This window comes from Arthrobacter sp. ISL-95, assembly GCF_018613695.1.
Taxonomy (GTDB): domain Bacteria; phylum Actinomycetota; class Actinomycetes; order Actinomycetales; family Micrococcaceae; genus Arthrobacter.
This window is the reverse complement of sequence record NZ_JAGGPR010000020.1, coordinates 1-42,182: the sequence shown is the minus strand read 5'-3', so window position 1 is coordinate 42,182 and position 42,182 is coordinate 1. Positions and strand designations below refer to the sequence as shown.

53 protein-coding genes and 3 pseudogenes are annotated in these 42,182 nt (G+C 61.4%); 28 read left to right on the top strand and 28 right to left on the bottom strand.

The genetic code is table 11. From position 1 onward, the window contains the following. Positions 1 to 233, top strand: a pseudogene (locus J7I86_RS21710) (hypothetical protein); the annotation flags it as partial. A 47-nt stretch (positions 234 to 280) separates the two neighbouring features. On the opposite strand, the gene J7I86_RS21705 reads toward J7I86_RS21710, so the two are convergent. Further along, entirely contained in the window at positions 281 to 2,062 is a 1,782-nt protein-coding gene (locus tag J7I86_RS21705) for a 2-isopropylmalate synthase (protein WP_214822927.1), read from the bottom strand. A gap of 187 nt (positions 2,063 to 2,249) precedes the next feature. Between J7I86_RS21705 and J7I86_RS21700 the strand changes: the two genes are divergently transcribed. From J7I86_RS21700 to J7I86_RS23210, 3 genes and pseudogenes are all read left to right on the top strand, one after another. Continuing rightward, positions 2,250 to 2,918, top strand: a complete 669-nt coding sequence (locus tag J7I86_RS21700) for a FadR/GntR family transcriptional regulator (RefSeq protein WP_214822926.1) — start codon at positions 2,250 to 2,252, stop codon at positions 2,916 to 2,918. A 322-nt stretch (positions 2,919 to 3,240) separates the two neighbouring features. Continuing rightward, entirely contained in the window at positions 3,241 to 4,014 is a 774-nt protein-coding gene (locus J7I86_RS21695) for a dienelactone hydrolase family protein (protein WP_214822925.1), read from the top strand. A gap of 310 nt (positions 4,015 to 4,324) precedes the next feature. Next, positions 4,325 to 4,744 (top strand): annotated as a pseudogene (locus J7I86_RS23210) (PDDEXK nuclease domain-containing protein); the annotation flags it as partial. Positions 4,745 to 5,304: 560 nt separating this feature from the next. Here J7I86_RS23210 and J7I86_RS21685 read toward each other — a convergent pair. Next, positions 5,305 to 6,042, bottom strand: a complete 738-nt coding sequence (locus tag J7I86_RS21685) for a GAF and ANTAR domain-containing protein (protein WP_214822924.1) — start codon at positions 6,040 to 6,042, stop codon at positions 5,305 to 5,307. Between the two features lie 137 nt (positions 6,043 to 6,179). Here J7I86_RS21685 and J7I86_RS21680 point away from each other — a divergent pair, with 137 nt between their 5' ends. Continuing rightward, the gene (locus tag J7I86_RS21680) at positions 6,180 to 6,380 is read left to right on the top strand and encodes a hypothetical protein (protein ID WP_214822923.1); all 201 of its coding nucleotides are present in this window, start codon (positions 6,180 to 6,182) and stop codon (positions 6,378 to 6,380) included. Positions 6,381 to 6,462: 82 nt separating this feature from the next. On the opposite strand, the gene J7I86_RS21675 is transcribed toward J7I86_RS21680, so the two are convergent. Next, entirely contained in the window at positions 6,463 to 7,173 is a 711-nt protein-coding gene (locus J7I86_RS21675) for a GAF and ANTAR domain-containing protein (RefSeq protein ID WP_309476783.1), read from the bottom strand. Positions 7,174 to 7,632: 459 nt separating this feature from the next. On the opposite strand from J7I86_RS21675, the pseudogene J7I86_RS21670 reads away from it, so the two are divergent. Beyond that, positions 7,633 to 8,375: pseudogene (locus J7I86_RS21670) on the top strand (DUF6766 family protein). A gap of 402 nt (positions 8,376 to 8,777) precedes the next feature. Here J7I86_RS21670 and J7I86_RS21665 read toward each other — a convergent pair. After that, the gene (locus J7I86_RS21665) at positions 8,778 to 9,176 is read right to left on the bottom strand and encodes an STAS/SEC14 domain-containing protein (RefSeq protein ID WP_214822922.1); all 399 of its coding nucleotides are present in this window, start codon (positions 9,174 to 9,176) and stop codon (positions 8,778 to 8,780) included. A gap of 344 nt (positions 9,177 to 9,520) precedes the next feature. Here J7I86_RS21665 and J7I86_RS21660 point away from each other — a divergent pair, with 344 nt between their 5' ends. Beyond that, complete coding sequence (locus tag J7I86_RS21660; protein WP_214822921.1) at positions 9,521 to 10,207, top strand: response regulator transcription factor; 687 nt, start codon at positions 9,521 to 9,523, stop codon at positions 10,205 to 10,207. Here J7I86_RS21660 and J7I86_RS21655 read toward each other — a convergent pair. The 4 genes from J7I86_RS21655 to J7I86_RS21640 form a co-directional block, all read right to left on the bottom strand. Next, the gene (locus tag J7I86_RS21655) at positions 10,204 to 10,596 is read right to left on the bottom strand and encodes an Lsr2 family protein (RefSeq protein WP_214822920.1); all 393 of its coding nucleotides are present in this window, start codon (positions 10,594 to 10,596) and stop codon (positions 10,204 to 10,206) included. The genes J7I86_RS21660 and J7I86_RS21655 overlap by 4 nt on opposite strands. Before the next feature lie 80 nt (positions 10,597 to 10,676). Then, the gene (locus J7I86_RS21650; RefSeq protein WP_214822919.1) at positions 10,677 to 11,144 is read right to left on the bottom strand and encodes a GNAT family N-acetyltransferase; all 468 of its coding nucleotides are present in this window, start codon (positions 11,142 to 11,144) and stop codon (positions 10,677 to 10,679) included. A 372-nt stretch (positions 11,145 to 11,516) separates the two neighbouring features. Continuing rightward, positions 11,517 to 11,795, bottom strand: coding sequence for a hypothetical protein (locus tag J7I86_RS21645; RefSeq protein ID WP_214822918.1), 279 nt, complete (start codon positions 11,793 to 11,795; stop codon positions 11,517 to 11,519). A gap of 244 nt (positions 11,796 to 12,039) precedes the next feature. Beyond that, entirely contained in the window at positions 12,040 to 12,339 is a 300-nt protein-coding gene (locus tag J7I86_RS21640; protein ID WP_214822917.1) for a hypothetical protein, read from the bottom strand. A gap of 429 nt (positions 12,340 to 12,768) precedes the next feature. Here J7I86_RS21640 and J7I86_RS21635 point away from each other — a divergent pair, with 429 nt between their 5' ends. From J7I86_RS21635 to J7I86_RS21625, 3 genes are all read left to right on the top strand, one after another. Continuing rightward, entirely contained in the window at positions 12,769 to 14,943 is a 2,175-nt protein-coding gene (locus J7I86_RS21635) for an ice-binding family protein (RefSeq protein ID WP_214822916.1), read from the top strand. A 426-nt stretch (positions 14,944 to 15,369) separates the two neighbouring features. Next, entirely contained in the window at positions 15,370 to 15,876 is a 507-nt protein-coding gene (locus J7I86_RS21630; RefSeq protein ID WP_309476782.1) for a class F sortase, read from the top strand. A gap of 136 nt (positions 15,877 to 16,012) precedes the next feature. After that, positions 16,013 to 16,372, top strand: coding sequence for a hypothetical protein (locus tag J7I86_RS21625; RefSeq protein ID WP_214822915.1), 360 nt, complete (start codon positions 16,013 to 16,015; stop codon positions 16,370 to 16,372). 147 nt (positions 16,373 to 16,519) lie between these two features. Here the strand turns inward: J7I86_RS21625 and J7I86_RS21620 are convergent, their stop codons facing one another. From J7I86_RS21620 to J7I86_RS21595, 6 genes are all read right to left on the bottom strand, one after another. Further along, the gene (locus J7I86_RS21620) at positions 16,520 to 16,756 is read right to left on the bottom strand and encodes a helix-turn-helix domain-containing protein (protein WP_214822914.1); all 237 of its coding nucleotides are present in this window, start codon (positions 16,754 to 16,756) and stop codon (positions 16,520 to 16,522) included. Positions 16,757 to 16,817: 61 nt separating this feature from the next. Further along, positions 16,818 to 17,072 carry a hypothetical protein gene (locus tag J7I86_RS21615; RefSeq protein ID WP_214822913.1) on the bottom strand — a complete coding sequence of 85 codons (255 nt, stop codon included), beginning with the start codon at positions 17,070 to 17,072 and terminating at the stop codon, positions 16,818 to 16,820. Between the two features lie 435 nt (positions 17,073 to 17,507). After that, the gene (locus J7I86_RS23025) at positions 17,508 to 18,362 is read right to left on the bottom strand and encodes a GNAT family N-acetyltransferase (RefSeq protein ID WP_286180136.1); all 855 of its coding nucleotides are present in this window, start codon (positions 18,360 to 18,362) and stop codon (positions 17,508 to 17,510) included. A gap of 170 nt (positions 18,363 to 18,532) precedes the next feature. Then, complete coding sequence (locus J7I86_RS21605; protein WP_214822912.1) at positions 18,533 to 18,838, bottom strand: hypothetical protein; 306 nt, start codon at positions 18,836 to 18,838, stop codon at positions 18,533 to 18,535. Between the two features lie 284 nt (positions 18,839 to 19,122). Further along, entirely contained in the window at positions 19,123 to 19,587 is a 465-nt protein-coding gene (locus J7I86_RS21600) for a glyoxalase/bleomycin resistance/extradiol dioxygenase family protein (RefSeq protein ID WP_214822911.1), read from the bottom strand. Then, entirely contained in the window at positions 19,526 to 19,963 is a 438-nt protein-coding gene (locus tag J7I86_RS21595; RefSeq protein WP_214822910.1) for a MerR family transcriptional regulator, read from the bottom strand. Before J7I86_RS21595 ends, J7I86_RS21600 begins: the two co-directional genes overlap by 62 nt. Positions 19,964 to 20,144: 181 nt before the next feature. Here J7I86_RS21595 and J7I86_RS21590 point away from each other — a divergent pair, with 181 nt between their 5' ends. Continuing rightward, on the top strand, positions 20,145 to 20,747 hold the full coding sequence (locus J7I86_RS21590) for a cysteine hydrolase family protein (protein ID WP_309476781.1): 603 nt from the start codon (positions 20,145 to 20,147) through the stop codon (positions 20,745 to 20,747). A 128-nt stretch (positions 20,748 to 20,875) separates the two neighbouring features. On the opposite strand, the gene J7I86_RS23205 is transcribed toward J7I86_RS21590, so the two are convergent. After that, the gene (locus J7I86_RS23205) at positions 20,876 to 21,274 is read right to left on the bottom strand and encodes a putative immunity protein (RefSeq protein WP_396019933.1); all 399 of its coding nucleotides are present in this window, start codon (positions 21,272 to 21,274) and stop codon (positions 20,876 to 20,878) included. A 251-nt stretch (positions 21,275 to 21,525) separates the two neighbouring features. Next, positions 21,526 to 22,209 (bottom strand): DJ-1/PfpI family protein, encoded by a 684-nt coding sequence (locus tag J7I86_RS21580; RefSeq protein WP_214822908.1) that lies wholly within the window; start codon positions 22,207 to 22,209, stop codon positions 21,526 to 21,528. Positions 22,210 to 22,472: 263 nt separating this feature from the next. On the opposite strand from J7I86_RS21580, the gene J7I86_RS21575 reads away from it, so the two are divergent. Further along, a complete protein-coding gene (locus J7I86_RS21575; RefSeq protein ID WP_214822907.1) occupies positions 22,473 to 22,736 on the top strand; it encodes a hypothetical protein in 264 nt (87 codons plus the stop codon). Positions 22,737 to 22,986: 250 nt separating this feature from the next. Here the strand turns inward: J7I86_RS21575 and J7I86_RS21570 are convergent, their stop codons facing one another. The 3 genes from J7I86_RS21570 to J7I86_RS21560 form a co-directional block, all read right to left on the bottom strand. Further along, complete coding sequence (locus J7I86_RS21570) at positions 22,987 to 23,427, bottom strand: hypothetical protein (protein ID WP_214822906.1); 441 nt, start codon at positions 23,425 to 23,427, stop codon at positions 22,987 to 22,989. A gap of 78 nt (positions 23,428 to 23,505) precedes the next feature. Next, on the bottom strand, positions 23,506 to 23,922 hold the full coding sequence (locus J7I86_RS21565; RefSeq protein ID WP_214822905.1) for a GNAT family N-acetyltransferase: 417 nt from the start codon (positions 23,920 to 23,922) through the stop codon (positions 23,506 to 23,508). Between the two features lie 97 nt (positions 23,923 to 24,019). Further along, positions 24,020 to 24,895, bottom strand: coding sequence for a LysR family transcriptional regulator (locus tag J7I86_RS21560; RefSeq protein ID WP_214822904.1), 876 nt, complete (start codon positions 24,893 to 24,895; stop codon positions 24,020 to 24,022). A gap of 88 nt (positions 24,896 to 24,983) precedes the next feature. On the opposite strand from J7I86_RS21560, the gene J7I86_RS21555 reads away from it, so the two are divergent. Then, entirely contained in the window at positions 24,984 to 25,979 is a 996-nt protein-coding gene (locus J7I86_RS21555) for a DMT family transporter (RefSeq protein ID WP_214822903.1), read from the top strand. A gap of 192 nt (positions 25,980 to 26,171) precedes the next feature. Here the strand turns inward: J7I86_RS21555 and J7I86_RS21550 are convergent, their stop codons facing one another. After that, positions 26,172 to 26,687, bottom strand: coding sequence for a hypothetical protein (locus J7I86_RS21550; RefSeq protein WP_286180128.1), 516 nt, complete (start codon positions 26,685 to 26,687; stop codon positions 26,172 to 26,174). Between the two features lie 303 nt (positions 26,688 to 26,990). Here J7I86_RS21550 and J7I86_RS21545 point away from each other — a divergent pair, with 303 nt between their 5' ends. The 3 genes from J7I86_RS21545 to J7I86_RS21535 are packed head-to-tail and all read left to right on the top strand — an operon-like array spanning position 26,991 to position 28,446. Next, the gene (locus J7I86_RS21545; RefSeq protein ID WP_214822902.1) at positions 26,991 to 27,329 is read left to right on the top strand and encodes a helix-turn-helix transcriptional regulator; all 339 of its coding nucleotides are present in this window, start codon (positions 26,991 to 26,993) and stop codon (positions 27,327 to 27,329) included. A gap of 1 nt (position 27,330) precedes the next feature. Beyond that, positions 27,331 to 27,975, top strand: a complete 645-nt coding sequence (locus J7I86_RS21540; RefSeq protein ID WP_214822901.1) for a dihydrofolate reductase family protein — start codon at positions 27,331 to 27,333, stop codon at positions 27,973 to 27,975. A 6-nt stretch (positions 27,976 to 27,981) separates the two neighbouring features. Next, on the top strand, positions 27,982 to 28,446 hold the full coding sequence (locus J7I86_RS21535) for an SRPBCC domain-containing protein (RefSeq protein ID WP_286180126.1): 465 nt from the start codon (positions 27,982 to 27,984) through the stop codon (positions 28,444 to 28,446). 68 nt (positions 28,447 to 28,514) lie between these two features. Here J7I86_RS21535 and J7I86_RS21530 read toward each other — a convergent pair whose 3' ends face one another. Both J7I86_RS21530 and J7I86_RS21525 read right to left on the bottom strand, forming a co-directional pair. Further along, positions 28,515 to 28,802 carry a helix-turn-helix domain-containing protein gene (locus J7I86_RS21530; protein ID WP_214822900.1) on the bottom strand — a complete coding sequence of 96 codons (288 nt, stop codon included), beginning with the start codon at positions 28,800 to 28,802 and terminating at the stop codon, positions 28,515 to 28,517. Then, entirely contained in the window at positions 28,799 to 29,203 is a 405-nt protein-coding gene (locus J7I86_RS21525; protein ID WP_214822899.1) for a VOC family protein, read from the bottom strand. Before J7I86_RS21525 ends, J7I86_RS21530 begins: the two co-directional genes overlap by 4 nt. A 104-nt stretch (positions 29,204 to 29,307) precedes the next feature. Between J7I86_RS21525 and J7I86_RS21520 the strand changes: the two genes are divergently transcribed. Next, on the top strand, positions 29,308 to 29,547 hold the full coding sequence (locus J7I86_RS21520; protein WP_286180125.1) for a hypothetical protein: 240 nt from the start codon (positions 29,308 to 29,310) through the stop codon (positions 29,545 to 29,547). A 47-nt stretch (positions 29,548 to 29,594) separates the two neighbouring features. Here the strand turns inward: J7I86_RS21520 and J7I86_RS21515 are convergent, their stop codons facing one another. Continuing rightward, a complete protein-coding gene (locus tag J7I86_RS21515; protein WP_309476784.1) occupies positions 29,595 to 30,020 on the bottom strand; it encodes a DUF3995 domain-containing protein in 426 nt (141 codons plus the stop codon). A gap of 202 nt (positions 30,021 to 30,222) precedes the next feature. On the opposite strand from J7I86_RS21515, the gene J7I86_RS21510 reads away from it, so the two are divergent. Beyond that, the gene (locus tag J7I86_RS21510; RefSeq protein ID WP_214822898.1) at positions 30,223 to 30,621 is read left to right on the top strand and encodes a DUF4265 domain-containing protein; all 399 of its coding nucleotides are present in this window, start codon (positions 30,223 to 30,225) and stop codon (positions 30,619 to 30,621) included. A gap of 361 nt (positions 30,622 to 30,982) precedes the next feature. Here the strand turns inward: J7I86_RS21510 and J7I86_RS21505 are convergent, their stop codons facing one another. Continuing rightward, positions 30,983 to 31,210: an SOS response-associated peptidase family protein gene (locus J7I86_RS21505; RefSeq protein ID WP_286180124.1), complete on the bottom strand. Its 228-nt coding sequence runs from the start codon at positions 31,208 to 31,210 to the stop codon at positions 30,983 to 30,985. Between the two features lie 77 nt (positions 31,211 to 31,287). Further along, positions 31,288 to 31,698: a hypothetical protein gene (locus tag J7I86_RS21500; protein WP_214822894.1), complete on the bottom strand. Its 411-nt coding sequence runs from the start codon at positions 31,696 to 31,698 to the stop codon at positions 31,288 to 31,290. Positions 31,699 to 31,928: 230 nt separating this feature from the next. Between J7I86_RS21500 and J7I86_RS21495 the strand changes: the two genes are divergently transcribed. The 6 genes from J7I86_RS21495 to J7I86_RS21470 all read left to right on the top strand — a co-directional run bounded on the left by J7I86_RS21495 (position 31,929) and on the right by J7I86_RS21470 (position 37,024). Then, positions 31,929 to 32,237: a heavy-metal-associated domain-containing protein gene (locus tag J7I86_RS21495; protein WP_214822893.1), complete on the top strand. Its 309-nt coding sequence runs from the start codon at positions 31,929 to 31,931 to the stop codon at positions 32,235 to 32,237. A 63-nt stretch (positions 32,238 to 32,300) separates the two neighbouring features. Then, on the top strand, positions 32,301 to 34,418 hold the full coding sequence (locus J7I86_RS21490) for a copper-translocating P-type ATPase (RefSeq protein WP_214822892.1): 2,118 nt from the start codon (positions 32,301 to 32,303) through the stop codon (positions 34,416 to 34,418). 95 nt (positions 34,419 to 34,513) lie between these two features. Continuing rightward, positions 34,514 to 35,002, top strand: a complete 489-nt coding sequence (locus tag J7I86_RS21485; protein ID WP_214822891.1) for a hypothetical protein — start codon at positions 34,514 to 34,516, stop codon at positions 35,000 to 35,002. A 135-nt stretch (positions 35,003 to 35,137) separates the two neighbouring features. Further along, positions 35,138 to 35,773: a DUF305 domain-containing protein gene (locus J7I86_RS21480; RefSeq protein ID WP_214822889.1), complete on the top strand. Its 636-nt coding sequence runs from the start codon at positions 35,138 to 35,140 to the stop codon at positions 35,771 to 35,773. An 84-nt stretch (positions 35,774 to 35,857) separates the two neighbouring features. Next, a complete protein-coding gene (locus J7I86_RS21475; protein ID WP_214822888.1) occupies positions 35,858 to 36,736 on the top strand; it encodes a F510_1955 family glycosylhydrolase in 879 nt (292 codons plus the stop codon). Between the two features lie 54 nt (positions 36,737 to 36,790). Further along, positions 36,791 to 37,024 (top strand): hypothetical protein, encoded by a 234-nt coding sequence (locus J7I86_RS21470; protein ID WP_214822886.1) that lies wholly within the window; start codon positions 36,791 to 36,793, stop codon positions 37,022 to 37,024. A 668-nt stretch (positions 37,025 to 37,692) separates the two neighbouring features. Here the strand turns inward: J7I86_RS21470 and J7I86_RS21465 are convergent. The 3 genes from J7I86_RS21465 to J7I86_RS21455 form a co-directional block, all read right to left on the bottom strand. Continuing rightward, the gene (locus J7I86_RS21465) at positions 37,693 to 37,890 is read right to left on the bottom strand and encodes a helix-turn-helix domain-containing protein (RefSeq protein ID WP_214822884.1); all 198 of its coding nucleotides are present in this window, start codon (positions 37,888 to 37,890) and stop codon (positions 37,693 to 37,695) included. 61 nt (positions 37,891 to 37,951) lie between these two features. Next, positions 37,952 to 38,206 (bottom strand): hypothetical protein, encoded by a 255-nt coding sequence (locus J7I86_RS21460; protein WP_214822883.1) that lies wholly within the window; start codon positions 38,204 to 38,206, stop codon positions 37,952 to 37,954. Between the two features lie 220 nt (positions 38,207 to 38,426). Next, positions 38,427 to 39,164 (bottom strand): GAF and ANTAR domain-containing protein, encoded by a 738-nt coding sequence (locus tag J7I86_RS21455; protein WP_214822882.1) that lies wholly within the window; start codon positions 39,162 to 39,164, stop codon positions 38,427 to 38,429. 190 nt (positions 39,165 to 39,354) lie between these two features. Here J7I86_RS21455 and J7I86_RS21450 point away from each other — a divergent pair, with 190 nt between their 5' ends. The 4 genes from J7I86_RS21450 to J7I86_RS21435 all read left to right on the top strand — a co-directional run bounded on the left by J7I86_RS21450 (position 39,355) and on the right by J7I86_RS21435 (position 41,722). Then, complete coding sequence (locus tag J7I86_RS21450) at positions 39,355 to 39,561, top strand: hypothetical protein (protein WP_214822881.1); 207 nt, start codon at positions 39,355 to 39,357, stop codon at positions 39,559 to 39,561. Between the two features lie 1,096 nt (positions 39,562 to 40,657). Further along, positions 40,658 to 40,990: a hypothetical protein gene (locus tag J7I86_RS21445; protein ID WP_214822880.1), complete on the top strand. Its 333-nt coding sequence runs from the start codon at positions 40,658 to 40,660 to the stop codon at positions 40,988 to 40,990. Positions 40,991 to 41,077: 87 nt separating this feature from the next. After that, the gene (locus tag J7I86_RS21440; protein ID WP_214822879.1) at positions 41,078 to 41,389 is read left to right on the top strand and encodes an Lsr2 family protein; all 312 of its coding nucleotides are present in this window, start codon (positions 41,078 to 41,080) and stop codon (positions 41,387 to 41,389) included. Positions 41,390 to 41,497: 108 nt separating this feature from the next. Further along, complete coding sequence (locus J7I86_RS21435; protein ID WP_214822877.1) at positions 41,498 to 41,722, top strand: hypothetical protein; 225 nt, start codon at positions 41,498 to 41,500, stop codon at positions 41,720 to 41,722. Positions 41,723 to 42,182: the final 460 nt, after the last annotated feature.

Sequence of the window (42,182 nt, the reverse complement as noted above, 5' to 3'; positions counted from 1 at the left end):
ATGCAGTCCGGGCGTTCCTGGCGGCGATGACGACGACCGAACACGAAGCCGTCTTCTATGCCGTCTCCGCGAACACAGCACGGTGGTGGGACCTAAAGGCTGGACATGACGTCGGGTTCCTCCCTGAAGATGATGCTGCCCAGTGGGGAGCGCAGGAGGACTTTGATCCCAACATGCCTCAAGGCGGGATTTACGCGGCCAAGGACTACTCGACCGGGAAGATGCGCCTGTAGCAGGCGCGAAGCTTCGGTGAGGGGAGCGCACCTTGGCCGCCCCCTGCTCATGATGTGGCGAGACGGGCCGAGCTGCATGCTGCGGATAGTACGGCGTTCACACTCGCAGTCAGGATGGAGCGATCTTTACCGGCTGCCCAGCGTGTGCCTTTTGCGTCGCGGTATTCCACGAGTGTCAGGGCCTCACTGTCGGCGCCCGCGGTAAGGGAAGTTTGGTGCAGGGCGAGGACATCGATCGAGATGCCGTGCTCGCCGAGCAGTTGCGTCACCGCCTCGACGGGACCGATAGTGTCGTAGCTGCCGCTCCGCTCGCTGCCGTCGATGCGGACATTGACCCTTGTGGTGGTCGTGTTGTCGTGGCTCAGGGATTCAAGGTCGAGTAGGTCGATGACGTCGGCGTCCCGCTGCAGATAGTTGTGTTCGAACAGTTCGAGCAGGGTTGGTGCGTTGATTTCGAGTCCGGTGCTGTCGGCGTGGTCCTGCACGCGTCGGGCGAAGTCGATCTGCAAGCGACGGGGCAGTTCGATGCCATAGTCCGTTTCGAGCAGGTAGGCGATGCCGCCTTTGCCGGATTGGGAGTTGACGCGGATGACGGCGTCATAGCTGCGGCCGATGTCGGCGGGGTCGATCGGCAGGTAGGGCACTCGCCACTCGATCTCTTTTTCGGGACGGCCCTCGGTCTTGGCCCGTTCGCGATGCTCGGCGAAGCCCTTCTTGATCGCGTCCTGGTGGGTGCCGCTGAAAGCTGTGTGCACCAAGTCGCCAACGTAGGGGTGGCGTGGGTGAATTTCGAGGCGGTTGCTGTATTCGACGGTGCGGCGGATCTCGTCGATGTCGGAGAAGTCGATCATCGGATCGATGCCTTGGGCGTGCAGGTTCAGGGCAAGCGTGGCGATATCGACGTTGCCGGTGCGCTCTCCGTTGCCGAATATGCAGCCCTCGACTCGTTGGGCGCCGGCAAGTATGGCTAATTCGGCGCAGGCGATACCGGTGCCTCGGTCGTTGTGGGGATGCACTGAGAGGATCACGGCGTCCCTGCGGGCGAGACTCTTGTGCATGTATTCGATCTGATCGGCATACACATTCGGTGTCGCGATCTCCACAGTCGCGGGCAGGTTCAGGATCACCGGACGATCGGGCGTCGCCTGCCACAGCTCAGTCATGGCGTCGCAGAGCTCGATGACGTACCCGGGTTCGGTGAGGTTGAACACCTCAGGTGAGAACTCGAACCGCACGTTTGGCAGGTGGCCGGCCAACTCGAGCACGTCGCGTCCGCCGGTCAGGATCAGCTTCCGCAGTTCGTCGCGGTCCTTGTCGAGGACCACATCGCGCCAGACGGGCGCGGTGGCGGTGTACATATGGATCACTACCCGGTTGCGGATGCCGCGGATCGAAGCGACGGTGCGCTCAATCAGGTCGCGCCGGGCCGGGGTGAACACGACGATCGTCACGTCCTCGGGCGCGATGTCAGTATCAGCGATCAGGCGCACGAAGTCGTAGTCGGTCCGCGACGCAGATGGGTACCCGACCTCAATCTCCTTGTAGCCCATCTTCACCATCAGCTCGAAGAACCGGCGCTTGCGGTCGGGGTCCATCGGTTCGGACAGGGCCTGGTTGCCGTCACGCAAATCCACGGGTACCCACAACGGCGCCTGAACCAAGCGACGGGAAGGCCAGTTGCGGTCGGCGAGCGGAACCTCCACACGGGAATACACATCGCGATAGCGGTGGGAGGGCATTTGTGAGGTTCGCTGACGGTTCCAAGATGGTGCGACGGCGGGCACTGGCCCGGCGGGCGTGGAAAGGCGCGGGAAATCATTGGTGGTCATGGCGTGGGAGTCCTTCTTCATTCGATGTAGTCCGACGACCGGCGCGCGTTTCGACTCCACGTCGGGGAGCCGGTCAGGCTATGCCCCGCCGTGGCGGCGAAGAAGAAGAAGTCCGTAAAGCATGAATTCACGTTAGCACAACTCCTCAGACAAGTAGAGAAGTTTGGAAGTAAGAGATGATGGTTTCATGACACAACTGCGCCGCGAACCGCTCGCCGAACAAGCCGCCGAGGCACTTCTCGAACGCATCCGCGGCGGCGAATGGGCGCTCGGTCAAAAGCTGCCGGGGGAGACGACGCTCGCTCCGCAGCTCGGCGTCGGCCGGTCCACAATCCGCGAAGCCATTCGGCACTTGGCTGGCCGCGGCGTGCTCGCGACCCGTCAAGGTGCCGGAGTCTTCGTCACGGCGCTGGATGAGCCCGAAGATTGGGACCAGGTCCTTCGCCGCGCGGATATTGCTGCCGTGATAGAGGCGCGTATCGCGATCGAGGTGGAAGCCTCCGCGCTGGCGGCGGAACGACGCACCCTGTCGGATCTCCGTGCCATGAAGCGCGCGGCAGAGGAGCGGGATTTGCACCGTTCGGGCGTGGAAGAGCACGTCGACGCAGATACGGTCCTTCACCGCAGCATCGTTCTGGCTGCCCATAATCAGATCCTTACCGAATTGTTCGACACTTTCACCCCGCGCAGCAGGCAAGCGATGATCGAACTGCTCCGGCGCCGTGGCGAACACGGCGGCGAGGCCGACCACCTCATTCACATGCGCATCCTCGAAGCGATCGCCCACAGAGACGCGGAATCGGCGGCCGCGCTCACCCGGGACCATCTGCTCGCGCTCAAAGCAAAACTGCCCTAATCCGACGTTGGACGCCCTGTCCACGCCTTACCCACCGACCGCTCGATCGCACAGGGGTTATGGCGGTCAAGGCTGGTTTGCCGGAGATCAGCCCGTTTCCGACCAAGGCGTCCGGCGTGCCATGCCATATCAGAGGAAACGGGATTGTGATCGTGACTGAAAAGAGTTCGGTACGTGGACCGCTCTTCGTGGCGGCGTGCCCTTAAGCTCGTCGAGTGTTACGACGAGCTGATGCTCCAGAAGGTTCGAAAGCCGAGTATGAAAGAATCGGCCGGCATCGAACACCGGTTAGGAGGCAGCGAACGCTCGATAGCGTAGCGAAATGATTGCAACGCGCGAAGTCACCTACGAAGCTGACGGTTTGACAATGGTCGCGCACCTCGCGCGACCGCACGGCGACGGCCCCTGGCCGGCCGTTCTTATCGGACATGACGGGATCGGCCTTCACGACTATCAACGCCGCCGCGCCGAGGCCTTGGCCGAGCAGGGCTATATAGCCCTGGCAATGGACTACCACGGTGGCCAACTGTTCTCCGGCAATCCAACAGCAATGCTGGCCCGGATCATGCCGCTGATTGCAGATGCAGACCGGATGGAAGCAATCGGCCGCGCCGCACTCGATGTGCTGCTCGCGGTGCCTGGTGCCGACCCCGGCCGCCTCGCCGCCCTCGGCTACGGGGCCGGAGGCAGTATCGTGATGGAACTTGCCAACGCCGGCGTGCCGTTCAAGGCCGTCGCCGCGATCCATCCCGGCCTTCCAGCAGCCCGCCCTGAGGACTGGACCAGCGTGATGGGACCTATCCTCCTGTGTACAGGTTCCGAAGACCCGATCTGCAGCCCCGACCACGTCCTGACATTTACCCAAGCGCTCGAAGAGGCCGGGGTCGACTGGCGCGTGAACATCTACGGCGGAGCCAAGCACGCCTTCTGGGCCCAGCCGACAAACCCTGACGGGTCGCCCACAGGTGGGACCACCCACACCGAAGCGACCGTGCCCGGCGTGGGCTACCACCCTACACACACGGCCCGAGCGTGGCGGGCAGTGCTCGACCTGCTCGACGAGACCATCGGGGCTCCATCGTTCCTGCCCAAGTGAGCCGGCGATTCCACCCACGGTCCACCATCGGTCACCGCCGACATCCCATAAGGCGATGGGATCACGGGCGCAGGGGCGACGCCGAAGAGCGCGACTGGTACGCCGCTGCGGCTGTGGAGTACGGCTGGTCGCGGAATGTCCTGCTGAAACATGATGGTGAACCGCTCGATGGCGCGCACCGGCACGGCCCCTTCGAACTTCACCTGCCAGCTCGTATCCCCGGACTCGGAGCTGGCCCAGCAAATGGCCAAGGACCCCCTACAACTTCGAACTCCTCGGGCTCTCCGGAGAAGTCGCCGAACGTGAACTCGAAAACGCCCTCACCGCCCGGATCACCGAAACCCTCCAGGAACTCGGGCCCGGGTTCTCATTCGTCGGCCGACAAGTACACTTCGACGTCGACGGAGACGACTACTACGTCGACTTGCTGTTCTTCCACATCGAGCAACTCCCATACGTCGTCATCGAACTTAGGACGGGCCGCTTCCGCGCTGAATATGCAGGCAAGCTCAATTTCTATGTCGCCCTGGTCGACGTCCTCCGGCGCGACTATCACAACGAAACCGTCGGAATCCTCACCGGCGGCACAAAAAACGACCGTAGTGTCTGCTACAGCCTCGGCCGCTCCACCTCGCCCGTGGCAGTTGCAGCCTACACCACGACACACTCCCCGCCGCTGAAAAAGAGGCACTACCCAACGAAGGACACCTCGTCGCGGCTCTCGAACTGACCGAACCCGACGAAGGAGAGGCCGCATCCGCTTAGCGACCGCGGATGTTTCGAGGCAGCAGAGCCACCCGCCGGATACGAAATCCCGCACACATGAGAATATGTGTCCACCATGGATTGGCATGAAGCACTTGAACTTAACCTCAAATACGTCGAGGCCCTGATTTGGCCTGCACTAATAGTGTTCGGGATACTTCTGTTCAAGAAGCAAGTCGGAGGTTTGCTAGAGAACCTTGAAAGCGCAAAATCGTCTGGCTTTGAAGCGACAGTCGGCGAGATCCGACTTCTCCATTGCGGCGGCACATGGGCTCACTGATATCGGCATTTTCGTGCAACTCAAGTGGAACGCTAGAAAGCTGGTGACCAGCGCTGATCAGCACCTGAGATATACGAATCGAGCCATCGGTTCGTCCATTTTCCGTTCCTCCTGCCCAGCATGCGTCCCGTAAGGTCTAATAGCCAGCCGGGCCGTGCTTTAGAGAGATGGCCACACACCGGTTCCTCGAAAGGGAACACACCTGGGTGGGAAATGGCGTTACCCTCAGCCTTGCCGCAGCCGGTTCAGTCTTCGAAGTGCAGGGTTCCCTCGGCTTTGCCGCTTAGGTGGGTGATGATGTCGGTGGCGACCTTGTGGACTTTTTCGTTCCGGTGGCTTGAGGCTTTGGTGATGAGTTTGAAGGCTTCTTCCTGGGTGCAGCGGTTCTGGGCCATGATGGCGCCGCTGGCCAGGTCGATGACAGTTCTGGTGGCCATTGCTGTTTTCAGGTCGGTGTTAAGTTGTTCCACGGTTTCGATTCTGATCGCCAGGCGCAGGGTGCTGCCGGCTACATGCGCGAACCCGGCGGCCTCGTCTATGACTTCGGGGGTGAAGAGGCCGGGTTTGGACGCGAAGAAGTTCAGGACCGCTTCGGAGGTTTCGCCCAGATCCATGGGAACACCCAGAGCACTGTGGCATCCATGGGCGGCCAGTTCGCGGCTGTACTGGTGCCAGGACACGTCCGTGGCGACGTCGTCCAGCAGCAGGGGCTTGCCCTGGTCAAGAGCATCCAGGCACGGTCCCTGTCCGATGCTTTGTTCGATGTGGTCCAGGAGGACTGCTTTGTCGCTGTTGCCCGCCACCGTCGCGGTGCGTTTACGCCGGCGCAGCGTCAGAGCACAATCGATCGGCGCACCCGCGGCTTGGCTCATCGCGTTGGACGCGAAGCCGGTCACGCCCTGCAGGATCGCATTGATGTCGGCTGTTCCGGTGACCAGTTCGTGCAGACTCAGGATGTGCTCGGCGTGTACGGGGGTTTCCATAGCCTAATGGTAGGTCCCTTGTGTACTTCCTCGTCCGGTTGTTCGGGGAAGCATCGTCCATGTAACTTTAATTAGTAAGCAGACTGATCATTCAGCCTGCGTGCAGGAGGCCCGTCGATAGCACTGGGATGTCAGAGATGAACGACCCGCGACAGAGAGCACGAGACCTGTTGGAGCACGACAGCAGCATCACCCTTGAACGGTTATGGATCAAGTACTGGGCCGAAGGCGGCAACGCCGACCCGCTGGAACTGGACGCTTACGTACACGAAGCGTTGAAACCGCATCCTTTCGAACTGGACCTTATCGCCTGGGCCATGGAGGACCTTTGCCCCTGACAGCTGCAGGGGCACTGACCCTACACATATCAATCGACGGTGCAGCTACGCTTCCTGGTTGACCTATTGCTTTCTCATTGGCCTACTGCTTCGGGACGCCAACTCCGTCGACGAGTGTCTGGGCCACGTCGCGCAGTTTCTGATTCCGATCGTTCGAAGCCTTCCTCAGGATACGGAACGCTTCCTCATGGGTGCACCGGTTCTGGGAAATGATCACCCCGCACGCCGTATCAATAACGGACCTGCTCTTACTTGCGGCGTCCAGGTCTTCGGTGGCTTCGTTCAACGCGGCGATCCTGATGGCCACCCGTAACGCTTTGCCGGCAATTCCCGCGAAGGACAAGGCATCGGTGACACCTTGCCGGGTAAACGTCCCCGGCGCGGGAGCGAAGAAGTTCAACACGGCGGCGGCGTCCCGCCCGAGTTCCATCGGCACGCCAAGTGTGCTGCGCATCCCTGCCGCGGCCAACGCTTCGCAGTAATCACCCCATTGGGGTGATGACAGGGCATCATCGAGCACAACCGGCCGTCCACTGCCCAAGGCGTCGATGCAGGGTCCTTGTTCCAGGGTTTGCTCGATCCGGTCCAGCAGCATCGCATGGTCACTGCTGCCGCCCATCATGGCGGTACGCTTCCGCCGTCCCAACGTCACAGCACATTCGATACGCGCCCCGGTCGAGCGTGTCATCGCAGCCGCCCCCAGAACAGTCATCCCGTCGAGGAAGGCCTGGACGTCATCAGAAGCGATGAGGAGTTCGGCGAGGCGCTCAGCGTCCTCTACCTGATTCTCCACCGGCACAGACTCCAACGAAAACACCCGCCTTTCACAACAGGTACAACCACTCGATGGGCCTTGCTGCCGAAGCCCAGAACACCCCTGGGATTAAACCCCATCAGCGGCGATGATCCGCAGCTGAGGGGTCGAGGTTGTGTCCGCGAATAATTTAGCAAGGAAGTCTAGCAATCACTAAAAGAGCTCAATGGCGGACGGACCGAAGGGTCCTCCGCGATGGAACCGCCGGCTGCTTGACGGCTCCATCGGAGCACCAGACCGGCATTCAGATGGCCAGGAGACTTGCGTGTTTCACGAGAACGGTCAAAAACGGATACACCAAGGAATTCGTTTCGGCGCTGTTGTCCTGGTCAGCATGCGCCTTAAGCAGCGCAATAGCCAATGGAGTCGCACACGCATCGTTCTGCTCCGCTGCGATCAAAGGCTTAGCCGTGTGGATCAGGGGTCAGTGCTGGTTAGATGGGAGCCATTAGAGGAACTGGCAGAGACCACCGGAACCCAACGGGGCCTGGCTGCCACAACGGGACGGAGCGGACCCTGATGCGCGACTGGATACGAAACCACGGGTTGCTGCTGGCCAACATCGCCCTTTTTCTCATCTTCTTCGTGGGGATGGTCATCACCGGCGCTGCTTCCTACAGCGAGGACCAGCAAGCCCACGGCCAAGCTGCAGTGGCATCGGCGAATACCTGAGCACGGGCGCGTTCGTGGAAGCGACCTTTGAGAACTGGGAGTCGGAGTTCCTCCAGATGGGAATGTACGTCGTCCTCACCGCCTACCTCTTCCAAAAGGGATCTTCCGAATCCAAACCCGTGGGCAAAGCAGCACCCCAGGACGAGGACCCCCGGGCGGCCACCAAAGGCGCCGATACTCCGTGGCCTGTCCGGCGGGGCGGCTGGGTCCTGAAAGTCTACGAACACTCATTGTCAGGGCTTTTCTTCCTGCTGTTCGCGGCGTCCATCATCCTGCACGCCGTCGGCGGTGCTAACGCCTACAGCGAGGAACAAACCGCGCACGGTCAGCCACCGGTGACCGTTCTTGAATACGTCGGGACCTCGCAGTTCTGGTTCGAGTCATTCCAAAACTGGCAAAGCGAATTCCTCGCCGTCGCAGTCATTGTCGGAGCCTCCGTCTACCTGCGCGAACGACGCTCCGCCGAATCCAAACCCGTCGCAGAACCCCACTACGAAACAGGCACCTAACCCATCCCGCGCGGTAGCCCAAGACGCTGCAGACCGCCACCGGAACGCCCGCGGAAAGCCAGTTTTCACCCACAGCATGGAATGCTCCAGCTCCCGGGAACCGGGACGTTCCAATAGGTACCCCGTGTTGTGCGTCTGGCTGCCTGCATGGCCGGAGCCGGGTCCTCGCCCGGACGCCCACAAACGGATACACTCCTCGCATCCAGCCCGGACTCCTGATGGGTGTCGTCCCTCTGGCGGCAGTGATGTGGATCGGAGTGATCATATCGATGCTGCTCGGACTGGACCGCGCAAACCGGCACGACAAACCCACAGAACAGACTGAGCATCCGGGCGAACCGAAGGATGCCGAAGAGACGACCAGATGACGAATCCCTACCGGCCCCCAAGGGCGGGCTTCCTCTAGCGGTCAGTAAGCGGCGGGAACGTCTGAGCGGCGTCACCGAGCCATGTCAGCGCCTTAACCCTGGAGGTGAAGAATCTGGTGGGGCACGGGGCCTTGCTTGTTTGGAGTTGATAGTCGACCAGTGCGCGGTCCACGGGGCTCTCTCCGAGTAGAGCGATCCTGGACACTGCGCATGGTTCGGCGAAAACTTCACGTGCGCTGCGGCTAAGGAACATGCTGGCAGCCATGTCGACCAACAGCGGGTACGTTCGGCCGCTCGCGAGTTTGTTGACGGCGTCCATGGCCGCGCGGGCGTTGCCTGCGTCAATGCGCACGCCAGGGTTCCAAACCAGATGCAGCAGAGGACCATCCTCAAGCCGGAGGACGCCCTCGCCTAAATCCAGCTGTTGTTCCATCAGGCACCTCCGATGTCTTGTGTCACCGAAAAGCCTAGGCGTAAGGGCCGGACAGCAACTTCTGGGTACGGCCGTCCTGCCCTTGCCGCGGACCGGGGCAGCCCCGGCCAAAGTTGGGGGCTCCTTGGCCGTTGCCTGGACCCGCTGATCTCAGTAAAAACCCCTCACTGGCCCTGAACACGGGTAATCGGTACTCATCTTTCGAACCCCGCCATCTGACCGCTACCTACCCGTCTGCGGGGAGACCTGAAGAGTCCAGAAAAGGCTCCCTTACAGGACACATTCAGAGGATCCGGCCGGGTTGCAGCCCATAGGACATCGTTTCCTCCTAAAGTGATGGCACGATGACACGCACGAGGAACTTCAATGACCGACGCCGCCACTACACGGTGTCCACTCCGACCCTGGAGGTGGACATTGTTGAAGACCACGCGGTGTTGTTGGACGGCCTGGCCGTGTGGCTCGAACAGAACACTGAGGGCATCCGGGTTGTCGGCCGGTACCGGTCCTGGGCCGAACTGGCAGCACGGATGGACCACCTCTCGGACGTGGTGATCCTGGACGTGCTGCTTGGGGACAACATCCCCTTGCCCGTCAAGATCCGGGCCCTTCTTTCAGATGGTCCACAAGTGGTGGTGTGCAGCTGCGTGACCGACCCGGCCGTGATCCGGCAAGCGTACGCGGCCGGGGCCTTGGCTTATGTGCCCAAGACCGGGCCGGCCGCCGTCATTGAGGCTGCGCTCCGTGCAGCGGCCGCAGGCCAGCAGTACGTCCCCGACGAAATCGCAGCTGTCATGGCCACCCCAGAAGCAGCCCCGCAACTAACCTCAAGGGAGCACCAAGTGGTGTCGATCTACCTCAGCGCAGACGGGCGAACCATGGCAGATGTCGCCCAAACCCTGGGAATCACCGTGGACGGGGTGAAAAAGCACCTGGTCGCTGTTCGCCGGAAGTTCCAGGACGGCGGAGAACCCTTGTCCAGGCTCGCTCTGCGGCAGCGTTTGGTCAGCGGCGGGTGGCTCCACGACTAGGCACAGACACTCAAGATTACGAGGGCCGCACCTGAGCGACCAACATCCCGTTCCGGACAGCCCTTTAGCGTCCTCAGTATTTCAACGGCGGCTTTGTAGCGTTCGAGGACCTGGGCGCTGATCGTCCCCCTGTCGGCGACCTTGATGCCGTTTTCCTTTGCCCAAGCCCGCACCTTGGCGTTGCGATTTTTCTGGGTGCGTGCCTTCATTGGTGAGTGCACCGCCCGGGCTGCAGAAACATACGATTGGAGCATGGATCGGAATTCGTGAGCGTTGGGACCGCTAAGGTCAATTTCATACTCAACGCCGTCAATAGCAAAGGAAATGCTCTCCTCTGCCTCTGAGCCGTCCAGATCGTCGTGCAAAGTGATGATTGTTCGCGTAGCCACCGGATAACGGTACCCGCCTTGAACATCTGCCTTGCGAACGGCCCCCGGGGTGTCCCGCTTGCCAGCTTTCCCGGGCTTTTTCACAACAAGCGGCGGATAAGAACAACGGAGGCCAAAGCCTCGGCCTGTCCGGCGTCCTCCAGAAACCCCACTGATCGGTAGTACCGGACCGCGGCTCGGTTGGTCCTGCGGATCACCGCGCGAATGGATGTGACATCATAGGTCCGTGCGTGGCGCATCGTTTGGTCGATAAGACCGGTGCCACCTCCTTGTCCGCGCGCGTCCTGGGACACGAACGTGGCAATAGCCGCCATGCCCTTCGGTAGGTCGTCGTGGAACCGCTCCACCACCTGGAAACCCAGGATCCGCCCGCGGTCCTCCTGCGCGAGCATGCAACTCACGCAATGACTGCCGGTAAGAAACCATTCAGTAAACTCCTCGCCCGTTAGACGGGAGTTGATGGCTGTCTTGTCACCTTCATCGACGACACGGTTCAACACCTGGCTAAGAGGCGAGGCGTCCGATCGGGGTGCAGCGCGGATAAGCATCGACCCCATATTCCTCTCCGAGAGTGCAGAGTTCAATCCGTCGAAGAAGCACCGTCACAGCCGCCAGAGGTGTGCACCAGAACTGTTGGTGGAACCCTGTGTCCCAAGATGTCCCGCTTCCTTGGTACTGGGACACCTCGGTGGCACATGACACGGCTAGTTGTCCTCCTCCTCGGAAGGCTTAGGATTACCGCCCGAGGTGCGGAGCGGTCATGCCCGGACGCGTAGTCCGTCCACGCCGCCTCCTGGGCGTGCGGCTTCGGAATCGTAGAACGGCCACGGCGCCGGTGGTTGGTTCTTTGATGTCGTCAGATCGTAAGCAACTGGCAGGGAGGGGCAACCGCCCTGCCCTTGCGCCCTACAAGATGCGTGTTAGGCCGCACCGTCTAATTCGCACACCGGCTCCACCTTGATCTCTGGCATGCCCCCAGGGACAACAAACTCTCGGTTTCGAAGCAGCATGAGCATCTGGTTGTGCATCTCCCCGCCCAGCGCTTGACCTGCATATCCAGGTACCGATGCAAGGGCCAAGGACATTTCTCCGTCCAGCCGGATACCTGCCATAACGCTCGGGAGTTCAAGCGCCGCTTCCTGTAAGACTTCCTGCTCCATCTCAATCACATGGGTAACCGTGATGCGAAAGCGTGCCATGCCCGAACCTTCCTTTAGTGGTTACTCTCTTTAGACTGGTCTTCCATGCTCAATCTCTGAGCGGCTCACTCACGCTCCAAGATCTCCGAGATGAATCGGATTGCAGTTTTGGTCCGCTTCATCGGAACTGGACTCGCTTTGTTGGAGGACGGTGCCTACGAGCGAGTCAGAGCCCCCTTACGGATACAGTGGGGGCGCTCAGGGATTCGTGACGCGAAAACCGTGGATATTTTTGGGCTGCGTTCTATCCTGCTTCCGCGTGATGATTCTCGCCGCGCAGTTGGTGGAGTCGGCAGGACAGGCGGGTCTTGTGGATTTCGGCGAGCAGCTCACCTTTGGTGACGGGCCGGGGTATTTCCCCCGTCGGGCCGTCCAGGTTCAGGGTGGTGGCGGAGTCGTAGAAGCGTCGTTCCACGTCACTGGTCGGTTCCTCAATGGCTGCCAGGACATAAGCGAGGGCCCGCAGCTCCGGATCGTTGTGAAACTCTGTTGGCACATCGTGCAGGTTAAGGATGGCGGTGAGAGTAGCTTCGGTGATGCTCATTGCTGGATCCTTTCCTGTGTGCCGGCACCCCTATGTTGATAAGTATGCCGATGATGCAGGTGGAAGGAAGCGTCCTGACGGCTCCCTTTACCTCCGGGGAAACGCGAACCGTGACCTCACGTCATTTCTCTATTCAGCCTGCATTGCGCTGGTTCGTCGTCAGACCCATCCCTCAAGAATGTCTGCGAACCATGCATCCTGGAACTTTTTGAATAAGGCAACTCGGGCTCTGGTGACATTTCGAATTGTTTTGTAGTCTGTCCCCAACCGTTGACTGTGAAGGAATCCACGGAGGATCCACGCAGGTCAGCGGTCGACTACACGCCACGAGGGGGGTGATGGCAGGACGCGCCGCGCTGCTGCGGGCAGCTCCCGGACCGGTCTCTTTGGCTTGGTGCTTCTGCGGTGAAGACCGCCTACACGTGCTGAGTGAACCTCCCGGTCCGAACCCCGGCTGAAGTGGGTTTGACGACGACAGCCGGAATCACCGTTCATTTCTGGGAAGGCATCATTGTTATGGACCGTAATTCGGAAGACAAGTCGATAAGGAATTCCACCGCCCGTATATGGAAAGCAGCAGTAGCTGCGCTTGCCGCCGTAATACTGCTGCTTCCTTTTGCTATCGGCATCGGTGTAGCAGCGCCTGCTGCAGCCGCGGCGACTCAAGTAGACCTCGGAACGGCAACCCCCTTCGCCGTCCTGGCCGGCAGTACCGTCACCAACACCGGCCCCAGCGTCATCAACGGGGATCTCGGACTCAGCCCCGGGACCTCAGTGACGGGCTTCCCGCCCGGAACCGTCAACGGAACCATGCACGTCACTGACGCGGTCGCCGCCCAAGCTCAAGCGGACCTGAGCACCGCATACCTCTCCGCGGCCGGAATGGCCCCGGATGTCAACCTCACGGGCCAGGACCTCGGTGGGCTCACCCTGACCCCCGGGGTGTACAAGTTCGATTCCTCAGCCTTCCTCACCGGCACCCTCACCCTCGACGCCCAAGGCAACCCCGATGCTGTGTTCGTCTTCCAGATCGGCTCGACGTTGATCACAGCGCCGAACAGCTCAGTGGCGCTCATCAACGGCGCTCAGGCCTGCCATGTGTTCTACCAAGTCGGCAGCTCAGCCACCCTTGACACCAACACCACCTTTGTCGGCAACATCTTGGCCCTCACCTCCATCACCGCGAACACAACGGCCACAGTGAACGGCCGGCTCCTCGCACAGAACGGCGCGGTCACGCTGGACACCAACGTCATCACCAGGTCCGACTGCGCGCCTCCGGTGACCCCGACGATCACGGTCTCCAAGACCGCTAACCCCACATCCCTGCCAGCCCCTGGCGGGACTTTCACCTACACCGCAACAGTTGCCAACACCGGCAGCACGGCCATCACACTGACAACCCTGACCGATAGCATCTCCGGGGACCTCAACGGCCAGGGCACCTGCGCAACCGGCGGCACGATCGCCCCCGGTGCCAGCTACAGCTGCCAGTTCAGCCGCGCCTTCACCGGCGATGCCGGGGCTACCGAGACCGACACCATAACGGCCACCGTAACCGCCCCCGGAGGAACCACGGCAACCGGATCCGACAGCGAAACCGTGACAATCACCGCGCCTCCGGTTACACCGACGATCACGGTCTCCAAGACCGCTAACCCCACATCCCTGCCAGCCCCTGGCGGGACTTTCACCTACACCGCAACAGTTGCCAACACCGGCAGCACGGCCATCACACTGACAACCCTGACCGATAGCATCTCCGGGGACCTCAACGGCCAGGGCACCTGCGCAACCGGCGGCACGATCGCCCCCGGTGCCAGCTACAGCTGCCAGTTCAGCCGCGCCTTCACCGGCGATGCCGGGGCTACCGAGACCGACACCATAACGGCCACCGTAACCGCCCCCGGAGGAACCACGGCAACCGGATCCGACAGCGAAACCGTGACAATCACCGCGCCGACGGAGGCCATCAAGGTCTGCAAGATCGCAGGCAAGGGTATCAAGGTGGGCAGCATCTTCACCTTCACTGTTGGCACAAAGACTGTCGATGTGCAGGCGGGCCCGGCCAGTCAGGGCGGTCACTGCGAGACCGTCACCGGCTTCACCCCGGGCAGCGAGGTGACAGTGTCCGAGGCGGCCACCGCTGGGGTTAGAGTCTCGGACATCACCGTCGCGCCGTCCGAGCGCAAAGTGTCAACCAGCACGGCGGCCCGTACAGCAACAGTCAAAACCGGTAGTGATTACACCACGGTGACGTTCACCAACGAAGCTCACGGTAACGGAGGCGGAGGCGGCGGCAACGGCGGAGGCGGCGGCAACGGCGGAGGCGGCGGCAACGGCGGAGGCGGCGGCAACGGCGGAGGCGGCGGCAACGGCGGAGGCGGCGGAGGCGGCGGCAACGGCGGAGGCGGCGGCAACGGCGGAGGCGGCGGCAACGGCAACGGCGGCGGTTCGGGAATGAATCAAGGCTCCCGCGTTCAGACTGCAGCCGAGGAGTCCGGGGCCGGGCCTCAGATATCGTCGGCTCCCTGGGGTGCCATCCTCACGGGGCTCTCGCTTCTCCTGGCAGGAGGGGTAGTACTTCGTCGCAGTACTAAATGAAGAACTAGGCAGTCCTTTCTTTCACAAAGACAAAGTTCCGGTCCGCAGTATGGGCCGGCAACCGTCACAGGGCATTGCGGGAGGTGCCGGGCGTTTCAAGCCGGCACCTCCCTGAGCTGGCGATAAGGAGCATCTGCTGTGGACCAATTCGATAGCGCCCACCCGAGCAACCCACGCAGGTCGGCCCTGGCGACGTCTTTGGTGGTTGTATTTTGCGTGCTGGTGGCGGCATTGTTGGTTGCCGGCGCTTTCGTCCTGAACCCGCAAAGGGGCGGTGATACGCGATCGGGATCGGGATCTGACCAAGTATCCGCAGAGGTTTCCGGGCAGGCAGTGAAACCGGTTCTGCCTCAATCGGCCCCGCCTCCTGCGCCAGCTACCGCGCCGTCACTTCCCAGCCCCTCGCCGCCGACGACGGGGAGTGCCGTGGCTCCGCCGCCCCTGGAATCGGACGATCCTGCCCTCACCGCCGTTCCCGAGGCGTCCACCCCCCTCCGATTCAGTATCGCCGCAGCCGGGATCGACATCCCGCTGTTTCCATTCACGCCCCCCGGTACCGGGGAACCAATTGATCCGCCTCGGACTCTGGATGGGTACTGGCTGACTTCCTTCGGGACGCCGGGTGAAGGTTCCGTGAATACCACCTACATCATTGGCCACAGCTGGGAGGGCCTAAACGCACCCTTCAACCAATTGAGCACCCATGTTCGGAGCGGAGATCTCATTAAAGTCACAACGGGAACCGGAGCCATGATGTACGTCGTTGATTCGGTTACCACCCACGACAAGACAACCCTGGAGGAAGCAGATATCTGGAGGATCGTGCCCAACAGGCTAGTAATCATTAGCTGCTATACCGGGGATCTGTGGGGGCAAAATCTAATTGTCACGGCCTCCCCCACCGTTGAGGGCCCAGGCCTGGACATTGGTTGACACAGGACTAACGAACAGAATTAAAAACACGTACGGCGCAGAACTGGTCCGGTTCTGCGCCGAGCTTCGCACAGCATGCCAGACAGAACGCTCCAAAGTGGGCAACTATCTCCGACGTTCACCCCGGCTAGGCCCCATGCAATCGTTCGAGGACACGAACACGAACCTGACGATCGCAGCCCATACAGACGAGTTGGCTTGGTTCACTGCCGAGCCGGTTGGGCCCGGTACCTGCATCACCGTCATCATCGCAGGGCATAGCAGGGAGACCGGCATCCGAGCTCCACTGCCCCTTGACGAATGCGATACATGGGCACATGTCATCCTGGGACCCGCCTGGATCACGCACACTTATAAGGCCTCAACGTGCGGAAATATCCGTGGTCACCTCCATCTCCTCAGGTACCGAGTGTTCCTCGATGACCAAGGCAACCCGATTGGCAGGCCTGATCAAATCGGTGACGACGAATTTCGGCCCTTGAACGATGGCCCCTGAGGACGAGCCGCAGACAAAGGGGCGACGGCGACGATGGCCCGGGCATCGCGAAGACCTCCGGGTTCAGTGGCTGGGCCGCCTTCGTGACACCGGCGTTCCAGGACGAAATGCAGTTCTTCCTGGTCGGACGGTTCTCGTGGGCGAGGCTTACTCCGCTGTCGAGCCGTGCGTAGCGGAACCATCTTTCGATCCCGGGCATGGGGTGCCGGCCTTCTTGATGTACTCCTCGACGGCTTTTTCAGGAACGCGGTACGAGTTGCCTAAGCGCACGGAGGCCAATGGGTAGGCCCGGACCAGTCGATAGACGGTCATCTTGGATACTCGCAGTGCCGCGGCCACCTCAGCGACGGTCAGGTAGGGGCTGGGCACGTTAGCAATGGACATGTCGATCAGACTCCCGCGGGCTTGAATCAGGCGGCTGGGCTGACTGGGATTGAACTGGTTGCTAGTCCGGCCGTCTCAGTTGTCGGTAGTCGTAGAAGCACATCTGGCCTCCGGTCTGGAGCCCCACAAACGTGCCCTTCTTGACGGCCACCAGGCCTTCCCTGCGGCCGTTGAAGGGGTCCTCGCCGATGACTACTTCACCAATCCGGTAAGGAACAGCTGCTGTCCGTGCACGCGCCATGGTGCGGCGTACGAGCGCTGACAACCGTCCGACTCGCGTGCCGGACGCCGGTGCGCCTACATGAATTTCCCCCATTGGAATTCTCCTTCGCAGTCCTTCAACGTTGATGCCCTAGTGTGGCGCCGTCCCGAGCTACCAGAATGGCCACCGCGTGGAGCAATGCAATTAACGAAGAGTAGACACAATTCGCGTGCGTAACAATAAGTAACAGTTGCCTGTTGAGTCACTTTTTGATAAAGAAGTAGCGCGTAATCATCGAGGGTGCCACCCATTCGTGGCCGGGCAACGACTGAGCCAAACGACATCACCAGGAACGCCCTGGCCTACCAACTCTCCACCACCATCCTGGCCTGCTGGATCGAACACCCGGAGCAGTAGCAAGCTCGAGCACTGCAGTCACCGCAGCATGCCCGCGAAGCATGAACGGCTGCATGATTTCCGGAATGGACGCTCACGGACACGCTAGAGGCCTCCGGACAAAATGCCGGAGGTCTCGTATGAGTTTGTCTCCTACTGCGGATCGCCCCGCGAGATGAGTCCGTGAAGTCCGACCATCAGCATGATGAATCCAAGCAGGCCAACGAATGCAAAGTTGAAACCAAACATCAGCGGGCCGCTGTTCGAGTGGAACTGGCTGCTCCGATGAAGCAGAGCACGGTGATGAGATTGGCCAGCCACATAACGAGATCCCGACCACCAAGTCTGCGGCGGACTTGTACTGCACTCACCTATTGGCCGAGATAAATTTCTACATGGACCTGTTGCAGCGGCATGACGTTGACTGCCAAGTGATCTACTCGTCCGACCCAAGCGGGGTTCTCTGAAGTCCCCTGCGCGGTCCATGTCCCGCCGCTCTCCACTGATTTCCTGATGGGACCTCAGAAGTCCTTCGCGGATGTAGCCTGCATGCTTGGCAGTCTTAATGGATGCCGTGTTCCATGGCTCGATGTAGAGTTCGGTGCGATGAAGCGTGGGTATTGTCCAACCGAACGCTGTGACTGCGCGGACGGCGTCGGCTGCGAGACGGCGACCTCTGAATGACGGGGCAATGCCGTAACCGACTTTCGAGCGGCCCTCGCTCAACTCCCGGATCCATAACCCAACAAAACCCGCGCAGCGCCCTTGGGCATCATCGATAACGGCAAAGGAGAAGCCAGTGCCTTCGGAGTAACGATTCTGCTGCCTTTCTACCCACAACTGGGCTTGGCTGGCTGTGGCGTTTGGAGGGAGCGAGCCAATTGCTGAGATGTAGGGGTCGCAGGACAACTCCCTGGTCATTTCAGCGTCCGCCGAACAGAACTGTCGTAGCGTCACATTCCCTTGAGTCGGGTCGATAGTGGGCCACGGGTAGATTGCTCCAGACATTTCCATGGTCAAAGTTTGTCAGAGCCATAGGCCTGTACCGGATCCCCGTACCAGGGGCATACCGAGACCCAATGCGGGGCGCGACGGCATGCGCCGACCGGTAAAGGATCCCTCACCGGGCGCTCTGAAGAGTTCGGAGAGGTACCGGCTTACGGGATTAGGAATCGGTGTCACAAAATCTGCCATGGCTCCGGGGTGTGCCATCGAGCAAAGAACTTGTTGATTTCGTCTGTAGATGACTGATCGACGGACAACCATTCCGCGGCTGCCTTGCGTCCGATTTTCTCGCAGGCTTCCTCCGACGCCGGACCGGCTGGATTGTCGTAGAGGTCGCTGATTTCCATCCAGAGGGCATATGCGCCTCCATCGTGGGAGGAACCCAGGAGCTCGCAAATGAACTGCTCGGCTTCCTCCATGACCAGGTCATAGATATGCTCACGTTCGGCCTCCAGCACCTTGTTAGCGACCTCGGTCATTGCTCTCAAGAAGCGAGACTCAAGAACGGCTTCATTCATATAAGTTGCTGTCCTATCGGGGATCAATTATCAGTCATCCGCCTAGTCGGATCAGATGGCCCGTTATCTAGCAGGACACGCCACGTACGCATTAGTTCGTTGCTGCCCACAGCCGCGCCCGTGAGCCCGTCGTTTCATGCATGTGTCTTCTGGCCCTTTTACCTAAGGATAGGGATTTCATAGCCTGGGTTCTTGCTCCGTGACCCGCTGGTTCAATGGATGCCCTATGCCCGGTAAAGGATCCGTTACTGGGCGCGATGGTCGTCAGTGGTGAAGCCTTTCCTCCTGGTGCGTTCTTGCAGTGTTTCAAGTTCTTGGAAGAAGGTCAGCTGCCAGCCGGCAGGACCTTGCACTCTTCCGTTGACGGTCTCGAACGGAGTTTTGATTGGGGGCGCGAGCACCTTCAACCCAAACTCTTCGGCGGAGGTCATCGCAACTTCGGTGTTGTCCACCTCTAGGGCGATTCGGAGCGTAGGCCCTTCGGCAGATGGTGCGTTTTCGATAGCGTCAATGTTGCGAACGTGTGTGGGTGTGGCGAGCTCTATTGTCGCTGCGCCGACGTTCAGTATTGACACTCGATCCTCACCATCAGTTGCGAAAGCGGGCTGTTCCGAAAGGCCAAGGACATCGCGGTAAAAACGTAGGGCGCTATCGAAGTCGTCTGTTTCGATGATCAAACGCAATTGCTTCGGCTGCTGTGAAGGAGTCATGTCCATCATTTTGGAGGGTGACATGCGTGTCAGGTGCAAGCCCGTATCGATCCCCCAGCCGTTTCAGTTTTAGAAGTTCGGCTTCAACGGATTTCTTCTCGCTAGTAAGCCGCGCCTGCGCAGCAGTTAATGAGGTCCGGAGCAGATCACGATTATTTTCGGGATTGACCAGGGCGGGAAGCAACGCGCGAATTACGGAGCTGCAAAAACCAGCTTCAAACAAGTCTTGGATCTGGAACACAAGACGCTCGTCCTCGATCGAGTAAAAACGGTGACCCGACGAAGTGCGTTGCGGCTCAAGCAGGCCTTGCTGTTCGTAGTAGCGCAACGACCTGACGCTGACGCCAGTCTTCGTCGCTAGTTCTCCAATCCTCATGCCCCCATCTTCGCTGATTCTTGGCGCCCGTTGTCCGATCCGCTTGCGGTCAGGGCGACTCTGCCTGCCCCAAAATTGTCCTTAGCGAGTTGGCGCCGCGGACAGGTTGCCGCCGGCCTTTAGGACTCTGAAACTTATCGATGAGTGCGCGGGGACAATGGGGTTTGCTATCGTCGCAGAAGTGAAGACTTCTTCCCCGCCCCTAACCCTTGATCCCCGCGCCGCACTGGTGATCGTCGACGTCCAACAGGCTTTCGATGACGCCGTCTACTGGGGTCCGCGCGATAACCCCTCGTGCGAGGTGAACATCGGCGCCCTGCTGACGCGCTGGCGGGAAACCGGCCGCCCCATCGTTTTCGTTCGCCACGACTCCACCGCACCCTCCTCGCCCCTGCATCCGAACAACCCCGGCAACGCGTTCAAGGAAATCATCCCCGGCGCCCCGGATCTCCTGGTGAGCAAGAACGTCAACTCCAGCTTTCACGGCACCCCTGACCTGCATGCCTGGCTGCAGGAGAACGGCATCAAGGAACTGGTCGTCTGCGGAATCACCACCAATCACTGCTGCGAGACTACTGCCCGAGTCGGGGGCAACCTCGGCTACCGGGTGTACTTCCCCCTGGATGCCACCCACACCTTTGACCGCACCGCTCCGGACGGTGAGAACGTTGCCGCGGCTGTGCTGTCCCGGATGACCGGGGTGAATTTACACGAAGAATTCGCCACGGTCGTCAGCACCGCCGGCTTGCTCGAACAGGTACAGCAACCCGCCACCGCCCTGTAACCGGAGCGGACAGGACAGGCCCGCAGGCCCCGCAAAGGAGGCGCAACAAGAGGCGGAGAGAGCCGCCGAACCGATACCGTCTGGTACCCCGGTGAGGGAAAGGCATAAGGACACCGAATCAAGGTGCCTCAGTCGTTGAAGACGGACCAGCAGATGCTGTTTCTGCGGCTCTGGTCCTCAAGGACCAAGGTGCGGAGGTGACCGGGAATCTGCTGGCGCTGCCAGTTGCGTTCAGCTTGCCTAGTTCCTCGCCTCTTATGCTCAGGTACCGCAGCCGCAGCAGCCTTAATGGCATAGGCGGCCGCCCCCAGATCGTGTTCGGGAAAATGGGCAACACACCCCGCTTGGCCGGCTGCGTACGCCGCGAACCGTGCGGCACCACGCAGAGGACGCGCGGCGCCCATCGCATGCCCTGCCATCGCACGGGTAGCCATCATCTTCGCTTCACCGCGCGCCCAGGCTCGGGCCGCTTCGATCGCTGTACGAGGCCGGTGATCCCCTGGATTCGCTTCCTCGAACAGCCCCAAAACGTGCTCGGCGCAGGCCAGCCGCCCAGAAGGTCAGGAGTTGATGATCGTCATCGGTAAGGAGCCCCCCGCGCCGGATAGACACGAGACGAGGATCGCGGACAGCAGGAAGGATCATATGACTGTTTCATACTCTCCCGGAGTCCCGGTGGCAACCGACCTCCCCTGAAACCACAGGCACGAAGAACCATCCCTAACCGATCACCTCTGTCTCTGAGGCGTCGGCGGAGTGAACGATTGACGGAAGCCTACTAAACGGCTCTGAGGCTGACGGCCTTCAGGATTGCCGGCATGCGGAGGTCCTCGGTTGCCGAGATGATGTTCTTCACCATTTCCGGGTCGGCTTTACTCGGGGATCCGTAATCGAAAGGTGGCTCGGGGTCATATTCAATGGCCAGCTGGATCTTTCGGGCTTCATCTTCCCCGTAGAGTTCAGCGGCCAAGGTAAAGGCGAAGTCTATCCCGGAGGTAACGCCGGCCCCGGTGATCCTGTTGCCGTCACGGACCACTCTCTCAGAAACAGGGATGACGCCGAAGTGTTCAAGCATCCTCAGCGAAGCCCAGTGGCTTGTTGCCCGATAGCCGGTGAGCAATCCCGCCGCCGCGAGGGCAAAGGCTCCAGTGCATACCGACGTCACCCACCGGGCACTCAGGGCCTGACGGCGCAAAAAATCAAGCGCGACAAGATCCTCAAACAATTCGAACGCACCGGCACCTCCGGGCACAAAGATGACGTCTGCCTGGGGGCACTCGTCAAGGGTCGTAGTGGGCACGATGCACCACCCGGCATCGGTAGGGATCGGATCCACGCTATGCCAGGCCAGGTGAAGTTCGGTGTCCGGAAACTTGGAGAAAACCTGAGTGGGGCCCGTGAAATCTAACTGGGTGACCCGTGGGAAAAGAAGGACAACGATTCTCAGCGGACGGGAAGGCATGGTCTCAGACTATATGAGCGCGTGCGGCATCCAACGCCTCCCGCACGAATCCGGTACTCGAGGACAACCCACGTGCCAGCGCTTTTTACCTCAAGTCAGGATTCGCTCCGAATGGGGCGCGGAAGCTCTTGCTGCCCGACGCGGGCTGCCAGAAATAAGACTGGTTTTCCTGGGCTGCGACGAGTGAAAGTGTCCGGTAAAGGATCCTCCAGCGTGCAGCTGGCCCCGATCATTGTGGCGGGCTGGTATGGCACCATGTGGTTATGAGCGCGCAGCTTGAAGTTCCAAGGCTTGAAGACCTGAGTGATATCGGGGTTGGGGTCGAGCCGTCTGATCAGCCTGGGGTGGTCTCTCTGGTCGCGTGGGCGAACGACGGAAGCACCGTGACGCTTACCTGGGACGAGATCGCAGGGTCAGCGAGCATCCGCTGGCTCTACGGTGACGAAGTGAGCCTTGTTCTTGAACGAGAGACCCCGGTGAAGATCAGTGTCCGAGACGAGCGCGGGGTCACTGAGTTCCACGTCTGATCCCGCTGGGAAGGAATGGGCGGCGACTTGATCGTGCGGGTCGGCGAGCACGTGGCGGTCCACGACACACTTCTGCGCACATAGCAGCCGTCTTGCGTTCGGTCGGGGATCCTCCTACGGGACGGCCGCATCTTGTCCTGATTGGTTCTGTCACCAGATCGGACCGTGCCTTATCCGCTTCCGGCAGTAGGAACGCGATCCGCTGCTCCGGAGCCCACACGTACGTGTCATCGCAGTTATAACCCCTCAGTCAGGGCTGCCCGGCCACGACCCGAAGGTAGAACCCTTTGGGGTACTCCACGTCCTCGCTGACGGGCTCGGACGCGACGTGGATCGCTCCGGCCGGGCCGCGACCTGCGGACAGGACTGAGTCCGGCGCGTTCGACTGGCCCATCAGCGCCAACCGCAGGTAAGGGCCGGTCACCAAGGGACACAGTTCCAGACCCTGGCTCCTTGCCGTCGCGAAAACCTGGGACTGAACGGCGCCCTCCAGGAGACCAAGCTGCTCTACGGTCCGCTCCACAATTCGCAGCGTTCGGTCTGCAGGTGCATCGAACGCGGGGTGAGCGAGCAGGGTCTCTGCGTGGGCATTGAGCTTAACGCCTGCATCGCGCAGTGACCGGATGACCTCGGTTCGCGACTGCCCACCCACCAGAACCACAAAACTCTCACTCTTCGCTGTGCTCATCATGAAGTGATTCGCCGTCATTGGCAGCTGGCCAACGACCTCGCATGGCCCAGACCGTTACCTGGCACGCTGATGGATGGGTCAGCGGACGCGCGCCATCATTCGTGATGGTTCGGTCAGTTCAGTGAAGCCATATTGAGCGTAAAGTCCGTGGGCATCGGCCGTCGAGAGCAGAGTCCGTCTTAGGTCTAGAGGTTCCAAATCCGCCATTACACCAGCGGCGAGCATCTTGCCGATGCCTTGACCGCGGATTTCGGTAGCCACGAACACGTCGCAAAGCCAAGCAAACGTAACGCCGTCAGTCACGACGCGGCCGTAAGCGACCTGCTCGCCAGTCTCGATGTCATACACACCGTAGTTCCGAGAGGCGTCGATGGCTGCATCCTGCTTCTCACGACTCCGACCTTGCGCCCAGTAGGACTGCTCGCTGAGCCACCGGTGCACGCGGGTACGATCAACTCGGTCCACTTCGGAGGAGAAGAAATATCGCTCAGTCATAACAACACCCTAGGGGACCGGGACAGGGCACCTTCAAACAATGCAAGCCACCGTCAGTCTCGATCAGGGATCCCCTTCCGCACGCTCGGCTTCGTGTTCAGTTGTTTAGGCTGGCCATGGTTAGCTCGAGCATGCGGGTGACTTGTGGGTTCCAGGGCCTGTTTGCTGGCCCGGTGAAAACGAGTCTGCGTTCCAGGCTAGGACTGATGTTCACCATGACGAGGGTTTCGGGCAGCATCGACGCGGCTAGGGATGGCATGATTGCGACCCCTACATTGCTTTCGACCATGCTTAGGAGGGTGGAGATTTCTCGCACGCGTTGGGCTGGGCTGTAGCGGACGCCGCTGGCGGTGTGGAGTGCCCTGATCTGGGGTTCGCATCCGCCCGAGGAAACCAGTAGCGGGTCCTCCAACAGTTCAACTAGTCCCACCTGGTCCTGGGAACTGAAGGGGTGGTCTTTGCGGAGTACAGCCTGAAACCTGTCGGTGAGTAGTTCGACGCCGCCAGGGGGTGTGGATTCGGGGTCGATGACGATGGCGCAGTCCACCACGCCGTTGCTCAGCCACTCCTCTAATTCGTCATCATCGCCCTCGAAGACCCGAACATCGACGTCGGGCAGGGCTTCAGCCCAACCATTCAGCAGCTTTGGGAGCATCCGGTGCGCTGCGGTCGGGGACGCGGCAATCTTTACTATTCCTTCGGGCTTGTTTAGGTGGTGCTCGCTAATGAGGGAGTCGATTGCCCTGGCGGCAGCCAGTGCGGTACGGGCATGCGGTAGCAAGGCCTGCCCCAGTTCAGTTGGACGCAGCGGGCCCTTCCGGTTCACTAGAGGAGCGCCTGTGACCTTCTCCAGGGCAGCAATGCTGTGAGACACCGAGGACTGATCGACCCCGAGTTCCTCGGCTGCCGCCCCAAACCCGTCATGCTCGATTACTGCTGACAGGACTGCTAACTGCTTCAGCGTGATGCCCATGGTGTGTCCTCATACGTAGATGCTGTGCATGCATTGGACTCATAATGCCCCATGTGGCGACGCTAGAGGAAAGAGCGAAGGGAACCGCATGTCTACAGAAACCACGAAGCCAGCGAAGACGTCGTTATCGATCGGGGCCCAATTCATAGCGGCGGCGGCCGTGTGGGGAGCGAGTTTCCTATTCATCAAAGTCGCCGTCGAGGGCATCTCACCGGCACAAGTCGTCCTCGGCCGGCTCATGGGAGGCGCAGTCTTATTAGTGCTCGTCATGGTCCTGACACGGCGTAAGTGGCCGACCGGTATGAGAACGTGGTTGCACTTGTTCGCCATCGGGATCCTCATGTGTGTCGCCCCCTTCCTGTTGTTCTCCTGGGCTGCGCAGTACCTTCCGTCAGGGCTTTCAAGCATCTTCAACGCAACGACCCCGATCGCGACGATGATCATCGCCCTGGCAGTTCTGCCCGAGGAAAGGCTCACCAGGATCAAAACGACGGCGATGCTCATCGCCGCCGGCGGCATTGTCCTCGTCCTCGGCCCGTGGCGGTTACTGACTGACCTGCAGGACGCGAACCTCATCGCCCAGCTGGCGTGCTTGGGCGGGACCACCTGCTACGGGTTGGGATTCACCTACACCCGCCGGTTCTTCCGATCCCATACCTACGACGCCACCACGGTCGCGGCCAGTCAAATCGGCGCCGGGGCTCTCGTCATCGCCGTTCTCACACCCTTCATCGGCCTCGACCCGGTGAGCCTGTCACCTGCGATTATCGCCAGTATCCTCCTGCTCGGAGCGGTCGGCACCGGTGTCGCCTACATCTGGTACACCAACGTCATCAACGCCTGGGGAGCGACCGTCGCCTCGACAGTCACCTACCTGACACCCATCGGAGGCGTGATCCTCGGGATCCTCGTCCTGCACGAAAGCATTCACTGGAACGAAGTCATGGGTGGAATCATCGTGATCCTCGCCGTCCTTGTCAGCCAAGGCAGACTCACACTGCCAGTAGCATCGCTCTCGCTCCGGCGCATGAGAAAGCTGCAGGCCCATCCTGATCTGGAAGGGCACCATGGACGCCTCCGCTAACCCTTACCTCGTCAGAACACTGCTGCCAACCGGCACATAGGCCAACGACGCACAGCCGACGAAGAACGACGTACCCTGTCTTTTATCGTCACGGTCGCAACCCTCATCGTCTGGCTCACTAGGATTCCCTAACGCCGGAGGAAAGGTCCTTGATTAACCGTTCGCTAAGGGATCCCCTGCCGAGCAGGAACACTAGCGAGCTGGCAATACGAACGCGAGCCGTTGTTCTGGCTCCCACACATACGTGTCATCACACCGGTAGCCTCTTAGCCAGGGCTGCCCGTCCACGACACGGAGGTAGAACCCTTTGGGGTCCACGTCGTTGCTCAGCGGCTCGGATGCGACGTGAATTGCTCCGGTTGGGGCGTGGCCTGCTGACAAGACGGAGTCCGGTGCGTTCGCTTGGTCCATCGTCGCCAATCGGAGGTACGGTCCCGTCACCAAGGGGCAGAGTTCGAGGCCTTGATCCCTCGCAGCGGCGAAGATCCTGGGTTGTACCGCGCCGCGCCTGAATCCGAGCTCGTCCACCGTTCGCTCGACGATTCGTAAGCTTTGACTCCTTGGGGCCTCGAATGCGGGGTGAGCGAGCAGTGTCTCGGCGTGGCTATTGAGCAAGACTCCCTTATTGAGAAGCAACTGCACGAGCTCCGCTCGTGACCGACCGCCCACCCCAACCACGAATCCCTCATCCTTCGCTGTGCTGATCATGCACCGATTCTCCATCACTGCGAGCCTGACATCGACTCACCTCAGTGATTCGAGATGTCCGCTTGAGGATCCTCAACCGGGACATCGGAGGTGTCCGGCATACGGGTCTTATTCAGGCTGAACCTGTCAGTGCGGTTTCAGGCGCGGTCGTAAGTAAGGACCCGCAAGCCTGAGTCGAGCAGCGTCTCGTCGACAGCGCAACGCCTTCGATGTAGATGGTCCGCTTCGGAGTTGGGAGATGTCGCACGAACATTGCCCGCGCCGGCTTGCGGAATAAGACGGCGCACAGACATACTTATGGATGTGCCTAAGTATCATGATGAACTCGACGCCGTGCTCCGCGCTCTCGCGGATCCCACGCGCCGGGCTGTCGTGGAGCGGCTGGCGACGTCCCCTGCGGTCGTGTCCGACCTCGCGGCACCATTCTCAATGGCGTTGCCGTCACTCATGCAACACCTTCGCATCCTCGAGAACGCGGGAGTGGTCACGTCGGAGAAACACGGGCGTGTCCGTACCGTGAGCCTGCGACCTGGGGCCCTCGACGTGCTACACCTGTGGCTCGGCGAGCAGCGCACCCCCGCCGAGCATCAAGCCGACCGGCTCGGCATCCATCTGGCGCTCACGACCCCGAAGGAAATCTGACATGACTCGCGTCCGCTTGGACCTGTTCACATCGCTGGACGGATACACGCCGTCCGACCCGACACCCGATAACCCGATGGGTGAAGACTGGGGGCGACTCACAGCTGCGTACGCCGCTACCCGAACGTTCCGGGAGAACGTCTTCGGCGACACCAGCGGCGCAGGCACGACCGGCGTCGACGACCGATACGTCATCGCGTCCATCGAGGGAGTCGGCTCCGAGATTATGGGCGCGGGGAAGTTCGGACTCCACGCCTTTCCCGACGATTCAGACTGGAAAGGCTGGTGGGGCGAGACACCGCCCTTCGGCACCGCGGTCTACGTGCTCACCCACACCGCACCACGTCCGTCGCTCCCGATGAAGGGCGGCACCACGTTCCACTTCCGCGACACCGCAATCGAGGACGTACTCACCGAGGCGACGGAGGCGGCCGGCGACCTGGATGTGCGCGTCGGCGGTGGGTACCGTACAGCGCGTGACTTTCTACGTGCCGGGCTGGTCGATGACCTGCACCTCCTGGTCGCTCCCATTTTCCTCGGCCGCGGTCATCGACTGTGGGACGACCTGCGCGGCATCGAAGTCACCCACAGAGTTACGACGGAAGTAGCAGAGAGTGGCATGATTCACGTCACCCTGAAGCGATAGGACGCAATGATGACGACAGAACGCCGACTCGCACGCTCCGGATTCACACTCACCCGCGAATACCCCGCTCCCCTTGAACGCATCTGGGACGCGTTCGCCGACGAGGATCAGAAGCGGGGCTGGTGGGGTGACGGCGACCGCGTGCAGACTCGTGAATGGACGTTCGACTTCCGCGTTGGCGGACGCGACGTCGACGAGGGCAAATTCCACAACGGCCCAGTCTCACGATACGAGGCCACGTACACCGACATCGTCGAACAAATCCGCATCGTCACGACGTACGACATGTGGCTCGACGGGGCCCACATGTCGACATCCGTGGCGTCATTGGAATTCGAGCCGACCGATGCCGGTACCCGATTCACGCACGTCGAGCACGGCGTCTTCTTCGACCAGTTCTGGGCCGACGGGCCGGGGCGCGAGGAAGGCACCCGCGGCCTACTCGACGCACTGGGCAACTACCTCGCGTGACTCACTTCCTTCACTCAACCGTCCTGTCACCGCAGAACCCTTGTCGGAGCCCATCGCGATTCTGCGCCTCACCTTGGCCCCTCCTCGCCGCCCCAGCGTTCCAGCGCGACGATCGCGTCGCGCAAGGCGAGCCCTCTCTCGGTCAGCGCGTAGGCCCGGGTGTTGTGCCGGAGGGGCAGACGGGACAGTACCCCGGCGGCCTCGAGCTCGCGCAAGCGGGTGGCGAGCATGTTGGTCGGCACTCCGAGGTCGCGCTGCAGATCGCCGTAGCGCTGTGGCCCGTCGAGCAGCCGCTCCACGATAAGCAGGGCCCACCGCGCTCCGACGATGTCGAGGGCCGCGGCGAGGTTGCTCACGCGGTCGGATCGGTTTCCGGTTTCATCCAAAACGGCGAGTAGTGGTAGCCATCGGGGTCGTCGAACTGGCGCTGGTACATGAAGGGGTAGTCGTCGGTGTCGCAGATCCGCCCGCCGGCGGCGCCGGCGCGTTCGATAAGTTCGTCCACCGCCTCGCGGCTGTCGAGGTCGAAGGAGACTGTGACCTTCGAGGGGGTGTCGGGTCCGCCGACCAGCTCCTCGGAGGCGCCGATGCTCGCGTACATCTCGCGGCTGCCGAGCATGACGTACTGCTCGGGCGCGATGGCGAAGCATGACACGTTGTGATCGGACATTTTGGTGTTGAGGGTCCAGCCGAGGGCGGTATAGAAGGTGGTAGCGCGTTCGACGCTCTCAACCGGGCATGTGATGAAGAGGCTCATGCGGCCCATACTTGCAAAATGCAAGTGTGACGTCAAGGCCTGGGCGCGCTTTACGACTTTGGGGGCGCGGGGCTAAGCACCCACAGCCTCCTCGGTGGAATGCTGTGTGGAGGGATATCCAAGCGTGGTGGCCTTCTCTCGATGCGGAAACCCGCGACTGGCTCATTGAACACAACGGCGAGGCACTGCCGCCGAAAGTAGTCGCCCGCATCATGGCGGCTACAGGCGGCACTACCGATTCCAGGTGGTGGGCCAGCGAATCAACAGACGGCCCCCAGCTTTCGGACGAAGCTGTGGACTGGATCGAGGGTGTCGCGAACGACGAGGGTCCAGCCGTCAGCTGACTTAGTGTCGAAACGACCCGCAGAAGGCTCAGCTTTTGGGGATCGGCTTACGCAACGGCCGGTGAGATCCTACGCGAATACCAGAGCGATAACACTAAGGCTGTACCCCAAAGGAAAAACAGCGGATCCCATAGCCATGCGTGGCCAATCATCGCGTTCAGGTCATAGCCCTCTGCAGGACGAATGACTCCCGCAAGGACGGCCCCACTGATGACCGTGTTCACGCCGCCGTACATGACGAGGAGCAGCCCGCCAGCCCAGCTCACCGCACGCCAGAACCTCTGCCAGGGCATTCGTTCATAAGCGACGACGACGGGGATCGTCGCTGCCAGCAATTTCCCTACCGCGACAATGCCAAGCACGAGTCCCGCCTCGAGGGGGGCCTGGACTGAAAGCTGGACTGCCCATGGGCCGACCGTGGCCAAGAGCCATTGCCCACCCAGTGCCCAGTACAAGCTGAACCCGGCATGCACGGTACCGGCTATGCAGGCTAGCCACACCAAGGATCGGCTGAAGGACAGTTTCCTCTCGGGTATCACCTGGCTCACTGTAGCTAACGGCTGAAGATCGGCTCATACGGAGGTAGCGATTGCCGATCCTTGAGCGGACGCTTTCCACAGCTACGCTGGAACGCGCCAGGGCTTCTGGCATACCTTTGTTCGGTAGTCTCAGCTGGTGACTGATTATCGGCAACATCCCAGCGTGGTGGCACACTGGCTTGTCGGCTCGCTGCAGCCTCTTCCCGAAGCCTTGGAAGCACCAGAGACTTTATGGTTTGCACTGCCCCCGGAACCAGACGCTGAGCAAATGTGGGAAGGACTGCGCGGACGCGTCGAAACAGACGGCACTGCGACTGTTCTCGCGGTGCCTGCCTATCTCTACAACATCAACTTTGGCGACCGGGTAAACGTGATGCGATCAGAGGAGAACGCCCTCGTTGCCACGGGCCTCAACCACGACGCTCTTAACTTCACTTTCAGAGTCCTGCTGAACCCGGATGGGCCCAATGCCTGGCAGCCGTTGGCCACTGATCTCGCCAGGCTCGGATGCCTCGTCGATGTCATGTCACCGTAATTCTTGGCCATATCCTGCAGCGAACCCTTGTCCCAGGAGGTCGCCGACAAACTGTTCACACTCCAAAACAACAGCGTCCTTCACTACGAGACTGGACGAACACAACTACCGAGCCACAAGTAGATCGTGCGCCATGAGTGAAATGACGAGCAAAGACGAAATCATCCGAGAGTTGGGGACTGCCCCCTGCTGGCTTGACTCGTTCACCTAAGTCGCATGGTGACCGAAGCGTCCGTAAAGGATCCCCTTGCGGGACACCCGGACTGTCGCTTAAGCCCATAGCCGACTCCAGACCACGAGCACGTACCTTATGTGACTCAGGCCTTCCGGCTATAGTTTCTCTGGCTAGAGCCCTTTACCCCTAGATAACGTGTCCAAACGCGTCCTGTGTCGTTGTGGTTACGACTGTGCAGGTCAGCAGCCATCGTTCAGGATCGTCTTTGGGCAGCTCAGGATCGGGCCAGAACTCGTACAGGCCGGCGAAGCCCAGCAACGGTTCCTTTTCGGAGAACAAATAGTTGGGGATCTTCTTGCCATTGTCGGTCTTCTGCCACTCGTAATATCCCTCCGCCGGATTCTCCCGTATCAACGGTGCCTCGGGTGGCCTTTTCGCAGCTCAGAACTGTTGAAGACACGTCTTCAAAGAAGTATCGTCCTGCTGCGGCGCTAGTGGCTTCCATGCTGGGCGCCGTGACCGTGGTCCTCACTTCCTTGGATTCCAGCACTTGAGTCAAGGTAGCTCCATTTAGCGTCGCTGAGTGCGTGGTAGGCGATGTGGAGTTCTGTCGCAGTTTCCGCGACACCCACGGTGTCGCGCCGTTCCAAGGTGGGGATCAGCTGTCCGACTGCCGCGGTAAACCGGTCCGAGGCGGGTTGGAGCTCGGGAGGCCAGGTCGTCACGGCTACTGCGATGAGGGCGTTGTGGATCAGGGGTGCCCAGTTGCGGTCGATTCTGGGTTCTGCCCCAGTGAGGGCGGTGGCGATCCCATGGAAGCCCACCGTGTCTATGTGGGTCAGGGCTGCGAGTACTCCTGTTGCGGTGACTGCAGGTTCTGCGTCGGTATGGATGTGTTCCATCGCGGTGTCCTTGGGTCAGGTTCTTCAAGAATGGCCTCCCTTGCCGGTTGCCTCAAGGCTTACCACGGGCCCGCGTTTGCGATCACGAACCCCCTTGCGCCAATATACCCCTCGGGGGTATATTGACGTTGTTGTCAGTGAGTGGTCTGTCGCGGAGGCCCTTTGGGTTTCTCTTTACAACCGTTCAAACACAGCACTCGTCGCATCTGCTGCAACTAAGGACAACTGACATGCAAGCACCATCACGTACCGAACTGCCTCTGACTTCTGCCTCCTCCTCGGGCTGCGGCTGCTGCTCCACCGAAGCGAGCCAGACCCCGCAGGAAATCACTCCCGGTGTCGAGTACTCGGTGGAAGGCCTGACCTGCGGCGGCTGCAAAGCCAGCGTTGAAAAGGCAGTCAACGCCGTGGAAGGCGTGGACGCCGCGACCGTTGTACTCGTTCCCGGCGGGAATTCCAGTCTGGTTGTTTCCGGAAAAGCCACACTTGCCGCTATCCGGGACGCCGTCACGTCGGCTGGATACAGCCTGACCAGCTAGTTCGAACCCACACGGCCTGCGCCGCCCCGTGCGATGCCGCGGCTGTAACTGGAGGAGCTCATCATGGGAGAGCACGATCATCACCATCATCACCCTTCACCGCCGCAATCAGGCGGGGCAACAATGACCGCGCATGGGCACCACGGACGCCCCGGCGGGCACGAGACCGGGGACGATCACGCGGTGCACAGCCAGGGCCAGCATGCCGGGCACAGCACGGCCATGTTCAAGGACAGATTCTGGCTGACCTTGGCGCTGTCGGTCCCGGTCGTGTATTTCAGCCCGATGTCCGGGCATCTCCTGGGGTACATGCCACCGGAATTCCCGGGGTCGGCCTGGATCCCGCCCGTTCTGGGAACGGTGATCTTCCTTTATGGGGGCATGCCGTTCCTTAAAGGTGGCCTAAACGAGCTGAAGTCCCGGCAGCCTGGCATGATGCTGCTGATCAGTATGGCCATCACCGTCGCGTTCGCCGCGTCGTGGGCGACCAGCCTGCGGATCGGGAACTTTGATTTGGACTTTTGGTGGGAACTGGCGCTGCTCGTGGCCATCATGCTGCTTGGACACTGGATCGAAATGCGCGCACTCGGCTCGGCCCAGGGAGCCCTTGACGCCCTGGCCGCTTTATTGCCCGACGCAGCAGAACGCCTCACCACTGCCGGCGTCGAAACCGTCCCGGTTTCCGAGCTGAAGACCGGAGACGTTGTTCTGGTCCGCTCCGGGGCCCGGATGCCCGCCGACGGCACCATCACTGACGGACAAGCTGAGTTCGACGAATCCATGATCACCGGTGAATCCAAAACGGTGCTCCGCGCCGCGGGCGACCCCGTGGTGGCCGGAACCGTGGCCACCGACAACACCGTCCGGGTCACCGTGACGGCGGTCGGGGACGACACGGCCTTGGCCGGCATCCAGCGGTTGGTCGCCGAAGCACAGGCCTCGTCTTCGAAAGCCCAGGCCCTCGCGGACCGAGCCGCGGCGTTCCTGTTCTACTTCGCCACCATCGCCGGTGTCATCACCTTCATCGCATGGATCCTCTTGGGCAGCCTGCCCGTAGCAGTCACACGGACCGTCACGGTCCTGGTGATTGCCTGCCCCCACGCCCTCGGCCTGGCCATTCCACTGGTGATCGCCATCTCCACCGAACAGGCCGCCCGGGCAGGGGTGCTGATCAAGAACCGGATCGCCCTGGAGCGGATGCGGACCGTCGACGTCGTCCTGTTCGACAAAACCGGAACCCTGACCAAGGGCCAACCCGAGGTCAGGAACACCGCCACCACTGACGGCGGGGACACCGACGAGCTGCTGGCACTGGCAGCAGCCGCCGAATCCAACAGCGAACACCCCGTAGCCCGAGCCATCGTCCGGGCAGCGAAAGACAAGGGCCTCAAGCTCCCACCCGCCACAGGTTTCACGTCCATGACGGGCCGAGGCGTGCGCGCGATGGTCGGCGGCCGGACTATCCAGGTCGGCGGGCCAGCGCTGCTGCGCGAGCTGGGGCTCACGGAACCCGAGGCCTTGGCCACTTTGACCCGGGAATGGATGGGCCGCGGCGCAGCTGTTCTGCACGTCGTTGATGGGGACCGGATCCTGGGTGCGGTCACCCTGGAGGACGCCATCCGGCCCGAGTCCCGGCAAGCCGTAGCAGCGTTGCAAAGCAGGGGCATCAAGGTTGCCATGATCACCGGCGACGCCGTTCAGGTGGCGAAGGCCGTGGGTAAGGAACTCAACATCGATGAGGTCTTCGCCGAAGTGCTGCCCGCGGACAAGGATAAGAAGGTCGCTGAACTGCAGGGACGTGGCCTGAAAATTGCGATGGTCGGGGACGGGGTCAACGACTCCCCGGCGCTGGCCCGGTCCGAGGTCGGCATCGCCATTGGTGCCGGCACCGATGTGGCGATGGAATCGGCCGGGGTGATCCTGGCCGGCAACGACCCGCGGGCGGTGCTGTCCATGGTGGACCTTTCCAGGGCGAGCTACACCAAGATGTGGCAAAACCTCGTGTGGGCCACCGGATACAACGTCATCGCGGTGCCCTTGGCAGCGGGCGTGCTGGCATTCGCCGGGATCGTCCTGTCCCCGGCAGCTGGGGCAGTCCTGATGTCAGTGTCCACGATCGTTGTCGCCCTCAACGCCCAACTGCTCCGCCGGGTGAAACTGAACCCCTCGCAAGTTCGTTGACCCCACAGTGACCGGCACCGGCACCGTTACCCACCCCGGGTGGGGAACGGTGCCGGTAGCCTAGACATAGCAAGCACGCAGGGAGGAGGAACAGCATGGCCGCGCAGCGCACCATGGCCCGTTCCGCCCTGCTCACGGCCTCCCTTCTGGCCACCGTCCTCGCTATCATCGCCGGAATCCTGGGCATGCACGTCATGACCGGCACCCACTCTGCACACTCAAGCGCCATCGTTTCCGCAGGTACGCAGGATACGACCGGGCACGCTCCGTCCGTAAGCGAAGCAGCCGGGCACGCACACCACATGCCTGCACCGCCAGAGCCTGCCGCGTCCCAAGAGCTGTTTACTTTGGATGGTGCAGCATCACCGGCGCAGTGCTCCTGCTCCGGGAACTGCTCAAGCCAGCACTCCATGAGTGCCTCCTGCATCCCCACGGTCGCGACCGGTGGTCTGGCGGCGCCCGTGCCGGATGACTCGGTCTCCATCACGGCCGAGTCCGCAGCCTTCATCATCACAGCTCGAGTCCCCTGGTCCTACCGTCCCGGCAGTCCTTCACCGGGCGACTTGTCGATCAGCAGAACGTAGCCGTTCCGCCTGCCCGGCCCCAAGCCCCAGGCTGTTCTTTTCTTTCGCCCTCCCAGCCCTTTAGCGGCTTACCGGCGTAGCAGATGCACTCATAACCCCTTTTTGTGCGGGCGCCTTTGCGCCCCCTGAATTCCTATGAAGGACCTGATTTTGATGACTACGAAGAAATTCTTACCTGTTGCCGCATCGGCCATCGCCGCCGCCATCGCACTGGCCGGCTGCAGCTCCTCCGGTGGTTCCGGTTCCTCCGGGACGTCCATGCCGGGCATGGACCATGGCAGCAGCTCCCCCAGCGCATCAAGCCCTGCCGCGGCAGCGGACCATAACGCCGCAGACGTGATGTTCGCCCAGATGATGATCCCGCACCACGCCCAGGCTGTGGAGATGAGCGACATGATCCTCAAAAAGCAGGACATTCCCGCCGAAGTCACGGCCCTGGCCACCCGAATCAAGGACGCACAGGGACCGGAGATCGAAAAGATGACCGGCTGGTCGAAAGGCTGGGGCGAACCCACCCAGATGCCCACCGGGCACAGCATGGACGGCATGATGGGCGCCGAAGACATGACCAAACTGGAAGCCGCCCAGGCTGTTGAGGCCGCGAAGCTGTTCCTGACCCAAATGATCGCCCACCACCAAGGTGCCGTGACCATGGCCGAGACAGAAACCACGGACGGCAAGGACACTGCAGCTGTCCAGCTCAGCAAGGACATCGTGAGCGCCCAGGAAACCGAGATCAAGGAAATGCAGACGATGCTGGCCACCCTCTAGCCAGCCACAGGGGTGCCGGTCCTCCTCACAAAGGGGGGCCGGTACCCTCCGCATACCCGTCTCCACCTCAACCTGGAGCTTCCCATGCAATCCTTCACCACCGCGGTAAAGCGGACCGGAGCACTCGCGGCCGGTGCCGCGCTCGTCCTCGCCTTGGCCGCCTGCGCCCCGGCCGGCCCGCAGGCTTCCACAACACCATCCATCGAGCTGACGGATAAGCCCCTGCCCAGCAGCCATGTCCACGGACTGACCGTCAACGGTGACACCAGCCAGGTGCTGTTGGCCACCCACGACGGGCTGTTCGACGTCACCAAACAGCCAGCCAGCAAGATCGGCGGCACGAACGACCTGATGGGTTTCACCGCCGGCAAAGACGGCGTCTTCTACGCCTCCGGGCACCCCGGCCCAGGCTCCGATATGCCCAACCCCATGGGACTGATCAAGTCCACCGACGGCGGACAAACCTGGGAAAAACTCTCACGGCAAGGCGAATCCGACTTCCACGCCCTGACCACCACCAAATCCGGGATTGTCGCCTTCGACGGGCAACTGCGAAGCAGCCCCGACGGGAAAACCTGGAACACCGTGGCGGCCATGTTCGCCCCGGCGGTCCTGGCCGGGCACCCCGACAGCGACACCGTGCTGGGCACCACCACCGAGGGAATCCAGCGCTCAGCCGACGGCGGGGCAACCTGGGCACTGGACAAGACCGGCCCGGTGGTCCAGTACGCCGCCTTCGCCAGCCCTGACGAAGCGGCAGGCGTGGCCCCTGACGGGACCACCTACTACTCGGCCGACGCCGGCAAGTCGTGGACCAAGAAAGGACGGATCGACAGTGAAGTTCTGGCCATAGCGGCCCTCAAGAGCACCGACGGGAACCCTTGGATCTGGGCTGCCACACCCGAAGGGATCGTCGTCTCTACCGACGGCGGCACGAGCTACCGCCCCGCTGACGCCGCCTGAGACCTTCAGTTCTGCCAACGCAAACGAGGCCGGCAGGCCTCTGGCGTGCCCCGGATGCCGGGTCCCCGTGGTTCGGCACCGGAAATTATCGACGACGGCACAACCGGGTTCCTGCGCCGCGGAGTCCGCGAACTCGCGGACGCCCTGCACCAAATCGGAACCCTGGACCGGAGCATCTGTCGGCGCACGGCCGAGACACGCTTCAGCGCCGAACGAATGGTCGCCGAACACCTTCAGCCCTACGAAAACGCCCTGACAGGGGCAGAACTTCCAGCCACTACGGGCTAGGAATCATGCGGTCCCGGGCCACAGAAAATCCCACGCACGGAACCGGACCACCAACCAGACCACCTCTCAGACAGCGCCTGTCCGGCCCAGGACCACAGATGCGGCCATCTAGCGCACAACGCCCAACGCCAGCACAGGAGCACCAGGCCATCAGTGGAACGCAGACCAAGAACGGCACGTTCCGGGTAACCGCTGGGAACCGGGGCCCGGCTGTACGGCCCGTGCCCCTGCTCTCCCAAGAAGACCGCGACTTCATCCGGCTGAAGGCAAACGAGGCTCAGGCATCGCGCCGGAAATCCGGGGTTTCTCCGGCAGACCAATCCTGACCCGACAGGAATACAGTAGCCAGGGTAGGCTGCTGCCCGCCTAACCCGCGTGTGGAGGATTCGGACACATCCGGTCAAGATCCGAATGGCTCCAACCCCGTCCTATTGAGGGCGGAGACGCGTAAGCCCCGCCGAACCCGGCCCGCTGCGGTGGACCAAACACCGATGGCCATATCTGCCGAGCCGGGGAGCTTGGAGGGGGACGTTGAAGACCAGGACAAGGGAGCCCTGCATTCGGTACCCGCCGGGGCGGTGGTTACCTGGGTCGGTAACTACAGGACGCCTCCATCTCCAACGCCGATCTTCATGTTCTGTGTTTTTTCGCTCCTACGCGAATCGATCTTAGGATTCCGCGGAGAGGCCGGCCTTCCTGATGTACTCTTCGACAGCGTTTTCAGCAATGCGGTAGGAGTTGCCGAAGCGCACAGAGGCCAATGCGTGTGCCCGAACCAGTCGATAGACGGTCATCTTGGACACTCGCAGTACCGCGGCCACCTCGGCGATGGTCAGGTAGTGGCTAGGCACATCTGCAATGGACATCTCGATCAGACTCCTGTGGGTTCGATTCAGGCGGCTGGGCTGACTGGGATTGAACGGGTTGCTAGTCCGACCGCCTCAGTTGCCGGTAGTCGTAGAAGCACATCTGGTCCCCGATCTGGAGCCCCACAAACGTGCCCTTCTTGACGGCCACTGCGCCTTCCCTGCGGCCGTTGAAGGGGTCATCGCCGATGACTATTTCACCGAGCCGGTAAGGAACAGCTGCTGCCCGGGCACGCGCCATGGTGTGACGGACGAGCGCCGACAGCCTTTCAACTCGCGTGCCGGACGCCGATGCGCCTCCACGAATTTCCCCCATTGGATTTCTCCTTCGCAGTGCTTCAACGTTGATGCCGTGGTGTGCGGGCCGCCCCGAGTGCTGCAATACAGGCCGCAATGTCGGAGCAAGATCATTAACGAAGACTAGGTGCAAGTCAAACACGTAACAATAGGTAACAGTTGCCTCATTGGTCACTATTTGATAAAGAGCTGGCGTGGAATCTATCGAAGACCAGCCAGCCGACGAACTGGGCGGAGGGTCAGTCCTCGAATCGCAGGGGTGCTTCGGGGCTTCCGCTCAGGTGGGCGATGATGTCGGCGGCGACGGTGTGCAGCTTTTGGTTCCTGTGGCTGGATGCTTGGCCCAGCATTTTGAAAGCTTCCTCGGGAGAGCAGCGGTTCTGGGCCATGATCACCCCGCGGGCAAGGTCAATGAGGGTTCTGCTGGCCATCGCAGTTTTGAGGTCCGCGTTGAGCTGGTCCGCGGTTTCGATCCGGATGGCCAGGCGGAGGGTACTGCCGGCCACCTCAGCAAAAGCAGCAGCCTCGGTGATCACCGACTCTGTGAATAGCCCGGTTGCCGGAGCGAAGAAGCTCAGGACCGCCTCGGATGTTTCGCCCAGGTCCATCGGGACACCCAGGGCGCTGCAGACCCCCTCAGCTGTCAATACACGGCTGTACTCCGGCCACGCGACGTCAGTAGCCACATCGGCCAGAAGTACCGGGCGGCCCGCATTGAGGGCATCCACACACGGGCCCTGGCCAAGGGTTTGTTCGATCCGGTCAAGCAGCTCGGCCTTCTCGCTGCTGCCCGCAATGGTCGCTGTGCGTTTGCGTCGGCGTAACGTCAGGGCACAATCAATGGTTGCCCCTGCAGCCTGGCCAATCGCGATCGAGGCGAAACAGGTCACTCCCTGAAGGATCCCCTTGATGTCGGCACTGCCCGTCACCAGCTCGTGCAGGCTCAGGATGTGCTCGGCTTCTGCGGTGGGTTCCATAAGCCCCATCGTAGGGAGACATTCCCCTCACGTCACTTAATTGCACGCGCCAGTGGCGCCGCTTCGATGTTCAACGAACACACCGGAAGACCAGCCCGTTGTTTTCAAAAGCAACCAGAAGCTAGATTATTAGTAAGGAGCCTGATTATTAGGTTCTGCAGGAGGCACCGACGGCACTGGGATAGCAGTCATGACCGACCCACGGCACACCGCGCGCAACCTCATAGAACAGCAGGCCGTCAGCCTTGACCGCCTGTGGGTCTGGTACTGGGCAGAGGGCGGAAACGCCCCGACCTTCGAATTCGACGCTTTCCTGCACGAAGCGCTGCTCCTGCACCCCTTCGATCTCAAAATCCTTACCTGGGCCCTGGAAGACCTGGACCCCTCCGCCCGGTGACACGGCATCGACAACATCCCACTTCCTAGGAAATGGGACACCGTCAGCGAAACACTCCCCATTCTGAATCGCAGCGCTGGGCTGCGCTCCCGGCGGGAGAACAAAAGGGAAGATTTCACGGAAGCAGCCAAGCCGTCACCTCCGGCCTAATCTGCTTCCGCCCCTAAGCCGGTGGCCCAATAAGACGCTCCTGCGTTCGATAGGGGATCAGCTCGCGTGACCTGCAGGTGCCCGCAGTGGTCTGCGCGGCCTTGACTACAGTCGCACAGGATCTTTATAGGGGCGGCCAGAACTCAGGGTTGAATCCCATGCGCATGGGATTTTGGGAACGAACCCAGCCCTGCGGGTCTCTGCTCAAGGCTTCCACATCCATGGAAGGGTCTCCTGGTGAGGCATCTTCATCCGAAGCCGGGACCGGCAAGGCTTTTTTCTCATTTGACACGGCATGTCCCCCTCTGGCGCGGCCACAGCCGCGCGACTGGCTCGTCCCCCACGTGCTTGGGATTTCTGGTAAACGCTTCGGACGAGGATGGCTGCCGAGCCTTTCCTACCCGTGCGACAAGCCCCCCGCTCCCCCAACGTGCTCACAACTTTGCGCTCCTTCGACCCGAAAGTAAATACCCCATCGTTTGGATAGATGGTGCGCGGAGGACGGCCATTCTCTGCAGGAACGTCAAAGACTTTCCGAATCTTCAGCGTCGCGGGTGCTGCGTATCAACCTCGCGAACCCGGATGGGAGAAGGCATTCGTCTGATACCGGAGATGAAACAGACCACACGCACACTGGCAGTGGAGTTCGTCCTGCCTTTGTGCTGAAGACCACACGCACTAGCGCGTCACGATCGGACCGCCTGGCCGTTAGTGGGCTGTAGGGCATCAGTCGCCCCTGCGGCGATGTTCTGCACTAGGACGCGGCCGTGAGACCCCCGCGTATCCGAACACAGCGGCATCAGCTGGAAGACTCTGGCTGATGCCGCTGCAGGACTGGCCAACAAACTGCGTCCGACTATTCGAGTTAACCAAAAAGGGTCTCGCATGGCGCGTCATGATTTCGGCTATCGTCCGTTGAGTAGGTGAAACGAACCAGCCCGCGCCCGTGACCGAGGAAGATATGTCCATCACTACCTACACTCCCGCTTCCATTGCTTCGTGGGAGTACTCCCTTGCTTCCCGCACTGAGCTCTGCCTTTCAGTAGCGGGGATGAACGGCGGCAAGTTGACACTGTATGCCGGTCCTAACACGGGAGGCGGCCGCGAACCCTTGGCGGTACTGGCCGCACCGGACGCGGGCACTTACATCAGCAGCCCCGCCACCGGGGACATCGAAACATGGATCCAGGGAATCCTTCAGGCTGCCGAGGAACTCATCCCCACAGCAGAAACCGAGCCGAGAAGCCTTGGCGAACCTGCCTTACGGCTATGCGCCTGAACACAGCCCCTAGCTCCCTCCCAGGTGCCGGGACGATTCTCGGCGCCGGTAAACCCACTCACCAGTTCGACAGGATACGACCACTCCATGGCTACAAAAACCATCATCACGCTTCTCGACGATCTGGACGGTTCCGAGGCAGCGGAGACTGTCCGGTTCGAACTTGACGGCATCGCCTACGACATGGAGCTCAACTCCCGCCACGCCGAAGAGCTCCGCACGGCCTTGGCCCCTTTTGTCCAAGCAGCGCGCAAGGCAGCGCCAACACGAGGACGACGCAGAACAGGCCACGGCAACGCCGGTCTGGTCCGGGCCTGGGCGCGGGAGAACGGCATTCCCATTGCCAGCAAGGGAACAATCAACGCCGAAATACTCGAGCGCTACTACGCCGCCCACTAAAAGAAGCCACCATTTACGAATCAGACGGGCAAGATGCCGCCCCTGGCTGACAGGAGCTTGGCCTGAACTTCCGGGCAACACAAGGTCCGGGCAACGCAAGAAGGGAACATGGCTGCTGCAGAGTCACTCAAAATACCTGTTGAGGAGGAGTTGATACGCGAGTTGGGCTCGCGCTACACCGGTTACCGTAGCGCGATCGCGCATCCCTTCGACCCGGTGAGCGTCCTGGGTTTGACGGGACAGGTACTTGAACCCGTCAAACACATCCTGGCCTTCCTCGATCAGCCCGGAGCCATCCTTGAGGGTCCACCTCACCCGGCGGCCAACAAATAAACCGCAGCCCCGAAACGGACATGCCCTGCGCCCGCACTGAGAGATCGCATTCGGGCAACCCTGAACGTGCTATTCCGGAGCCCACTCCCGGTTACTAAGTCCGCTTACCTTGTCCTATAGAATGCTCGATGACGGCATGCCATCCTTGCCCCAAGCTACTCCCCGGAAATTCACCCCAGCTCCAGTTGGGGACCGCATATCCGTGTGCTGACGTTCTCGGCCTTGGGTGTGCGGGCCCGGGGAAGGGCGCCTTCCTTCCCGGCAAAAGCCGGCATGGGGTTTGAGTTGGGGGAAACACGATATGAAGGACCAGTTGGGGCGCAGTGAGCTGCCCGCAAACAGCAGTGAGCTGCCCGCAAACAGCAGTGAGCAGCGACCGTGTTGGGTAAGCCAGTGAGCGAGCCGGTGGTGCCCGTGCCTGATGAGCGTTCTGCACCGTCCGATGAGGATCTTGTCCGTG

What these genes read in the sequence shown, in the direction of transcription:
- J7I86_RS21705 (WP_214822927.1), bottom strand. Translation starts at nt 2,062, where the DNA reads ATGACCACCAATGATTTCCCGCGCCTTTCCACGCCCGCCGGGCCAGTG.
- J7I86_RS21700 (WP_214822926.1), top strand. Translation starts at nt 2,250, where the DNA reads ATGACACAACTGCGCCGCGAACCGCTCGCCGAACAAGCCGCCGAGGCA.
- J7I86_RS21695 (WP_214822925.1), top strand. Translation starts at nt 3,241, where the DNA reads ATGATTGCAACGCGCGAAGTCACCTACGAAGCTGACGGTTTGACAATG.
- J7I86_RS21685 (WP_214822924.1), bottom strand. Translation starts at nt 6,042, where the DNA reads ATGGAAACCCCCGTACACGCCGAGCACATCCTGAGTCTGCACGAACTG.
- J7I86_RS21680 (WP_214822923.1), top strand. Translation starts at nt 6,180, where the DNA reads ATGAACGACCCGCGACAGAGAGCACGAGACCTGTTGGAGCACGACAGC.
- J7I86_RS21665 (WP_214822922.1), bottom strand. Translation starts at nt 9,176, where the DNA reads ATGGAACAACAGCTGGATTTAGGCGAGGGCGTCCTCCGGCTTGAGGAT.
- J7I86_RS21660 (WP_214822921.1), top strand. Translation starts at nt 9,521, where the DNA reads ATGACACGCACGAGGAACTTCAATGACCGACGCCGCCACTACACGGTG.
- J7I86_RS21650 (WP_214822919.1), bottom strand. Translation starts at nt 11,144, where the DNA reads ATGCTTATCCGCGCTGCACCCCGATCGGACGCCTCGCCTCTTAGCCAG.
- J7I86_RS21645 (WP_214822918.1), bottom strand. Translation starts at nt 11,795, where the DNA reads ATGGCACGCTTTCGCATCACGGTTACCCATGTGATTGAGATGGAGCAG.
- J7I86_RS21640 (WP_214822917.1), bottom strand. Translation starts at nt 12,339, where the DNA reads ATGAGCATCACCGAAGCTACTCTCACCGCCATCCTTAACCTGCACGAT.
- J7I86_RS21625 (WP_214822915.1), top strand. Translation starts at nt 16,013, where the DNA reads ATGCAATCGTTCGAGGACACGAACACGAACCTGACGATCGCAGCCCAT.
- J7I86_RS21620 (WP_214822914.1), bottom strand. Translation starts at nt 16,756, where the DNA reads ATGTCCATTGCTAACGTGCCCAGCCCCTACCTGACCGTCGCTGAGGTG.
- J7I86_RS21615 (WP_214822913.1), bottom strand. Translation starts at nt 17,072, where the DNA reads ATGGGGGAAATTCATGTAGGCGCACCGGCGTCCGGCACGCGAGTCGGA.
- J7I86_RS23025 (WP_286180136.1), bottom strand. Translation starts at nt 18,362, where the DNA reads ATGTCTGGAGCAATCTACCCGTGGCCCACTATCGACCCGACTCAAGGG.
- J7I86_RS21605 (WP_214822912.1), bottom strand. Translation starts at nt 18,838, where the DNA reads ATGACCGAGGTCGCTAACAAGGTGCTGGAGGCCGAACGTGAGCATATC.
- J7I86_RS21600 (WP_214822911.1), bottom strand. Translation starts at nt 19,587, where the DNA reads ATGACTCCTTCACAGCAGCCGAAGCAATTGCGTTTGATCATCGAAACA.
- J7I86_RS21595 (WP_214822910.1), bottom strand. Translation starts at nt 19,963, where the DNA reads ATGAGGATTGGAGAACTAGCGACGAAGACTGGCGTCAGCGTCAGGTCG.
- J7I86_RS21580 (WP_214822908.1), bottom strand. Translation starts at nt 22,209, where the DNA reads ATGCCTTCCCGTCCGCTGAGAATCGTTGTCCTTCTTTTCCCACGGGTC.
- J7I86_RS21575 (WP_214822907.1), top strand. Translation starts at nt 22,473, where the DNA reads ATGAGCGCGCAGCTTGAAGTTCCAAGGCTTGAAGACCTGAGTGATATC.
- J7I86_RS21570 (WP_214822906.1), bottom strand. Translation starts at nt 23,427, where the DNA reads ATGATGAGCACAGCGAAGAGTGAGAGTTTTGTGGTTCTGGTGGGTGGG.
- J7I86_RS21565 (WP_214822905.1), bottom strand. Translation starts at nt 23,922, where the DNA reads ATGACTGAGCGATATTTCTTCTCCTCCGAAGTGGACCGAGTTGATCGT.
- J7I86_RS21560 (WP_214822904.1), bottom strand. Translation starts at nt 24,895, where the DNA reads ATGGGCATCACGCTGAAGCAGTTAGCAGTCCTGTCAGCAGTAATCGAG.
- J7I86_RS21555 (WP_214822903.1), top strand. Translation starts at nt 24,984, where the DNA reads ATGTCTACAGAAACCACGAAGCCAGCGAAGACGTCGTTATCGATCGGG.
- J7I86_RS21550 (WP_286180128.1), bottom strand. Translation starts at nt 26,687, where the DNA reads ATGATCAGCACAGCGAAGGATGAGGGATTCGTGGTTGGGGTGGGCGGT.
- J7I86_RS21540 (WP_214822901.1), top strand. Translation starts at nt 27,331, where the DNA reads ATGACTCGCGTCCGCTTGGACCTGTTCACATCGCTGGACGGATACACG.
- J7I86_RS21535 (WP_286180126.1), top strand. Translation starts at nt 27,982, where the DNA reads ATGATGACGACAGAACGCCGACTCGCACGCTCCGGATTCACACTCACC.
- J7I86_RS21525 (WP_214822899.1), bottom strand. Translation starts at nt 29,203, where the DNA reads ATGAGCCTCTTCATCACATGCCCGGTTGAGAGCGTCGAACGCGCTACC.
- J7I86_RS21500 (WP_214822894.1), bottom strand. Translation starts at nt 31,698, where the DNA reads ATGGAACACATCCATACCGACGCAGAACCTGCAGTCACCGCAACAGGA.
- J7I86_RS21495 (WP_214822893.1), top strand. Translation starts at nt 31,929, where the DNA reads ATGCAAGCACCATCACGTACCGAACTGCCTCTGACTTCTGCCTCCTCC.
- J7I86_RS21490 (WP_214822892.1), top strand. Translation starts at nt 32,301, where the DNA reads ATGGGAGAGCACGATCATCACCATCATCACCCTTCACCGCCGCAATCA.
- J7I86_RS21485 (WP_214822891.1), top strand. Translation starts at nt 34,514, where the DNA reads ATGGCCGCGCAGCGCACCATGGCCCGTTCCGCCCTGCTCACGGCCTCC.
- J7I86_RS21480 (WP_214822889.1), top strand. Translation starts at nt 35,138, where the DNA reads ATGAAGGACCTGATTTTGATGACTACGAAGAAATTCTTACCTGTTGCC.
- J7I86_RS21475 (WP_214822888.1), top strand. Translation starts at nt 35,858, where the DNA reads ATGCAATCCTTCACCACCGCGGTAAAGCGGACCGGAGCACTCGCGGCC.
- J7I86_RS21470 (WP_214822886.1), top strand. Translation starts at nt 36,791, where the DNA reads ATGCCGGGTCCCCGTGGTTCGGCACCGGAAATTATCGACGACGGCACA.
- J7I86_RS21465 (WP_214822884.1), bottom strand. Translation starts at nt 37,890, where the DNA reads ATGTCCATTGCAGATGTGCCTAGCCACTACCTGACCATCGCCGAGGTG.
- J7I86_RS21460 (WP_214822883.1), bottom strand. Translation starts at nt 38,206, where the DNA reads ATGGGGGAAATTCGTGGAGGCGCATCGGCGTCCGGCACGCGAGTTGAA.
- J7I86_RS21455 (WP_214822882.1), bottom strand. Translation starts at nt 39,164, where the DNA reads ATGGAACCCACCGCAGAAGCCGAGCACATCCTGAGCCTGCACGAGCTG.
- J7I86_RS21450 (WP_214822881.1), top strand. Translation starts at nt 39,355, where the DNA reads ATGACCGACCCACGGCACACCGCGCGCAACCTCATAGAACAGCAGGCC.
- J7I86_RS21440 (WP_214822879.1), top strand. Translation starts at nt 41,078, where the DNA reads ATGGCTACAAAAACCATCATCACGCTTCTCGACGATCTGGACGGTTCC.
- J7I86_RS21435 (WP_214822877.1), top strand. Translation starts at nt 41,498, where the DNA reads ATGGCTGCTGCAGAGTCACTCAAAATACCTGTTGAGGAGGAGTTGATA.